The sequence below is a fragment of the Pseudomonas sp. zfem003 genome, assembly GCF_032621675.1.
Classification (GTDB): domain Bacteria; phylum Pseudomonadota; class Gammaproteobacteria; order Pseudomonadales; family Pseudomonadaceae; genus Metapseudomonas; species Metapseudomonas otitidis.
This window is the reverse complement of record NZ_JAVYJG010000006.1, coordinates 1-56,620: the sequence shown is the minus strand read 5'-3', so window position 1 is coordinate 56,620 and position 56,620 is coordinate 1. Positions and strand designations below refer to the sequence as shown.

General features: G+C 59.8%; 54 protein-coding genes (1 of these 54 cut by a window edge). 37 read left to right on the top strand and 17 right to left on the bottom strand.

Translation table 11 applies throughout. The features are described 5' to 3' along the window. Together RTK35_RS14305 and RTK35_RS14300 are read left to right on the top strand one after the other, a co-directional pair. On the top strand, positions 1-33 hold the 3' end of the coding sequence (locus RTK35_RS14305) for a UDP-2,3-diacylglucosamine diphosphatase (RefSeq protein WP_044408811.1). The gene continues 798 nt to the left of window position 1, outside the view; the window shows 33 of its 831 coding nt (coding positions 799-831); the start codon falls outside the window, past its left edge; its stop codon occupies positions 31-33. Then, entirely contained in the window at positions 30-1,076 is a 1,047-nt protein-coding gene (locus tag RTK35_RS14300) for a glycosyltransferase family 1 protein (protein ID WP_316908286.1), read from the top strand. The genes RTK35_RS14305 and RTK35_RS14300 overlap by 4 nt, the downstream gene beginning before the upstream one ends. Before the next feature lie 280 nt (positions 1,077-1,356). Here RTK35_RS14300 and RTK35_RS14295 read toward each other — a convergent pair whose 3' ends face one another. From RTK35_RS14295 to RTK35_RS14280, 4 genes are all read right to left on the bottom strand, one after another. Continuing rightward, complete coding sequence (locus RTK35_RS14295) at positions 1,357-2,745, bottom strand: adenylate/guanylate cyclase domain-containing protein (protein ID WP_044408805.1); 1,389 nt, start codon at positions 2,743-2,745, stop codon at positions 1,357-1,359. A gap of 156 nt (positions 2,746-2,901) precedes the next feature. After that, on the bottom strand, positions 2,902-3,219 hold the full coding sequence (locus tag RTK35_RS14290) for an Mpo1-like protein (RefSeq protein WP_316908285.1): 318 nt from the start codon (positions 3,217-3,219) through the stop codon (positions 2,902-2,904). Between the two features lie 115 nt (positions 3,220-3,334). Then, complete coding sequence (locus RTK35_RS14285; protein WP_044408799.1) at positions 3,335-3,997, bottom strand: class I SAM-dependent methyltransferase; 663 nt, start codon at positions 3,995-3,997, stop codon at positions 3,335-3,337. 74 nt (positions 3,998-4,071) lie between these two features. Further along, positions 4,072-4,281 carry a cold-shock protein gene (locus tag RTK35_RS14280; RefSeq protein WP_044408796.1) on the bottom strand — a complete coding sequence of 70 codons (210 nt, stop codon included), beginning with the start codon at positions 4,279-4,281 and terminating at the stop codon, positions 4,072-4,074. 381 nt (positions 4,282-4,662) lie between these two features. Between RTK35_RS14280 and RTK35_RS14275 the strand changes: the two genes are divergently transcribed. After that, complete coding sequence (locus RTK35_RS14275; RefSeq protein WP_316908284.1) at positions 4,663-5,667, top strand: AraC family transcriptional regulator; 1,005 nt, start codon at positions 4,663-4,665, stop codon at positions 5,665-5,667. Positions 5,668-5,730: 63 nt separating this feature from the next. On the opposite strand, the gene RTK35_RS14270 is transcribed toward RTK35_RS14275, so the two are convergent. Together RTK35_RS14270 and RTK35_RS14265 are read right to left on the bottom strand one after the other, a co-directional pair. Beyond that, positions 5,731-7,185, bottom strand: coding sequence for a TrkH family potassium uptake protein (locus RTK35_RS14270; protein WP_107331696.1), 1,455 nt, complete (start codon positions 7,183-7,185; stop codon positions 5,731-5,733). A gap of 94 nt (positions 7,186-7,279) precedes the next feature. Further along, positions 7,280-8,734 (bottom strand): TrkH family potassium uptake protein, encoded by a 1,455-nt coding sequence (locus RTK35_RS14265; protein ID WP_074970291.1) that lies wholly within the window; start codon positions 8,732-8,734, stop codon positions 7,280-7,282. A 168-nt stretch (positions 8,735-8,902) separates the two neighbouring features. On the opposite strand from RTK35_RS14265, the gene RTK35_RS14260 reads away from it, so the two are divergent. Next, positions 8,903-9,460 (top strand): nitroreductase family protein, encoded by a 558-nt coding sequence (locus RTK35_RS14260; RefSeq protein WP_142016004.1) that lies wholly within the window; start codon positions 8,903-8,905, stop codon positions 9,458-9,460. Positions 9,461-9,490: 30 nt separating this feature from the next. Here the strand turns inward: RTK35_RS14260 and RTK35_RS14255 are convergent, their stop codons facing one another. From RTK35_RS14255 to RTK35_RS14230, 6 genes are all read right to left on the bottom strand, one after another. Further along, positions 9,491-10,804, bottom strand: coding sequence for a HAMP domain-containing sensor histidine kinase (locus RTK35_RS14255; protein WP_316908283.1), 1,314 nt, complete (start codon positions 10,802-10,804; stop codon positions 9,491-9,493). A gap of 70 nt (positions 10,805-10,874) precedes the next feature. Beyond that, positions 10,875-11,306, bottom strand: coding sequence for a Spy/CpxP family protein refolding chaperone (locus tag RTK35_RS14250; RefSeq protein ID WP_316908282.1), 432 nt, complete (start codon positions 11,304-11,306; stop codon positions 10,875-10,877). A 122-nt stretch (positions 11,307-11,428) separates the two neighbouring features. Then, the gene (locus RTK35_RS14245) at positions 11,429-12,106 is read right to left on the bottom strand and encodes a response regulator transcription factor (protein WP_107331700.1); all 678 of its coding nucleotides are present in this window, start codon (positions 12,104-12,106) and stop codon (positions 11,429-11,431) included. Positions 12,107-12,122: 16 nt separating this feature from the next. Next, a complete protein-coding gene (locus tag RTK35_RS14240; RefSeq protein WP_279814659.1) occupies positions 12,123-12,560 on the bottom strand; it encodes a hypothetical protein in 438 nt (145 codons plus the stop codon). Positions 12,561-12,595: 35 nt separating this feature from the next. Beyond that, positions 12,596-12,895 (bottom strand): YciI family protein, encoded by a 300-nt coding sequence (locus RTK35_RS14235; protein WP_044408772.1) that lies wholly within the window; start codon positions 12,893-12,895, stop codon positions 12,596-12,598. A gap of 8 nt (positions 12,896-12,903) precedes the next feature. Beyond that, positions 12,904-13,494, bottom strand: a complete 591-nt coding sequence (locus RTK35_RS14230; protein WP_044408769.1) for a septation protein A — start codon at positions 13,492-13,494, stop codon at positions 12,904-12,906. Between the two features lie 66 nt (positions 13,495-13,560). On the opposite strand from RTK35_RS14230, the gene RTK35_RS14225 reads away from it, so the two are divergent. The 6 genes from RTK35_RS14225 to rluB all read left to right on the top strand — a co-directional run bounded on the left by RTK35_RS14225 (position 13,561) and on the right by rluB (position 18,282). Further along, the gene (locus RTK35_RS14225) at positions 13,561-14,436 is read left to right on the top strand and encodes a PHP domain-containing protein (protein ID WP_142016024.1); all 876 of its coding nucleotides are present in this window, start codon (positions 13,561-13,563) and stop codon (positions 14,434-14,436) included. Positions 14,437-14,449: 13 nt separating this feature from the next. After that, positions 14,450-15,085: an L-threonylcarbamoyladenylate synthase gene (locus RTK35_RS14220; RefSeq protein ID WP_044408763.1), complete on the top strand. Its 636-nt coding sequence runs from the start codon at positions 14,450-14,452 to the stop codon at positions 15,083-15,085. Between the two features lie 119 nt (positions 15,086-15,204). Further along, entirely contained in the window at positions 15,205-15,903 is a 699-nt protein-coding gene (locus tag RTK35_RS14215; protein WP_316908525.1) for a ScpA family protein, read from the top strand. A gap of 3 nt (positions 15,904-15,906) precedes the next feature. Continuing rightward, positions 15,907-16,710, top strand: coding sequence for an SMC-Scp complex subunit ScpB (scpB, locus tag RTK35_RS14210; RefSeq protein ID WP_142016031.1), 804 nt, complete (start codon positions 15,907-15,909; stop codon positions 16,708-16,710). A 9-nt stretch (positions 16,711-16,719) separates the two neighbouring features. Next, positions 16,720-16,899, top strand: a complete 180-nt coding sequence (locus tag RTK35_RS14205) for a DUF1289 domain-containing protein (protein ID WP_074970309.1) — start codon at positions 16,720-16,722, stop codon at positions 16,897-16,899. An 87-nt stretch (positions 16,900-16,986) separates the two neighbouring features. Beyond that, a complete protein-coding gene (rluB, locus tag RTK35_RS14200; protein ID WP_044408751.1) occupies positions 16,987-18,282 on the top strand; it encodes a 23S rRNA pseudouridine(2605) synthase RluB in 1,296 nt (431 codons plus the stop codon). Between the two features lie 63 nt (positions 18,283-18,345). On the opposite strand, the gene RTK35_RS14195 is transcribed toward rluB, so the two are convergent. The 5 genes from RTK35_RS14195 to RTK35_RS14175 form a co-directional block, all read right to left on the bottom strand. Next, positions 18,346-19,275, bottom strand: a complete 930-nt coding sequence (locus tag RTK35_RS14195; protein WP_222899909.1) for a GGDEF domain-containing protein — start codon at positions 19,273-19,275, stop codon at positions 18,346-18,348. 242 nt (positions 19,276-19,517) lie between these two features. Further along, a complete protein-coding gene (locus tag RTK35_RS14190; RefSeq protein WP_044408745.1) occupies positions 19,518-20,258 on the bottom strand; it encodes a YciK family oxidoreductase in 741 nt (246 codons plus the stop codon). An 87-nt stretch (positions 20,259-20,345) separates the two neighbouring features. Beyond that, positions 20,346-21,026, bottom strand: coding sequence for an N-acetylmuramic acid 6-phosphate phosphatase MupP (gene mupP / locus RTK35_RS14185; protein ID WP_164707460.1), 681 nt, complete (start codon positions 21,024-21,026; stop codon positions 20,346-20,348). Beyond that, positions 21,023-21,721: a bifunctional 2-polyprenyl-6-hydroxyphenol methylase/3-demethylubiquinol 3-O-methyltransferase UbiG gene (gene ubiG / locus RTK35_RS14180; protein ID WP_316908280.1), complete on the bottom strand. Its 699-nt coding sequence runs from the start codon at positions 21,719-21,721 to the stop codon at positions 21,023-21,025. The genes mupP and ubiG overlap by 4 nt, the downstream gene beginning before the upstream one ends. A 25-nt stretch (positions 21,722-21,746) precedes the next feature. Further along, a complete protein-coding gene (locus RTK35_RS14175; RefSeq protein ID WP_316908279.1) occupies positions 21,747-23,072 on the bottom strand; it encodes a TRZ/ATZ family hydrolase in 1,326 nt (441 codons plus the stop codon). 119 nt (positions 23,073-23,191) lie between these two features. Between RTK35_RS14175 and mtnA the strand changes: the two genes are divergently transcribed. The 27 genes from mtnA to RTK35_RS14040 all read left to right on the top strand — a co-directional run bounded on the left by mtnA (position 23,192) and on the right by RTK35_RS14040 (position 56,369). Continuing rightward, on the top strand, positions 23,192-24,268 hold the full coding sequence (mtnA, locus tag RTK35_RS14170) for an S-methyl-5-thioribose-1-phosphate isomerase (RefSeq protein ID WP_316908278.1): 1,077 nt from the start codon (positions 23,192-23,194) through the stop codon (positions 24,266-24,268). Positions 24,269-24,486: 218 nt separating this feature from the next. After that, a complete protein-coding gene (gyrA, locus tag RTK35_RS14165; protein ID WP_142016053.1) occupies positions 24,487-27,249 on the top strand; it encodes a DNA gyrase subunit A in 2,763 nt (920 codons plus the stop codon). A gap of 95 nt (positions 27,250-27,344) precedes the next feature. Next, positions 27,345-28,430 (top strand): 3-phosphoserine/phosphohydroxythreonine transaminase, encoded by a 1,086-nt coding sequence (gene serC / locus RTK35_RS14160; protein ID WP_142016057.1) that lies wholly within the window; start codon positions 27,345-27,347, stop codon positions 28,428-28,430. Next, positions 28,430-29,524: a prephenate dehydratase gene (gene pheA, locus RTK35_RS14155; protein WP_069560944.1), complete on the top strand. Its 1,095-nt coding sequence runs from the start codon at positions 28,430-28,432 to the stop codon at positions 29,522-29,524. Before serC ends, pheA begins: the two co-directional genes overlap by 1 nt. 87 nt (positions 29,525-29,611) lie before the next feature. Beyond that, entirely contained in the window at positions 29,612-30,724 is a 1,113-nt protein-coding gene (gene hisC / locus RTK35_RS14150) for a histidinol-phosphate transaminase (protein WP_044408725.1), read from the top strand. A 4-nt stretch (positions 30,725-30,728) separates the two neighbouring features. Next, a complete protein-coding gene (locus RTK35_RS14145; RefSeq protein WP_316908524.1) occupies positions 30,729-32,957 on the top strand; it encodes a bifunctional prephenate dehydrogenase/3-phosphoshikimate 1-carboxyvinyltransferase in 2,229 nt (742 codons plus the stop codon). Further along, entirely contained in the window at positions 32,957-33,640 is a 684-nt protein-coding gene (gene cmk / locus RTK35_RS14140) for a (d)CMP kinase (protein WP_082078265.1), read from the top strand. Before RTK35_RS14145 ends, cmk begins: the two co-directional genes overlap by 1 nt. A 122-nt stretch (positions 33,641-33,762) precedes the next feature. Further along, entirely contained in the window at positions 33,763-35,442 is a 1,680-nt protein-coding gene (gene rpsA, locus RTK35_RS14135; RefSeq protein WP_142016066.1) for a 30S ribosomal protein S1, read from the top strand. Between the two features lie 148 nt (positions 35,443-35,590). Beyond that, the gene (gene ihfB, locus RTK35_RS14130; protein ID WP_021221182.1) at positions 35,591-35,875 is read left to right on the top strand and encodes an integration host factor subunit beta; all 285 of its coding nucleotides are present in this window, start codon (positions 35,591-35,593) and stop codon (positions 35,873-35,875) included. Positions 35,876-36,551: 676 nt separating this feature from the next. Then, positions 36,552-37,382 (top strand): aldolase/citrate lyase family protein, encoded by an 831-nt coding sequence (locus RTK35_RS14125; RefSeq protein ID WP_316908277.1) that lies wholly within the window; start codon positions 36,552-36,554, stop codon positions 37,380-37,382. Continuing rightward, a complete protein-coding gene (murJ, locus tag RTK35_RS14120; RefSeq protein WP_316908276.1) occupies positions 37,382-38,917 on the top strand; it encodes a murein biosynthesis integral membrane protein MurJ in 1,536 nt (511 codons plus the stop codon). Before RTK35_RS14125 ends, murJ begins: the two co-directional genes overlap by 1 nt. Further along, entirely contained in the window at positions 38,901-39,455 is a 555-nt protein-coding gene (locus RTK35_RS14115) for a sugar transferase (protein WP_316908275.1), read from the top strand. Before murJ ends, RTK35_RS14115 begins: the two co-directional genes overlap by 17 nt. Before the next feature lies 1 nt (position 39,456). After that, positions 39,457-41,211 carry an asparagine synthase (glutamine-hydrolyzing) gene (gene asnB / locus RTK35_RS14110; protein ID WP_316908273.1) on the top strand — a complete coding sequence of 585 codons (1,755 nt, stop codon included), beginning with the start codon at positions 39,457-39,459 and terminating at the stop codon, positions 41,209-41,211. Positions 41,212-41,256: 45 nt separating this feature from the next. Next, a complete protein-coding gene (locus RTK35_RS14105; protein WP_316908272.1) occupies positions 41,257-42,261 on the top strand; it encodes a hypothetical protein in 1,005 nt (334 codons plus the stop codon). Then, a complete protein-coding gene (locus RTK35_RS14100; protein ID WP_316908271.1) occupies positions 42,242-43,483 on the top strand; it encodes a CDP-glycerol glycerophosphotransferase family protein in 1,242 nt (413 codons plus the stop codon). Before RTK35_RS14105 ends, RTK35_RS14100 begins: the two co-directional genes overlap by 20 nt. A gap of 230 nt (positions 43,484-43,713) precedes the next feature. Beyond that, positions 43,714-45,042: an N-acetyl sugar amidotransferase gene (locus RTK35_RS14095; RefSeq protein WP_265167938.1), complete on the top strand. Its 1,329-nt coding sequence runs from the start codon at positions 43,714-43,716 to the stop codon at positions 45,040-45,042. A 16-nt stretch (positions 45,043-45,058) separates the two neighbouring features. Continuing rightward, positions 45,059-45,832, top strand: a complete 774-nt coding sequence (locus RTK35_RS14090) for an imidazole glycerol phosphate synthase cyclase subunit (RefSeq protein WP_316908270.1) — start codon at positions 45,059-45,061, stop codon at positions 45,830-45,832. Next, the gene (gene hisH / locus RTK35_RS14085) at positions 45,822-46,469 is read left to right on the top strand and encodes an imidazole glycerol phosphate synthase subunit HisH (protein WP_316908269.1); all 648 of its coding nucleotides are present in this window, start codon (positions 45,822-45,824) and stop codon (positions 46,467-46,469) included. Before RTK35_RS14090 ends, hisH begins: the two co-directional genes overlap by 11 nt. A 70-nt stretch (positions 46,470-46,539) precedes the next feature. After that, entirely contained in the window at positions 46,540-47,529 is a 990-nt protein-coding gene (locus tag RTK35_RS14080; RefSeq protein ID WP_316908268.1) for a Gfo/Idh/MocA family oxidoreductase, read from the top strand. Further along, complete coding sequence (locus RTK35_RS14075) at positions 47,526-48,227, top strand: acylneuraminate cytidylyltransferase family protein (RefSeq protein ID WP_316908267.1); 702 nt, start codon at positions 47,526-47,528, stop codon at positions 48,225-48,227. Before RTK35_RS14080 ends, RTK35_RS14075 begins: the two co-directional genes overlap by 4 nt. Further along, a complete protein-coding gene (locus tag RTK35_RS14070) occupies positions 48,220-49,008 on the top strand; it encodes an SDR family oxidoreductase (protein WP_316908266.1) in 789 nt (262 codons plus the stop codon). The genes RTK35_RS14075 and RTK35_RS14070 overlap by 8 nt, the downstream gene beginning before the upstream one ends. Positions 49,009-49,010: 2 nt before the next feature. Then, on the top strand, positions 49,011-50,045 hold the full coding sequence (neuB, locus tag RTK35_RS14065; RefSeq protein ID WP_316908265.1) for an N-acetylneuraminate synthase: 1,035 nt from the start codon (positions 49,011-49,013) through the stop codon (positions 50,043-50,045). Continuing rightward, the gene (neuC, locus tag RTK35_RS14060; RefSeq protein WP_316908264.1) at positions 50,045-51,172 is read left to right on the top strand and encodes a UDP-N-acetylglucosamine 2-epimerase; all 1,128 of its coding nucleotides are present in this window, start codon (positions 50,045-50,047) and stop codon (positions 51,170-51,172) included. Before neuB ends, neuC begins: the two co-directional genes overlap by 1 nt. Next, a complete protein-coding gene (locus RTK35_RS14055) occupies positions 51,162-51,773 on the top strand; it encodes an acetyltransferase (RefSeq protein ID WP_316908263.1) in 612 nt (203 codons plus the stop codon). Before neuC ends, RTK35_RS14055 begins: the two co-directional genes overlap by 11 nt. Further along, positions 51,773-53,248, top strand: a complete 1,476-nt coding sequence (locus RTK35_RS14050; protein WP_316908262.1) for an aminotransferase class I/II-fold pyridoxal phosphate-dependent enzyme — start codon at positions 51,773-51,775, stop codon at positions 53,246-53,248. Before RTK35_RS14055 ends, RTK35_RS14050 begins: the two co-directional genes overlap by 1 nt. Positions 53,249-53,650: 402 nt before the next feature. After that, positions 53,651-55,621, top strand: coding sequence for a nucleoside-diphosphate sugar epimerase/dehydratase (locus RTK35_RS14045; protein WP_316908261.1), 1,971 nt, complete (start codon positions 53,651-53,653; stop codon positions 55,619-55,621). A gap of 271 nt (positions 55,622-55,892) precedes the next feature. Continuing rightward, on the top strand, positions 55,893-56,369 hold the full coding sequence (locus tag RTK35_RS14040) for a hypothetical protein (RefSeq protein WP_316908260.1): 477 nt from the start codon (positions 55,893-55,895) through the stop codon (positions 56,367-56,369). Positions 56,370-56,620 lie beyond the last annotated feature (251 nt).

Sequence of the window (56,620 nt, the reverse complement as noted above, 5' to 3'; positions counted from 1 at the left end):
GCCCGGGCGCCGGCCCTCGAGTCCGCTGCATGAGGATCCTCATCGTCAGCGATGCCTGGGCACCCCAGGTCAATGGAGTGGTCACCAGCCTGCAGGCATTGGTGGCCGAACTGCGCGGGCTCGGCCACCTGGTCAAGCTGCTGTCGCCGCGGGACTTCCGCGCCGTGCCCTGTCCCACCTACCCGGAGATTCCGCTGGTGTGGGACCTGTGGCGGGTGGGGACGGCGATCCGTGACTTCCGCCCGGACTGCGTGCACCTCGCCACCGAGGGGCCGTTGGGGTGGGCGGCACGGCGCTGGCTGGTGAAGCGCGGCCTGGCTTTTTCCAGCGCGGTGCATACGCGCTTTCCCGAGTACGTCCACACCCGCTGGCGGCAGGTGCCGCTGGCCTGGGGCTACGCGGTGCTGCGGGCCTTCCACCGACCGAGCCAGACGGTGCTGGTGACCACCGAGCGTTTGCGCGAGGAGCTGGGCGGCCACGGGCTGACGCGGCTTTCGCTGTGGCGCAAGGGCGTGGACACGGCACGTTTCCATCCCCGGCCGGAGATGCCCAGGCCGCTGCGCCCGGTGTTCCTCTACGTCGGGCGCATTGCCCCGGAGAAGAACCTGCGGGCCTTCCTCGACCTGGACCTGCCCGGCGAGAAGTGGCTGGTGGGGGATGGCCCCCAGCGTGCCGAGCTGGAGGCGGCCTATCCCCAGGCGCGCTTCCTCGGCTACCGCCATGGCGAGGCGCTGGCCGAGGCCTATGCGTCGGCCAGCGTGCTGGTGTTCCCCTCGCGTACCGACACCTATGGGCTGGTGATGCTGGAGGCGCTGGCCTGCGGCACTCCGGTGGCGGCCTTCCCCGTGCCGGGACCGCTGGACGTGCTGGAGGCGGGCGTCACCGGGGTGATGGACGAGGACCTGGAAGGCGCGTGCCTGCGCGCCCTGGAGCTGGACCGTGGCGTCTGCGCCGAGCGAGCGGCGCGGCTGTCCTGGCGGGCGTCGGCGCTGGAGTTCCTGGCCCGGCAGCCGTTGCTGGACGGGGAACTGTGCGGCGAGGCCGGGGCGCAGCCCGGGGTTCAGGGCGCGTCGTAGCGGGGCGTGTGCTGTGCTGGCGAGGGTTGATCGCGAATGAATCCGCTCCCACCGGGTGTTGCCAGGTGGGTTGGGACAATCCCGGCCGCTACGTACGGGGCATTGATGCGGTTCGCTGAGCTCACCGCATCCTACGGACCGGGCCTGTGTGCTTTGGCCGCTGGATGCGTGGGAGTGGTTGCTACCGTGAATCCCCGCGCGATGGTTGATCGCGAGCGAATTGGCCGGGCGGCGTCATGAAAAAAGCCGCCCTGGGGCGGCCTTCGGGTGACTGTTTCGGTCAGAGGATGACCTTGTCGCGCAACTTCTCGGCGGCGGCCTGGAGGGCCTGGATGACCTTTTCCTTGTCGTAGTTCTGGATGCCGTTGGTGTCCAGGTACATGGAGAAACCCGGCAGCTCGTGCTCGACGTAGCTGGAGGTGGCGCCCAGGTCGCGGCGGAAGTCGACCACCTGGTAGATCTGCACCGGGCGGGCGAAGCCCTTGACGCTGATCTGGCCCTTGTCGCGGCACATGATCACGTCCTTCACCAGCGAGTAGGTCTCGTGGGAGATGAGGATCTCGCCGGCTTCGGAGGCGCTTTCCAGGCGGCTGGCGAGGTTCACGTCGCGGCCGATGATGGTGTAGTCCATGCGCGTGTCGGCGCCGAAGTTGCCCACGGTGCAGTAGCCGGTGTTCAGGCCCATGCGGATTTCCAGGGGTTTGGTGATGCCCTGGGCCCGCCACTGCTGGCGCAGCACCTTCATGTGCTTGCGCATGGCGATGGCCATGGACACGGCGGCCACGGCGTCCTTCTTGGCGCCCTGGGTGGTGGGGTCGCCGAAGAACACCATGACGCAGTCGCCGACGAACTTGTCGATGGTGCCGCCGTACTTGAGGGCGATCTTCGACATTTCGTTGAGGTAGTTGTTGAGCAGGTCGGTCAGGGCCTCGGCTTCCAGCTCCTCGGACAGCTCGGTGAAGCCCTTGATGTCGGAGAAGAACACGGTGAGCTTCTTGCGCTGGGTCTCCAGGCGCACGTGGCGCTTGCCGCTGAAGATCATTTCCCAGACCTGCGGTGACAGGTATTTGGCGAGGTTGCGGGCCAGGCGCGCGGCCTTTTCCTGCTCCTGCTTGATCTCGCTGCGCGCCAGCGCCAGGCGCAGGCCCTGCTGGTGCACGAAGAAGGCGGTGATGCAGACGTAGAGCGTGGTGAAGCAGATGCTGACGAAGGCCACCAGCGTGGGGGTGCCGGTCTTCAGGTCGGGGTGGGCGACCACGGTGGTCAGCACCGTGCCGCTGGCGGCTACCAGCAGCGCCAGGCCGAGGTGGCGCAGGCCGCCGACGATCAGCGCGCTGAAGGCGAGCGTCAGCATGAACATCAGGCTGGGCACGGTGGAGAACCCCAGCAAGGCAGCGCCGGAGCCTGCGTGCAGGGCGTCGAGGAACAGCAGCACCAGGTGCGTCTTCTCCGGGTGCTCGCGCTTGAAGCGCAGGCTCAGGTGGTGGGCCAGGTGCGGGTAGAGCAGGGCGTAGGGGACCATCCACAGCACGTCGAAGCCGAAGTGCTGGGTGTAGCTGCCGGCGGCGATGGTGGCAGCGGTGGCGATGTACGCCAGGACCCGGGAGTAGTACTCGCGCAGGGGCAACGTCGGAAGACTGCTAGGCCGATCGGTGGAGGCTGACTTCATTGTTGCGACGATCCCTGATGGTTTTCTGGCACTCGCTGGAGTGCCCGCCAGCCTGCAAGACCTGAGCCAGCATGGCGGGTGCGGATCATAACCAAGTGCCAGCATGGCGGCCAAGCGGGGCCGCCGAACGGCGGGGGGATCGGGGTGGTCGGCAGCCTAGAAGCGGATGCGGCCGGTGAAGGCGTCCTTGAGCATCACCCAGTCGCCCATCAGGCTGTACAGCGGGTACTTGAAGGTGGCCGGGCGGTTCTTTTCGAAGACGAAGTGGCCGACCCAGGCGAAGCCGTAGCCGGCCAGTGGCATGGCCAGCAGCCAAAGCCACTGCTGGGTGGCCAGGGCGTAACCGAGGATGGCCAGTACCAGCAGGCTGCCGACGTAGTGCAGGCGGCGGCAGACGTCGTTGCTGTGCTCTCGCAGGTAGTAGGGGTAGAACTCGGCGAAGCTGTTGAAACGCTCGGCGGGCAGGCTGCTCATGGCGGGCTCCTTCTTGTTGTGTGCCGGGGAGTGTAGGTGGGGCGGCTCCCCCGGCCAGTGACAATGAGTGCCAGTTTAGTATCCCGTTGCGCCCACCTGGCCGCGCCTCGCCGGATCAGGCGCGGGCGGCGTCCCGGCTGTAGTGCAGGTAGGAGCCCCTGAACCGTTCGCCATTGGCCAGCAGGCAGTCCGCCTGGGAGATGACCATGTCGTAGCCGAGCTCGGCCATCTCGTCATGGAAGGGCTGGGTGTCCTGCCGGTTGGGGTCCACCAGCAGCACTTCGACCGAGCGTGCCGAATGGCGGTCGATGAAGTCGGCCAGGTCTTCCTGGTTGTCGTCGTCGTACAGCAGGTCGCTGCCGATGATCAGGTCGAACTGGCCGAAGCTGTCGGCGCCGGCCCAGTCGCAGGTTTCGTAGCGCATGGGGGGCAGGTCGTTGAGGCGCAGGTTCTCGGCGAGGAAGGTGGGGATCAGCGGGTGGATGTCGCTGGCGGTCATGTCGCCGCCCCGCTGGTGGCCCACCAGGCTGGCCAGACCCAGGCCGGCGCCCACTTCCAGTACCCGCAGCCCGGTGAGGTCGCGTCGCGCAACCATCTGCGCAAGGACTTCGCCCGCCGGCCACACCTGCCCGAACAGTGCCCAGGTGCTCTCGGTGATGCCGAGGCTGGCGGCTTCGCCTGCGGGGTCATGAAACTGTTCGGCGTCCAGCAGCGACTGCATGTGGAAGTCGCGGCCGCCCACCCGGAAGGTGGTGGTCTTGATCAGATAGCCCGGCATGTCGGTGTGCTCGCTGGAAAATGGGGAGGCAAAAAAAAGCCCCGGAAAACCGGGGCTTTCTTCGAGAGGGGGTCTTAGACCACCTGGACCTGCTCGGCCTGCAGGCCTTTCGGGCCTTTGGCGACCAGGAAGCTCACCTTCTGACCTTCAGCGAGGGACTTGAAGCCGGTGCTTTCGATCGAACGGTAGTGAACGAAGACGTCCGGACCTTCCTGGGGGGTGATGAAGCCGAAGCCTTTTTCATCGTTGAACCATTTGACGGTGCCGAGTTGACGATTGGACATGATGTATCTCCAGGGAAATAAAAGGGGCATCGACGCCGGATTGTCCGGGCCGAGACTGAGAACGAAAGCGAAGTAAGCCGAGGAGATGGAAAGATGGGAATCGTTACATCAGGTCAGAAATCGCAATGACACGTTGCATCCAGTGGCGACACCATACACCCATTGTGGAAATAACCCAGGTTTATTTTGTGGAATCACTCGCCAGGGTGTCGCTGGAATGCCTGGAGGCCCCGTCTGGCAAGGCTTTCAGGGCATCCTGCTTTTTGTCGATTGGTAGCCCGGAAAGCCGGGCGTGCCGAACCTGACAAACCCGGGCCGGGGTGAGTATCCTTCCCCGCCGGGCCCTGTCGGGCCTTTCTCCCACCCGAACAAGAAGGCGCCATGAGCGAACGTACCACTTCCTCCAGCTGGGCCCTGGGGATCGTGCAAGCCCTGGAAATGGGCGGGGTCGATTGCCGCCGCCTGTTCCCCGAGCTGGGGCTCGACTACGACGCGCTCTCCGACCCGGACGCGCGCTTCCCCCAGGACGGCATGACGCGCCTGTGGCTGAGGGCGGTGGAGCTGTCGGGCAACCCGGCCATCGGGTTGAACATGGCCAAGGTGGTACGGCCGGCCTCTTTCCATGTGGTGGGTTACGCGCTGATGTCCAGCCGCACGCTGAACGAAGGCTTCGCCCGCCTGGTGCGTTACCAGCGGATAATCGCCGAGGGGGCGGACCTGAGTTTCCGGCCGACCCCGGAGGGCTACGAATTGCGCCTGGCGATCCACGGTGATCGGCTGCCCCCGGCGCGGCAGAGTGCGGAAGCGTCGATGGCCTACTGCCTGGCCTTCTGCCGCTGGATGACCGGGCGCGCCATCAACCCGCTCGAGATCCGCTTCCAGGGGCCGGCCCCGGCGGACGTGGAGCCCTATCGGCAGGTGTTCCAGGCGCCCCTGCGCTTCGGCGCCGAGCACTATGCGCTGCGCTTCAGCCGGGCCGACATGGACACGCCGCTGCCCACCGCCAACGAATCACTCGCGCAGCTGCATGACCGCTTTGCCGGGGAGTACCTGGCGCGCTTCACCGGCAGCCGGGTCACCCACCTGGCCCGCCAGGTGCTCTGCCGCCTGCTGCCCCAGGGCGAACCCAAGCGCGAGGTGGTGGCCAGCGCTTTGCACCTGTCCCAGCGCACCCTGCAGCGGCGCTTGCAGGAGGAGGGCACCAGCTTCCAGCAACTGCTCGACGACACCCGCCGCGAGCTGGCCGAGCAATATCTGGCGCAGCCGAACCTGACCCTGCTGGAGATCGCCTACCTGCTGGGTTTTGCCGATCCGAGCAATTTCTTCCGCGCCTTCCGCCGCTGGTTCGACGCCACGCCAGGCGAGTACCGCGCCCGCCTGCCATGACGCTCAAGGGCTGCGGGAGCGCGTAGGGGAGCCTTCAGTCGCCCACAGCTCCCTCGCACCGCCTCAATGCCTCCAGAAGTACGGCGTGCAGATCACCAGCACGGTGATGATCTCCAGCCGCCCCAGCAGCATGCCCAGCGACAGCAGCCACTTGGAGCCGTCGGGCAGGGTGGAGAAGTTGCCCGCCGGGCCGATCACCTCGCCCAGGCCCGGGCCGACACCGGAGACGGTGCTGGCCGCGCCGGTGAGGGCGGTGATCCAGTCCAGCCCCTGCAGCGACAGGCCCAGGGCGATCACGCAGATGGTGATGGTGAAGAAGAACGAGAAGGTGAGGATCGAGCGCACGATCTCCTCGTCCAGGCGGTGGCCGTTGTACTTCTGCTTGATCACCGCGCGGGGGTGGATGAGCTGGTACAGGTTGGCCTTGAGCAGGATGTAGGCCACCTGGAAGCGGAAGATCTTCACCCCGCCGGCGGTGGAGCCGGAGCAGCCGCCGATGAAGCCCAGGTAGAAGAACAGCATCAGCGAGAAGTTGCCCCACAGGCTGTAGTCGCCGAGGGCGAAGCCGGTGGTGGTGAGGATCGAGGTGGTGTTCACCGCCACGTGGCGCAGGGCGTCCAGCCAGTGCAGGTCGGTGGTGGCCCAGTACCAGGTGCCCAGCACCAGCCAGATCACCAGCAGCAAGCCGATGAAACCGCGCACCTGGGCATCGCGGAACAGCGCCTTGCGGTTGCCCCGCAGGGTGGCGACGTAGAGGGCGAAGGGCAGGCTGCCGAGGATCATCACCACCACCGCCACCCAGTGCACCGCCGGCTGCTGCCACTTGGCCAGGGACTGGTCGGAGGTGGAGAAACCGCCGGTGGAAATGGCCGACATGGCGTGGTTGACCGCATCGAAGGCGCTCATCCCGGCCAGCCAGAACGCCAGGGTGCCCAGCAGGGTGAAGCCGACGTACACCGCGACGATGTACTTGGCCACCATGTGCGAGCGCGGCATGACTTTCTCCGAGCGGTCGGAGGATTCGGTCTGGAACAGGCGCATGCCGCCGATGCGCAGCAGCGGCAGGATCGCCACCGCCATGCCGATGAAGCCGATGCCGCCGAGCCAGTGCAGCAGCGAACGCCAGATGAGGATGCCCTGGGACATGCTGTCCAGCCCGCTGAGCACCGTGGCGCCGGTGGCGGTGATGCCGGACATGCTCTCGAAGAAGGCATCGGTGTAGCTGATGTGCTGGGTGAGCAGGAAGGGCAGGGCGGCGAAGATGCCCACCACCACCCAGCTGGAAACCGTCAGCAGGTACATGTCCCGGGGACGCAGGTGCGCCTGCTCCGGGCGCCCGGGAATCACCAGGCCGAGGCCGGTGATGAAGGTGGCCAGGCTCGACCAGACGAAGGCGTGGATGTCCTGCGGGCGGTCATAGGCGATCACGGTCATGACCGGGATGACCATGCTGATCGCCAGGGTGATCAGGAAGATGCCGATGATGAAGCCGATCAGGCGCAGGGTCGGCAAAGCCATGGGGCGTGCTCGGTCCGGGTGAATGAGGGCGCCATTCTAGCGACGTGCCGCTGCCTGTCCACGGGCGCCTGATTCAGGTGTAGTCGATCCGTGCTCAGTGTTTCCAGAAACCCCGGGTGAACAGCACCAGCACGGTGAGGATCTCCAGGCGGCCCAGCAGCATGCCGATGGTCAGCAGCCACTTGGCCGCGTCCGGCAGGGTGGAGAAGTTGCCCACCGGGCCGATGATCGGCCCCAGGCCCGGCCCCACGTTGCACACGGCAGTGGCGGCGCCGGTGAGGGCGGTGGTCCAGTCGACGCCGATCAGGCACAGGCCGAGGGCGATCACGCCGATGGTGACGGTGAAGAAGAAGGAGAAGGTGATCAGCGAGCGGACGATTTCCTCGTCGATGTTGTGCCCGTTGTACTTCTGCCGGATCACCGCGCGGGGGTGCACCAGTTGCTTGAGGTTGGTGCGCAGCATCACCAGCGCCACCTGGAAGCGGAAGATCTTCAGCCCGCCGGCGGTGGAGCCGGAGCAGCCGCCGACGAAGGTCAGGTAGAAGAACAGCATCACCGAGAAGCTGCCCCACAGCGTGTAGTCGCCCAGGGCGACGCCGGTGGTGGTGACCACCGAGGTGACGTTGACCGCGACGATGCGGAAGGCGTCCGGCCAGCTGTAGTCCGAGTTCAGCCACAGCCAGGTGCCGAAGAACAGCCAGGTCGCTACCAGGAAGCCGACGAAGCCGCGCACCTGGTGGTCCTTCACCAGCGCCTTGCGGTGGCCCCGCAGAGTGGCGACGTAGAGGGTGAAGGGCAGGCTGCCGGCCATCATCACCACCACCGCGACCCAGTGCACGGCCGGCTGCTTCCAGTTGGCGATGGAGTTGTCCGAGGTGGAGAAGCCGCCGGTGGAGATCAGCGACATGGCGTGGTTGACCGCCTCGAAGGGGGTCATGCCGGCGAGCCAGAAGGCCAGGGTGCCGAGCAGGGTGAGGGCGACGTACACCACCAGGATGTACTTGGCCACCATGTGCGAACGCGGCATGACCTTCTCGCCCCAGTCCGAGGACTCCGTCTGGAACAGGCGCATGCCGCCGATGCGCAGCAGCGGCAGGATCGCCACCGCCATGCCGATGAAGCCGATACCGCCCAGCCAGTGCAGCATCGAACGCCACAGCAGCAGGCCCGGCGAGGCATGGTCGAGCCCGGTGATGACGGTGGAGCCGGTGGTGGTGATGCCCGACATGGTCTCGAAGAAGGCGTCGGTGTAGCTGATGTGCTGGATCAGCACCATCGGCAGCGCGGCGAAGATGCACACCACCACCCAGCTGGCGGTGGTGAGCATGTACATGTCCCGTGGGCGCATGTGCAGGTGTTCCGGGCGCCCCGGTGCCACCAGGGCCAGGCCGACGATGAAGGTGATCAGGCTAGACCAGCTGAATGCGCCGATGTCATCGGTCCGGTCGAACGCCAGCACGGCCAGCATCGGCACCACCATGCTCACGGCCAGCGTGATGAGGAAAAGGCCGATGATGAAGCCGATGGTGCGCAGCGTGGACAGGGCCATGGGGGATCCGGGCGAGAACGGGAGCGCGGCATTCTACTGGGCTGTTTCACCGCTGTGAAACGCTCCGCACCAGCGGCTTTCACAGGGCACCGCGGCGTTCACGCGCTGCCCTTGGGTGGCCGGGGTTATCGGCTAGAATGCCGGCTTCCCGAAATCAGGAGGTGGCCGATGGAGGCTCTCGACGCTCTGCTCAACCGTGTATCCCTGGCCCGGCTGCAGGAGCCCGCACCGGATGCGGCCCAGCGTGACTACCTGTTCCGCGCCGCCCTGCGTTCGCCGGACCATGGCTACCTGCGCCCCTGGCGCTTCCTCACCATCGAGGGCGGCGCCCGCGAGAAGCTCGGCGAGCTGTTCGCCTCTGCCTTGCTGGCCAAGGACCCGGCGGCCCCCGAGGCGGCGCTGACCAAGGCCCGGGGCATGCCGCTGCGTGCGCCCTTGCTGGTGGTGGTGGTGGCGCGCCTGCAGGCCGGCCACAAGGTGCCCGAGTCGGAGCAGTTGCTGTCGGCCGGCTGTGCGGCCCACGGCATCCTGCTGGCGGCCCATGCGCAGGGCCTGGGCGCCATCTGGCGTACCGGCGACATGGCCTACGACCGCACCGTGGCCCAGGGGCTGGGCCTGGCGGACAACGAACAGGTGGTCGGCTTCCTCTACCTCGGCAGTGTCGAGGGCGAGCGCCGCGCAGCGCCGGACCTGGCGCCGGCGGACTTCGTCAGCACCTGGGGCTGATCAGCCGCCCGTTGAAAACGTGGCAGCCGATCAGGCGGTCGGCAGCGACAGGGTGGCGATGAAGCCGCCCTGTGGGTGATTGGCCAGGGTCAGGCTGCCGCCGTGGCGCTCCACGGCGCGACGGGCGATGGCCAGGCCCAGGCCATGCCCGGCGCCACTCTGGTTCGGCGCACGGAAGAAGGGCTCGCCCAGTTGGGCCAGGTGATCGGCGGCGACCCCGGGGCCTTGGTCGCGCACGCTGATCGTCACGTGCTGTGGTAATGCCTTCACCTCGATGTCCACCGGTTGCCCGGCCGGGCTGAAGCGCAGCGCGTTGCGCAGCAGGTTGTCCAGCGCACGTTCCAGCATGTCCGGCCAGCCCTGCAGGTGCGGTTCGCCTTCGCAGCGGATGCGCACCTCCTGCTCGGGCGCCAGCAGCCGGGCGTCTTCCCTGAGCTTTTCCAGTATCGGCCGCAGGACGATGGGGTGGCGTGCGCCCGGCTCGGCGTCGAGGCGGGCAAGGGCGAGGATCTCGCTGATCAGCGCCTCCAGCCGGTCGCATTCCTGGGCCAGCCGTGGCCAGAGCCCTTCACGCTCCGCCGACGGCGCCCGCTCGGCCAGGGCCAGGGCCACCCGCAGGCGGGCCAGGGGCGAGCGCAGTTCGTGGGAAACATCGCGCAGCAGCTGCCGCTGGCTGCCGATGAGCCCCTGGAGGCGCTGGCCCATGCGGTTGAAGTCACCGGCCAGCACGCCCAGTTCGTCCCGCCGCCGTGCCAGCCGGGCCAGGCTGTCCTGCTGGTAGGCGGTCTGCCCCAGGTCGTGCACGGCGCTGCGCAGGCGGCCAAGGGGGCGGGTAATGGAGAGGGTCAGCATCAGGCTGAACAGCGTCAGCACCACCAGGGCGATGCCCAGGGCGCTGAGGGGCCAGAGCAGGCTGCCACGGTGCCAGGCCTCCAGTTCCGGGAAGGGGATGCGGTAGATCAGCAGGAAGTTCTCGCCACTGCGGGGGCTGGTGTATTCCTCGGTGATGCGTCGCCACGGCAGGTGGCCGTCGTGCTGGCGTGCTTCGAACGCGGCGGCGCGGGGCGGGAAGGTGCCGCGCACCACGGGCTGGCCGTTGTCGTTGAGGATCTGCACGTCGATGCGGGCGCGGCGCTTGAACTGTTCGAGGAAGCGCTGGGCCTCGCCACGGCCGTTGACCTCGTAGCGCTGCACCAGGCTTTCCGCCAGGCCCTGCAGGGCCGGGTGGCGGCTGAGGATCCAGGCGTCCTGGTTCAGCGCACGGCCGAGCAGCAGGGAAAGGCCGGCGACCAGGGCCAGGGCCAGCCAGAAGGCGCCGAGGATGCGCCAGAACAGTGAACGCACGGGGTACTCCTTTCAACGACGAAACCCACCCGGTGGAAGCCGGGTGGGTTCGATGACTTTTTCAGATCGGTTACTGGGCCTTCTGGGCGCGCTGGGCTTTCCAGGCCTCGAATTCGGCGCGCTCGGCGCGGCGTTCGTCCATCTTCTTCACTTCGGCGTCGAAATCCTTCTGCTGCTCCGGGGTCAGCAGGGCGCGGATGTCGGTGCGGTTCTTGTCTTCGCTGGCCTTGATCTCGGCCTCCATGGCCTTGCGTTCGGCCTCGGGCAGCTTGTCCAGGTACTTGCGGGTGATGTCCTGGCGGGCCTTCATGCTTTCGCCCATCAGCTTGCCGACCTTCTGGCGCTGCTCGCGGGTCAGGTCCAGTTCCTTGAACAGGTGCGGGCCACCGTGGCCACCAGGGCCGCCGAAGCCCGGCTCGCCACGCGGGCCGCCTTCGGGCATGGCCATGGCGACGGTGGGCAGGGCGGCTGCGAACAGCAGGGCGGCGATAGTCTTGCGCATGGTCTGTCTCCTTGTCTCTTGAACCGGCCGGTTGCCGGATGAGCCCAGTCTAGGGAGCGCAAGGTCAAGGGCGGTCAGCCCTGGGTAAAGCTTCGGTAAAGGATCGTGCAGGCGGGCGCAGGTCAGACGGCGTAGTAGTAGCCCCGGCTGCGCAGGGCGACGATGCGCGGGCGGCCGTCGGCGTGGGGGCCGAGCTTCTTGCGCAGGTTGCTGACGTGCATGTCCAGGCTGCGGTCGTACAGGGTCAGCTTGCGGCCCAGGGCCAATTGCGCCAGCTCCTGCTTGTCCAGCGGTTCGCCAGGCTGACGCAGCAGAGCTTCCAGCAGACGGCCTTCGGAGAGGGTGAGGCTGACCTCGTGCCCGCCCACGCTGACCACACCGCGAATCGGGCTGTAGCACAGGTCACCCAGCTCCAGCTGGCTGGACTGCGAGGGCCCCTGGCTGCGCCGCAGCACGGCGCGCAGGCGGGCGGTCAGCTCGCGGGGGTCGCAGGGCTTGGCCAGGTAGTCGTCGGCGCCCAGCTCCAGGCCGAGGATGCGGTCCAGGGGTTCGCCCCGGGCCGACAGCATCACCACGGGCAGCTCGGGGTGGTCGCTGCGCAGTTGCTTGAGCAGCTCCAGCCCGCTGCCGTCGGGCAGCATCACGTCCAGCACTACGGCGGCGGGGGTGTGGCCTGCCAGCGCGGCGCGGGCGGAGATGCCGTCGTGGCACGCCCGGGCGCTGAAGCCTTCCTGGGAGAGCCAGCTGATCAGCAGCTCGCAGAGCTCCTGGTCATCATCGATAAGCAGCAGTTCGCTCATGTCGCGGGGGTCGTCTTCAGTTGATCCATTGGCGCGGCTGGCGGCGGCCGCCACGCAGCAGGGCGCCGGCGAGCAAGGAGAACAGGCAGGCACCGCCGCCCACCGCGAACCACATCTGTTCCTCGCTGACGAGGGGCGGATTGCGGTTGGCCTGGGCTTCACGCAGCTGCAGCTTGAGGCGCTGGTTTTCCTGGCGCAGGCGAGTCAGTTGCGCGCCATCCTGCTCGCTGGCGTTGCCACGGTCGGCCAACTGGGCGGCCAGGGCCTCCCGTTGCCGCTCGCTCTCGGCCAGACGCTGGGTCAGTTGGGCAAGCTCCGCCGCCAGCGGGTTCACCGAGGGCGCCGGCTCCACTGCCGGAGCAAGCGGTGGAGTGGAGGGCACAGGCTCTTCGGCATGGGCCAGGGCGGCGGACAGGGCGAAGGCGAACAGCAGGGGCAGCGGAACCTGGCGCATGAGCGGATTCCTTGGGGCTAGCGGCAGCGCCGCGATCAGGGGAATACCTGCTTGAACGGCTTGACCACCACCTGGCCGTAGACGCCGGCGAGGCGGAAGGGATCGGCCTCGGCCCAGGTCTGGGCGGCGCTCAGGGATTCGAACTCGGCGACCACCAGGCTGCCGGTGAAGCCGGCGCTGCCCGGGTCGTTGCTGTCCACCGCCGGGTGGGGGCCGGCCAGCACCAGGCGGCCTTCCGCCTTGAGCTGCTCCAGGCGGGCGAGGTGGGCGGGGCGGGAAGCCATGCGCTTCTCCAGGGAGTCGGCAACGTCGGTGGAAATGATCGCGTAGAGCATGGGAGTCCTTATTCTTGCGGTTTGTCCGGTTCGGAATCATGCATGTGGCGAGCCAGGAAGATGCCCTGGCCCACCAGGAACAATAGCGTCATGCCCAGGCTGCCGAAGACCTTGAAGTCCACCCAGATGGACTGGAAGGTGAAGGCCACGAACAGGTTGGCGAAGCCACAGACCAGGAAGAACACGATCCAGGCCAGGTTCAGGCGCACCCAGATCGGCTGCGGCAGGCTCACGGCATGGCCCATGATCCGCTGGATCAGCGGGCGGTCGCCGATGAAGTGGCTGGCAGCGAAGCCCAGGGCGAACAGCCAGTTGACCACCGGTGCCTTCCACTTGAGGAAGGTTTCGCTGTGGAAGGCCAGGGTCAGGCCGCCGAACACCAGGCAGGCCACCAGGGTCAGCCACTGGCCTTTCTCCAGGCGGCGCTGGCTGATGAACAGTGCGCCGTAGACCACCACGGAAGTGGCGATGAGCACGGCGGTGGCGCTGAAGATGCCGCCCAGCATGACGCTGTGGCCGGCGAGTTCGATGGCGCGGGGTTCGAGCTTGTAGACGATGAAGAAGAGAACGAGGGGGATGAAGTCGATGAATTGTTTCACGGCGGCAGCCAGAAGCGGGATGTGGCGGCATAATAACAAACCATTTCTCCAGCGAAAGCGCGCCTCATGCACATCGATCTGCACTGCCACAGCACAGCCTCCGACGGCGCCCTGGCGCCCGCCGCGCTGGTGGCGCGCGCCCACGAACGGGGCGTCCGGGTGCTGGCGCTGACCGATCACGACACCCTCGAAGGGCTGCCGGAGGCTCGCGCGGCCGCCGCTCGTCTGGGCATGCAGCTGATCAACGGCGTGGAGCTGTCCTGCACCTGGGGTGGGGCGACCATCCATGTGCTTGGCTACGGCTTCCGCGACGATGCGCCAGCGCTTGCCGCCGCCATCGCGGACCTGCACCACGGGCGCTGGGCCCGCGCCGAGGAGATCGACCGGCGGCTGGCAGCCAAGGGCATGCCGGGCGCCCTGGAGGGGGCTCGGGCCATCCAGCGCGAGCTGGGCGACAGCGGCAATGCGCCGGCCCGCCCGCACTTCGCCGAGTTCCTGGTGCGCGCCGGACATGTCCGCGACCGTGCCGAAGCGTTTCGCAAGTGGCTGGGGGCCGGCAAACTCGGCGATGTGAAGCAGCACTGGCCGAGCCTGGCGGACGCGGTCTCGACCCTGCGGGCTGCCGGGGCGTGGATCAGCCTGGCGCATCCCTACCACTACGACTTCACTAGAACCAAGCGACGCAAGCTGGTTGCGGATTTCATCGGTGCTGGCGGCCACGCCATCGAAGTGGTCAACGGCATGCAACCGGCGGATCAGGTGGGGACGCTGACCATCCTGGCCCGCGAGTTCGGGCTGCTGGTTTCCGCCGGCAGCGACTTCCACGCTCCAGGCGACTGGTCGGAGCTGGGCATGTACCGACCGATTCCAGAGGACCTGCCGCCCCTCGCGGCACGTTTTGACCATGCACCCAGCCTCGGCAGCCTCAGCACGGCACATTGAACAGGGAGCCAACGTGAGCCAGTTCTTCCAGGTCCACCCGGAAAATCCGCAGGTCCGCCTGATCAAGCAGGCGGTGGAGATCGTCCGGGGCGGCGGCGTGATCGTCTACCCGACCGACTCCTCCTACGCCATCGGCTGTGCCATCGGCGAGAAGTCGGCGGTGGAGCGCATCCGTCGCCTGCGCCGACTGGACGACAAGCACAACTTCACCCTGGTCTGTCGCGACCTCTCCGAGCTCGGGCTGTTCGCCAAGGTCGACACGGCGGCGTTCCGCCTGCTCAAGGCCCACACACCCGGCCCCTACACCTTCATCCTCAACGCCACCCGCGAGGTGCCGAGGATGCTGATGCACCCGAAACGCCGCACCATCGGCCTGAGGGTGCCGGACCACCCCATCGCCCTGGCATTGCTGGCCGAACTGGGTGCGCCGCTGATGAGCGCGTCGCTCATCCTCCCCGGTGAGGCCCAGCCCATGAGCGACCCCTACGAGATGCGCCAGATGCTGGAGCACCACGTGGACCTGATCATCGACGGCGGCTACGGCGGCGTCGAAGCGTCCACCGTGGTGGACCTGTCCGAAGGCGAGCCGAGCATCTTCCGCGTCGGCTGTGGCGACCCCACTCCGTTCCTGGCGGACGCCGGCGCGTGAGCGGCGAGCCGACGGGCGTCGACCCTCAGGCCGGCGCCCAGCAGGAGCTGCCGTTCGCGCTGGTGTATGGCCAGGCGGTCACTGAGCTTCCCGTCGACCTCTATATCCCGCCGGATGCCCTGGAAGTGTTCCTCGAAGCCTTCGAGGGCCCGCTGGACCTGCTGCTCTACCTCATCCGCAAGCAGAACATCGACATCCTCGACATTCCCGTGGCGGAGATCACCCGCCAGTACATGGGCTACGTCGAGCTGATGAAGTCGGTGCGCCTGGAGCTGGCGGCCGAGTACCTGGTGATGGCCGCGATGCTGGCCGAGATCAAGTCGCGCATGCTGTTGCCGCGTTCCGGCGAGAGCGAGGAGGAAGAGGAAGACCCCCGCGCCGAGCTGATCCGCCGCCTGCAGGAGTATGAGCGCTTCAAGCAGGCTGCCGAAGGCCTGGACACCCTGCCTCGGGTGGGGCGCGACCTCATCGTGCCGCGGGTGGATGCGCCCGAGGCGCGGGCCCGCAAGCTGCTGCCCGATGTGAGCCTGGAGGAAGTGCTGCTCTCCATGGCCGAGGTGCTGCGCCGGGCCGACATGTTCGAAAGCCACCAGGTCACTCGCGAGGCGCTGTCCACCCGCGAGCGCATGAGCGAGGTGCTGGAGCGGCTCAAGGGCGGCGGCTTCGTGCCCTTCGTCCAGCTGTTCGCGCTGGAAGAGGGGCGCCTGGGGGTGGTGGTCACCTTCATGGCCGTGCTCGAACTGATCAAGGAACAACTGGTTGAACTGGTGCAGAATGAGCCCTTCGCGCCCATCCATGTCCGTGCCCGAGCCGAGTGACCGATGAACCTCAACGACACCAAGGAGCTGGCTTCCCTGCTCGAAGCCTTTCTGCTGGCCGCCGGCAAGCCCCTGTCGCTGGAGCGGATCGCTGAGCTTTTCGAGGAAGCCGAACGCCCGGAGCTGTCGAAGATCCGCGACGCCCTCGCCGTGCTGGCCAAGTCCTGCAACGGCCGCGCCTTCGAGCTGAAGGAGGTGGCCTCGGGCTACCGCCTCCAGGTGCGCGAGCGCTTCGCCCCCTGGGTCGGACGCCTCTGGGAGGAGCGGCCGCAGCGCTATTCCCGGGCGCTGCTGGAGACCCTGGCGCTGATCGCCTACCGGCAACCCATCACCCGGGGCGAGATCGAGGACATCCGTGGCGTCACGGTGAACAGCCAGATCGTCAAGACGTTGATGGAGCGGGAGTGGATCCGTGTTGTGGGCTACCGCGACGTGCCGGGCAAGCCGGCGATGTTCGCCACCACCAAGGCCTTCCTCGACCACTTCAACCTGCGCAACCTCGACGAACTGCCGCCCCTGGCTGCCTTGCGCGAACTGGAGCCGGAACCCGAGCTGGCCCTGGATGACGACGCGCCGGTGCCGGCCGACCTGCAGGCCCGCGCGGACGCGGCACTGGGCGAGGAGCCTGCCGGCGAGCCCCGCGAGGAGGTCAGCTTCCGCAGCCTGCTGGCCGAGCTGGACACCATGGAGGAGGGGCTCAAGACCGACTTCGACGACCTGCTGCCGCCTGACGACGAGCCCGCCCTGGCCGATGAGGCGGAGGATGAGGACACCCCGCTCGCCGACGAAGGCGAGACCCTGCACTGAGGTGACCTGATGAAGGACCCCTGCATCGGCGTGTGCCAGTTTTCCGACGATGTCTGCCGGGGCTGCGGCCGCACCCGCCGCGAGATCAAGGCCTGGAAGAAGCTGGGCAAGGGCGAGCGCCTGGTGGTGCTGGCTGAAGCCGACCTGCGTCTGCTGGCGCTGCAGGCGACCGGCCGGCGCAAAGGCTGACGGCCCGGCCAGGTCTGGCTAGCCTCAGTGACTACCGCCGCGTATGATGCGCGACCTTTTTCGAGCGATACACCGGGAGGTGCCCAGATGAACGAAGACGATTACAGCCCCGCAGGGGAAAAGCTGCAGAAGGTCCTGGCCCGCATGGGGCTGGCCTCGCGCCGCGACATCGAGGCCTGGATCACCGAAGGCCGCGTCAAGGTCAACGGCGCTGCTGCCACCCTCGGCCAGCGGGTCGACAGCCATGACGCCATCAGCGTCGACGGCCGCCTGCTCAAGCGCGAGGAAGAGGCCGAGAGCGTTCGCCGCGTGCTGATCTACAACAAGCCCGAAGGCGAAGTCTGCACCCGCGACGACCCGGAAGGCCGTCCCACCGTTTTCGAGCGCCTGCCCCGCCTGCGTTCCGGCCGCTGGATCAACGTCGGCCGCCTGGACATCAACACCACCGGCCTGCTGCTGTTCACCACCGACGGTGAACTGGCGAACCGGCTGATGCACCCCTCCTACGAGATGGACCGCGAGTACGCCGTGCGTGTGCGCGGTGAGGTCACCGAGGAGATGCTGGAGAACCTGAAGAACGGCGTGATGCTGGAAGACGGCCCGGCCAAGTTCACCGACATCCAGGAAGCTCCGGGCGGTGAAGGCTTCAACCACTGGTACCACTGCGTGGTGATGGAAGGCCGCAACCGCGAAGTGCGTCGCCTGTGGGAGTCCCAGGGCCTGGTGGTGAGCCGTCTGAAGCGTGTGCGCTTCGGCCCGGTGTTCATCACCTCCGACCTGACCATGGGACGCTGGCGCGAGATGGGCCAGCAGGAAGTGGACATCCTCAGCGAGGAAGTCGGCCTGCGCCCGGTGGCTCTGCCGGCCATGAAGGCCAAGTCCCGCGAGAAGCTGGAGCGCATGCAGCGCAAGTCCGCCAAGCCTGTGGCACCGCGCTCGCGTCCTGCCCGCAGCGAGGGGGACGAGCGTCCTGCTCGTGCGCCCCGTGGCGAGAAAGCCGAGCGTCCGAGCCGTCCCCGTGGCGAAGGTGCGGAGCGCCCGGTGCGTTCGCCGCGTCCGGCCCGTGGTGAGGGTGATGAGCGTCCGGTACGCGCCCCGCGTGGCGAGAAGGCCGAGCGCCCGAGCCGTCCGCGTGGTGAAGGGGCTGAGCGTCCGGCTCGCGCGCCCCGTCCGGCTGGGCGTGGTGAGCCGCGTGGTACACCGATCGCCGAGCGTCCGAAGGACTCCGGTCGCAAGCCGCAGCGCCCGGCCCGCCCCCAGGGTGATGCCGTGGAAGTGGCCGAGCGCCCGCAGCGCAAGCCCAAGCCGCAGCGTCCGGTGAGCCGCCGCAGCAATCCGCCGGCCGGCGAAGGCCAGCGCCCGGGCTTCGGTCGCAAGCGCTGAGGCCGGGTTACAGGCAATGAAAAAGGGGCTCGATGAGCCCCTTTTTCATGTCCGTCGCCTGGATCAGCCCGCCATGGACAGGCGGTTGCGTCCGTCGCGCTTGGCGACATAGAGGGCGTTGTCGGCGCGGCGCAGCAGGCTCTGCACCGACTCGGCCGGCAGCAGCGTGGCGCAGCCCAGGCTGACGGACAGCTCGATCGGCCGGCTGGCCACCAGGTGCTGGATCTCCATCACGCTCAGGCGCAGGCGCTCGCCCACCATGGCAGCGGCCTCGCGGCAGGTGTTGGAGAGGAGGATGAGGAATTCTTCGCCGCCGTAGCGGAACACCATGTCGACATTGCGCAGGCGGCCTTTCAGGGTGGTGGCCACGGCCTTGAGCACTTCGTCGCCGGTGCCGTGGCCGTACTGATCGTTGATGCGCTTGAAGTGGTCGATGTCCAGCATCAGCACCGACAGCGGCTGCTGGTTGCGGCGCGACAGGTCGACCTCGCGCTGCAGGGCCTGGTCCATGGCGATGCGGTTGCCGGTCTCGGTCAGCGGGTCGCGCAGGGCGGACTGCACGGCGGTGCGGTACAGCAGCGCGTTGCGCAGCGGGAACAGCAGGCAGGCCAGCAGGGATTCGAGCTGCGCCAGTTCGGTCTCTTCGAAGCGCTGGCGGCGGCGGAACACCAGCTCGCCCAGGTACTCGCCCTCGTGGGTCAGGCGATAGCCGGCGGAGTGGGCGGCGCGCTCGCCGAACTCCAGGCGCAGGTCGCTGCCCTGGTGCGCGTAGGCCAGCGCGTCCAGCGGTACCAGGCGCTGTACCTCGCGGAAGAAGCTGCCGAGGATGCGGTCCACTTCCAGGCTGGTCTGCAGTTGCAGGGTCAGCTGGCGGCGCAGCTCCAGCAGGGTGACCTGGCGCGGCGGCTGCAGCGGGGTGGGCGTGTTGTAGCCCAGGCGCTGGAGCTTGGCGGCATCGAAATCAATGGTGTTGGTGGGCGTGTGGGGAGCCATTTGGCGAAACCTCTGACGCTTCGAGCGACGACATCCGACCTAAGGCTATTTCCGTGCCAGGTTTCACATTCCCCGGTAAACCCCTTTTCTATCAGTCGCTTATGCGTATCTGGGGCGGCGGGGTGGCAAGGCGTTGCCGGTTGTCTGACGGGCGAGATGGCAATTTGATGCCTGTTGCGGAGGGGCGCGCCGGTTTAATGGCAGGGCGATGGCGGCGGCCGGGCGGCCGCCGCCGGAAGGTCTTACTGTGCGTCGAATGCCTGGCCGTTGATGCCGGTGCTGTCCGCCCCCATGAGGTAGAGGTAGACCGGCATGATGGCCTCGGGTTCCGGGTTCTTGGCGGGGTTCTCGCCGGGGTAGGCGAGGGCGCGCATGCTGGTGCGGGTGGCACCCGGGTTGACGCTGTTGGCGCGGACGTTGGCGATGCCGTCCAACTCGTCGGCCAGGACCTGCATCAGGCCCTCGGTGGCGAACTTGGAGACGGCGTAGGCGCCCCAGTAGGCGCGACCCTTGCGTCCCACGCTGCTGGAGGTGAACACCACCGAGGCGTCGCTGGAGAGCTTGAGCACGGGCAGGAGGGTGCTGGTGAGCATGAACATGGCGTTGACGTTCACCTGCATGACGCGCATGAAGTTCTCGCCGGACAGCTGCTCGATGGGCGTGCGCGGGCCGAGGATGGAGGCGTTGTGCAGCAGCCCGTCGAGGCGGCCGAATTCACGCTCCACCAGGGCGGCCAGTTCGTCGAACTGGTGCGGCTGGGCGGTCTCCAGGTTGAAGGGGATGACGCCCGGCTGCGGGTGGCCGGCGGCTTCGATGGCGTCGTACACCTCGTTGAGGTGGGATTCGGTCTTGCCCAGCAGCAGGACGGTGGCGCCATGGGCGGCAAAGGTCTTGGCGGCGGCGGCTCCGATGCCGCGTCCGGCGCCGGTCACGAGGATGACGCGGTCCTTCAGCAGGTCGGGGCGGGCGGAATACTGGAACATCGGGAACTCCTTCGAAGCGCTGTGGAGGCTCGCTTCAGGCAATGGGTAGGCGGTACATGGGGGCGCTGCGTGGCAGGCCCCCGCCGGTCAGCAGCTGCAGAGCGCGCGGTCGAGAACGGCGCGCAGCTCGAGCGGATGGTCGACCACCACGTCGGCTCCCCAGTGATGGGGGTTGTCGTCGGGGTGGATGTAGCCGTAGGTCACGGCGGCGGTGCGCGTCCCGGCGGCGCGACCGGATTCGATGTCGCGCAGGTCGTCGCCGATGAACAGCACGCTGGCCGGCTCCAGTCCCAGCTGGCTGCAGGCGAGGTGGAGCATCTCCGGGTCGGGCTTGCTGTTGGTGACGTGGTCCGGGCAGATGAGCACGGCCGAGCGCTGGGCCAGGCCAAGCTGCTGCATGATCGGTTCGGCGAAGCGCACTGGCTTGTTGGTCACCACGCCCCAGATGAGCTTGGCGGCCTCGATGTCGGCCAGCAGCGGCTCGATGCCGTCGAATGGACGGGTGAGCACGGCGCAGTGTTGCTGGTAGCGCTCGAGGAACTCCAGGCGCAGGGCTTCGAAGCCCGGGGCTTCGGGGTTCATTTCGAAGGTGGCGGCAACCATGGCGCGGGCGCCGCCGGAGACCACGTCACGGATCGATTTCTCGTCCTGTGGCGGCAGGCCGCGCTCGGTGCGCATGGCCTGGCAGATGGCGATGAAGTCCGGCGCCGAGTCGAGGAGGGTGCCGTCCATGTCGAAGAGAACCGCTCGCAGTCGCATGGTCGTCACTCCTCGCGCAGGGTCTGGACCATGTAGTTGACGTCGACGTCGTTGGCCAGCTTGTAGTGCTTGGTGAGCGGGTTGTAGGTCAGGCCGATGATGTCCTTCACGGCCAGGCCGGCGGCACGGCTCCAGGCGCCCAGCTCGGACGGGCGGATGAACTTCTTGAAGTCATGGGTGCCGCGCGGCAGCAGCTTCATGATGTATTCCGCGCCGACGATGGCGAACAGGTACGCCTTGGGGTTGCGGTTGATGGTGGAGAAGAACACCTGGCCGCCGGGCTTGACCAGGGTGTGGCAGGCGCGGATCACCGAGGCGGGGTCCGGCACGTGCTCGAGCATCTCCAGGCAGGTGACGACGTCGAACTGGCCGGGTATCTCGGCTGCCAGCTCTTCGGCGGTGATGCGGCGGTATTCCACCGGGACGCCGGATTCCAGTTGGTGCAGTTGGGCCACCGCCAGAGGCGCTTCGCCCATGTCGATGCCGGTGACGGTGGCGCCACGCTGGGCCATGGCTTCGCTGAGGATGCCGCCGCCGCAGCCGACGTCCAGTACGCGCTTGCCGGCGAGGTGGACGCGCTCGTCGATCCAGTTGACCCGCAGGGGGTTGATGTCGTGCAGGGGCTTGAACTCGCTTTCGCGGTCCCACCAGCGGTGGGCGAGGGCCTCGAACTTGGCGATTTCGGCGTGATCGACGTTGCTCATGGTGAACACCTTTATCAAACGTAATTCAGTGACCGGCGATGCGCTGGCCCCATTGGCGGGCGGTGGCGATCAGGCGGTCTTCGTCCTGACGGGTGAGGCGGCCGTCTTCCAGCAGCGGCTTGCCGTCCACCCACAGGTACCGGACGCGATCGCGCCCGGTGGCATAGATAAGTTGCGATACCGGGTCGTAGACCGGCTGCTGGGCCAGCCCGCTGAGGTCGACGGCGATCATGTCGGCGGCCTTGCCCAGTTCCAGGGAGCCTGTGTCCGCTTCCATGCCCAGCGCGCGGGCGCCGTTGAGGGTGGCCATGCGCAGGGCGCGGTGGGCGTCCAGGGCGGTGGCGGAGCCGGCGACGGCCTTGGCGAGCAGGGCGGCGGTACGGGTTTCCCCCAGGAGGTCGAGGTCATTGTTGCTGGCGGCGCCGTCGGTGCCGATGGCGACGTTGACGCCCGCGAGCCAGAGCCGCTCCACCGGGCAGAAACCGCTGGCCAGCTTGAGGTTGGATTCGGGGCAGTGGATGACGCTGGTGTTGCTTTCTACCAGCAGGGCCAGGTCGTCATCGCTGATCTGGGTCATGTGCACGGCCTGGAAGCGCGGGCCGAGCAGACCGAGGCGGGCCAGGCGGGCCATGGGGCGCTCGCCGCGCTGCTCGAGGCTCTGCTGCACCTCGAAGGCGGTTTCCTGCACGTGCATGTGGATGCCGGCATCCAGCTCCTCGGCCAGCACCCGGATGTTCTCCAGCTTGTCGTCGCTGACGGTGTAGGGGGCGTGGGGGCCGAAGGCGACCTTCAGGCGGGGGTGGTGCTTGAGGTCGCTGAACAGCTCCAGGCCACGGCGCACGGCTTCGCTGGCGTCGTGGGCGCCGGGGATGGGGAAGTCCAGCACCGGGATGGTGATCTGCGCCTTGATGCCGGCGCCGTGCATGGCTTCGCTGGCCACCGAGGGGAAGAAGTACATGTCGGAGAAGCAGGTGATGCCGCCCTTGATCTGCTCGGCGATGGCCAGCTCGGTGCCGTCGCGGACGAAGTCCTCGTCGACCCAGCGGGCCTCGGCCGGCCAGATGTGCTTCTCCAGCCAGGTCATCAGCGGCAGGTCGTCGGCGATGCCGCGGAACAGCGACATGGCGGCGTGGCCGTGGGCATTCACCAGGCCGGGAGCCAGCAGCATGCCGGGCAGCTCGATGACCTCGCGGGCCGGATGAGCCAGGGCTTCCTCGCGCTTGGCGATCAGGGCGATGCGGCCGTCGCGCACCCCGAGGGCGTGGTGGGAAAGCACGACGCCGGCGGGCTCCACCGGGACGATCCAGGTGGGCAGCAGGAGCAGGTCGAGGGGGAGGTGGGCGTGGGGCATGGTGGCGCGTCCTGGGCGCGGAAAATATCGCGGGAGTATACCCGAATAGCCAAGCCAGACCGCCCCTGCATCGCTATAATCCGCGGTTTTTCGCGAAGTTGACTGGGGTGAGGTGTGGCATGCGTGAGCGACTGTTGGCGGCCGAGAAGGTCACGGCCATCGAGTGGCGGGACGGCGTCCTGCAGCTGATCGATCAACGGCTCCTGCCGCGCGAGGAAACCTGGCTGTCCTACGACTCCGCTGCGGGTGTGGCCCAGGCCATTCGTGACATGGTGGTGCGCGGTGCGCCGGCCATTGGCATCAGTGCAGCCTACGGTGTGGTGCTGGGTGCGCGTCAGCGGTTGGCGGCCGGTGGTGACTGGCGCCAGGCGCTGGAGGAAGACTTTGCGCTTCTGGCGGGCTCCCGCCCTACGGCGGTCAATCTGTTCTGGGCGCTGAACCGCATGCGCGATCGCCTCGAGCGCCTGAAGGATGCGGAGGATCCGCTGGTGGTGCTGGAGGCCGAGGCCGTGGCGATCCATGAGAGTGATCGCGAGGCCAACCTGACCATGGCCCAGTTGGGCATGGAGGTGATCCGGCGTCACCAGGGTGCGCCCCAGGCCCTTCTCACCCACTGCAATGCCGGCGCCTTGGCGACCGGTGGTTTCGGTACGGCTCTCGGGGTTATTCGAGCGGCTCACCTGGAAGGGCTGGTGGAGCGGGTCTACGCCGATGAGACCCGTCCCTGGTTGCAGGGCGCCCGCCTGACGGCCTGGGAGCTGGTGAACGAGGGCGTGCCGGTGCGCCTGAACGCCGATTCGGCGGCCGCGCACCTGATGAAGGTGGGTGGCATCACCTGGGTGATCGTCGGGGCGGATCGCATCACGGCCAATGGTGATGTGGCCAACAAGATCGGCACCTACCAGCTGGCTGTGTGTGCGATGCACCACGGCGTGCGTTTCATGGTGGTGGCGCCCAGTTCCACCATCGACATGGGGCTGGAAAGCGGCGAGGACATCCCGATCGAGGAGCGTGCCGGCAGCGAGCTGCTGGAAGTGGGCGGTGCGCGAATCGCGGCGGATGTCGAGGCCGTCAATCCGGTATTTGACGTGACGCCGGCCGACCTGATCGATGTCATCGTGACCGAGCGCGGCATCGTCGAGCGTCCCGATGCCGAGAAAATGGCCCAGCTGATGTGCCGCAAGCGCCTGCACTGAGGCGTTTTGCCCACGCCCGGCGGGGCTGCCTGCCGGGTGGGGATTGTGGTAATCTCCGCCAGTTCTAGCGCTTCCCTTCGCCGGGGCGGCCGCATCCACGCGACCCCGGCGTAACTCTTTGATTTTTCGTGTCGTCCTGGTGCTGGCCGGGCGGCGGATCCCGCCTCGTCCAGGATGGATGGCGCGGGGTTTCATCAGAAAAAGGAATCAGGCTTCTCATGGGTGAACTGGCCAAAGAAATCCTCCCGGTCAATATCGAAGACGAGCTGAAACAGTCCTACCTCGATTACGCGATGAGCGTGATCGTCGGTCGCGCCCTGCCGGACGCGCGTGACGGGTTGAAGCCGGTCCACCGTCGCGTCCTCTTTGCCATGAGCGAGCTGGGCAACGACTGGAACAAGCCCTACAAGAAGTCGGCCCGTGTGGTCGGCGACGTGATCGGTAAGTACCACCCCCACGGTGATACCGCCGTGTACGACACCATCGTGCGCATGGCCCAGCCTTTCTCACTGCGCTACATGCTGGTGGACGGCCAGGGCAACTTCGGTTCGGTGGACGGCGATAACGCGGCCGCCATGCGTTACACCGAAGTGCGCATGGCCAAGCTGGCCCACGAGCTGCTGGCCGACCTGGACAAGGAAACCGTGGACTGGGTGCCCAACTACGACGGCACCGAGCAGATCCCGGCGGTCATGCCCACCAAGATCCCGAACCTGCTGGTCAACGGTTCCAGCGGTATCGCCGTGGGCATGGCGACCAACATCCCGCCCCACAACCTGGGCGAGGTCATCGACGGCTGCCTGGCGCTGATGGAGAACCCGGAGCTCTCCGTCGACGATCTGATGAAGTACATCCCGGGTCCCGACTTCCCCACCGCCGGCATCATCAACGGCCGTGCCGGGATCATCGAGGCCTACCGCACCGGTCGTGGCCGTATCTACATCCGTGCCCGCGCCGAGATCGAGGACATGGAGAAGGGTGGCGGTCGCCAGCAGATCGTCGTCACCGAGCTGCCTTACCAGCTGAACAAGGCGCGTCTGATCGAGAAGATCGCCGAGCTGGTCAAGGAGAAGAAGATCGAGGGCATCACCGAGCTGCGTGACGAGTCCGACAAGGACGGCATGCGCGTGGTGATCGAGCTGCGTCGTGGCGAAGTGGGCGAGGTGGTGCTGAACAACCTCTACGCCCAGACCCAGATGCAGAGCGTCTTCGGCATCAACGCCGTGGCGCTGGTGGATGGCCAGCCGCGCACGATGAACCTCAAGGACATGCTCGAGGTCTTCATCCGTCACCGCCGTGAAGTGGTGACCCGCCGTACCGTCTACGAGCTGCGCAAGGCGCGTGAGCGTGGGCACATCCTCGAAGGCCAGGCTGTTGCGCTGTCCAACATCGATCCGGTGATCGAGTTGATCAAGGCCTCGCCGACCCCGGCCGAAGCCAAGGAACGCCTGATCGCCACCGCCTGGGAATCCAGCGCCGTGGAAGCCATGGTCGAGCGTGCCGGTGCCGATGCCTGCCGCCCCGAGGACCTGGAGCCGCAATACGGCCTGCGCGATGGCAAGTACTACCTGTCCCCCGAGCAGGCCCAGGCCATTCTCGAGCTGCGCCTGCACCGCCTGACCGGCCTGGAGCACGAGAAGCTCCTGTCCGAGTACCAGGAAATCCTCAACCTGATCGGCGAGCTGATCCGCATCCTCACCAACCCCGAGCGCCTGATGGAAGTCATCCGCGAAGAGCTGGAGAAGGTGAAGGCCGAGTTCGGCGATGCCCGTCGCACCCAGATCGTTGCCTCCCAGGTCGACCTGACCATCGCTGACCTGATCACCGAGGAAGAGCGCGTCGTCACCATTTCCCATGGCGGCTACGCGAAGTCCCAGCCGCTGGCCGTCTACCAGGCCCAGCGCCGTGGCGGCAAGGGCAAGTCCGCCACGGGCGTGAAGGACGAGGACTACATCGAGCACCTGCTGGTCGCCAACAGCCATGCGACCCTGCTGCTGTTCTCCAGCAAGGGCAAGGTTTACTGGCTGCGCACCTTCGAGATTCCCGAGGCGTCCCGTACTGCGCGTGGTCGCCCGCTGGTGAACCTGCTGCCGCTGGATGAAGGCGAGCGAATCACCGCGATGCTCCAGATCGACCTGGAAGCGCTGCAGCAGAGCGGCAGCGACGAGGACCTGGACGAAGCCGATGGCGTGGTGATCGAGGGCGAAGTGGTCGAGCCGGAAGCCGCCAGTGAAGGCGCTGACGATGGCGAGACCGAGCTGGCCAACGACGAGCCCACCGGCGCCTACATCTTCATGGCCACCGCATTCGGCACCGTGAAGAAGACCCCGCTGGTGCAATTCAGTCGTCCGCGCAGTGCGGGTCTGATCGCGCTGAAGCTGGAAGAGGGTGACACCCTGATCGCTGCGGCCATTACCGACGGCGCCAAGGAAGTCATGCTGTTCTCCGATGGTGGCAAGGTCATCCGCTTCAAGGAAAAACTCGTGCGCATCATGGGTCGCAATGCCCGTGGCGTGCGCGGCATGCGCCTGCCGGAAGGCCAGCGCCTGATCTCCATGCTGATCCCGGAAGCCAATGCGCAGATCCTGACCGCCTCCGAGCGCGGGTACGGCAAGCGCACTCGTCTGGGTGAGTTCCCCCGCCGTGGGCGTGGTGGCCAGGGCGTCATCGCCATGGTTTCCAACGAGCGCAACGGCAAGCTGGTCGGCGCCATCCAGGTGCAGGACGGCGAGGAAATCATGCTGATCTCCGACCAGGGCACCCTGGTACGTACCCGCGTCGACGAAGTCTCCAGCTCCGGGCGTAACACCCAGGGCGTGACCCTGATCAAGCTCGCCAAGGATGAGACGCTGGTTGGGCTCGAGCGTGTCCAGGAGCCTTCCGACGATGGCGAGGATGACGTGATCGAAGGCCACGATGAAGAGGCTGTGGCCGCGGTTGAGGGCGTCGAGGGCGACGCCGAGCAGGTCGCTGACGAGTAAGTGTGGCAAGGGCGGGCCTTCGCCGGCCCGTCCGTTCGGTAGAAGAAAAACCTGCGAGGGCGCTTATGCCCTCGCGCTACCCAGTGAGAATGGATGTGAGCAAGCGAGCCTATAACTTCTGCGCCGGCCCCGCCGCGCTTCCGGACGCTGTACTGCAACGTGCCCAGGCCGAACTCCTCGATTGGCAGGGCAAGGGCCTGTCCGTGATGGAGATGAGCCATCGCAGCGATGACTACGTGGCCATTGCCGAGAAGGCCGAGCAGGATCTTCGCGACCTCCTGTCCATTCCCTCCAATTACAAGGTGCTGTTCCTCCAGGGCGGCGCCAGCCAGCAGTTCGCCGAGATTCCGCTGAACCTGCTGCCCGAGAACGGCGTGGCCGACTACGTCGAGACCGGCATCTGGTCGAAGAAGAGCATTGAAGAGGCCAGCCGCTTCGGTCGCGTCAACGTCGCGGCCAGCGCCAAGGGCTACGACTATTTCGCCATTCCTGGCCAGAACGAGTGGCAGCTGTCCAAGGATGCGGCCTACCTGCACTACGCCTCCAACGAAACCATCGGCGGTCTGCAGTTCGACTGGATCCCGGAGGTTGGCGACGTACCGCTGGTGGTGGACATGTCGTCCGACATTCTTTCCCGCCCGATGGACGTTTCCCGTTTCGGTCTGATCTACGCCGGCGCGCAGAAGAACATCGGTCCCAGCGGCCTGGTGGTGGTGATCGTGCGCGAGGACCTGCTGGGCCGTGCCCGTTCGTCCTGCCCGACCATGCTCAACTACAAGATCGCGGCCGATAACGGCTCCATGTACAACACGCCGGCGACTTTCTCCTGGTACCTCTCGGGCCTGGTGTTCGAGTGGTTGAAAGAGCAGGGTGGCGTCCAGGCCATGGAGGCACGCAACAAGGCCAAGAAGGACCTGCTCTACGGTTACATCGACAAGAGCGACTTCTACACCAACCCCATCGCGCACAATGCTCGCTCCTGGATGAACGTGCCGTTCCGCCTGGCTGACGAGCGCCTGGACAAGGACTTCCTCGCCGGCGCCGATGCCCGTGGCCTGCTCAACCTCAAGGGCCATCGCTCCGTAGGCGGCATGCGTGCCTCCATCTACAACGCCGTGGGCCTGGATGCGGTCGAGGCTCTGGTGGCCTACATGGCGGAGTTCGAGAAGGAGCGCGCGTGATGTCCGACCAGGAACTGAAGGCCCTGCGTCTGCGCATCGACAGCCTTGACGAGAAGATCCTCGAGCTGATCAGCGAGCGCGCCCGCTGCGCCCAGGATGTGGCGCGGGTGAAGATGGCGTCCCTGCCGGAGGGCGAGAAGCCGGTCTTCTACCGCCCCGAGCGCGAAGCCTGGGTGCTCAAGCACATCATGGAGCGCAACCAGGGGCCGCTGGACAACGAGGAAATGGCGCGGCTGTTCCGCGAGATCATGTCCTCCTGCCTGGCCCTGGAGCAGCCCCTCAAGGTGGCGTACCTGGGGCCGGAAGGCACCTTCACCCAGGCGGCTGCCCTCAAGCATTTCGGCCATGCGGTGATCAGCTCGCCGATGGCCGCCATCGACGAGGTGTTCCGCGAGGTGGCTGCAGGTGCAGTCAACTTCGGTGTCGTGCCGGTGGAGAACTCCACCGAGGGTGCGGTCAACCACACCCTGGACAGCTTCCTCGAGCACGACATGGTGATCTGCGGTGAAGTTGAGCTGCGCATCCACCATCACCTGCTGGTGGGGGAGAACACCAAGACCGACAACATCACCCGCATCTACTCCCACGCCCAGTCCCTGGCGCAGTGCCGCAAGTGGCTGGATGCTCATTACCCCAACGTCGAGCGCGTGGCGGTTTCGAGCAATGCCGATGCGGCCAAGCGGGTGAAGAGCGAGTGGAACTCCGCCGCCATCGCCGGCGACATGGCGGCCAGTCTCTACGGCCTGACCAAGCTGTGCGAGAAGATCGAGGACCGCCCGGACAATTCCACGCGTTTCCTCATCATCGGTAACCAGGAAGTGCCGCCCACCGGCGACGACAAGACCTCGGTCATCGTCTCCATGCGCAACAAGCCGGGGGCGCTCCACGAGCTGCTGGTGCCGTTCCACAACAACGGCATCGACCTGACCCGCATCGAGACCCGCCCGTCCCGCAGTGGCAAGTGGACCTACGTTTTCTTCATCGACTTCGTGGGCCACCATCGTGATCCGCTGATCAAGGACGTGCTGGAGAAGATCAACCAGGAGGCCGTGGCACTGAAGGTGCTCGGTTCCTATCCCAAAGCGGTTCTCTGAATCGACGGTCACAGGCCGCAAGCCTCTTGCTGAACAGATCCGGCGCGTGGCTTCCGGCTTGTGGTCCAAAGCTTGAGGCGTGCAGCTATGTCCTGTGACTTCCTTGCCCTTGCCCAGCCGGGCGTGCAGAAACTTTCACCCTATGTGCCCGGCAAGCCGGTGGATGAGTTGGCCCGTGAGCTCGACCTCGATCCGTCCGGCATCGTCAAGCTGGCCAGTAACGAGAATCCGCTCGGCCCGAGCCCCAAGGCTCTCGAGGCCATTCGTGCCGAGCTGGCCGAGCTGACCCGCTACCCCGATGGCAACGGCTTCGAGCTGAAGCGCCGCCTGGCCGAACGCTGCGGCGTCACGCCGGCCCAGGTGACCCTCGGCAATGGCTCCAACGACATTCTCGATCTCGTGGCCCGGGCATACCTGGCGCCTGGCTTGAATGCGGTGTTCAGCGAGTACGCTTTTGCCGTCTATCCCATCGCCACCCAGGCCGTGGGTGCTGTCGGCAAGGTGGTTCCGGCCCGGGATTTTGGTCATGACCTGCCGGCCATGCTGGCGGCCATCGACGCCAATACCCGCGTCGTCTTCATCGCTAACCCCAACAATCCCACCGGTACCTGGTTCGGCCCTGCCGCCCTGGAGAGCTTCCTTGCCCAGGTGCCGGAAAACGTTCTGGTGGTGTTGGACGAGGCCTATATCGAGTACGCCGAGGGCGACGAGTTGCCCGATGGTCTCGATTACCTGGCGCGCTACCCGAACCTGCTGGTCTCGCGGACGTTCTCCAAGGCCTATGGCCTGGCGTCCCTGCGGGTCGGCTACGGTCTTTCCAGCGCCCAGGTGGCCGATGTGCTGAACCGCGTGCGCCAGCCCTTCAACGTCAACAGCCTGGCCCTGGCTGCGGCCTGCGCAGCGCTGGACGATGCTGATTACCTTGCTGAAAGCCGCCGGATCAACGATGCCGGCATGCTTCAGTTGGAAGAGGGGTTCCGCGCCCTGGGTCTGACGTGGATTCCTTCCAAAGGCAACTTCATCGCTGTCGACTTCGGTCGTGACGCTGCCCCCATCAATGCCGCCTTGCTGCGCGAGGGTGTGATCCTTCGTCCGGTGGGTGGCTATGGCATGCCCACCTTCTTGCGTGTCTCCATCGGCCTGCCGGCGGAAAACGCCCGTTGCCTGGAGGCGCTGGCCAAGGTGCTCGCCCGTGCCTGATGTCATGACCCTGCAACGGGGTGGCCCTATCTTCGGGCGCCTGGTGGTGATTGGGCTCGGTCTCATTGGCGGGTCTTTCGCCAAGGGTTTGCGCGAGAAGGGTGTGTTCGCCGAGGTGGTGGGTGTGGACAAGGATCCGGAGTCCTGCCGCATCGCCGTCGAGACGGGGGTGGTGGATCGCTGCGAGAGCGATCTGGATGCCGCCTGTCGCGGGGCTGAGGTGATCCAGTTGGCGGTGCCGATACTGGCCATGGAGAAGCTGCTGGGGCAGTTGGCCGCGCTTGACCTTGGAAAGGCCGTGCTGACCGATGTGGGAAGTGCCAAGGGCAATGTGGTGCGCGCTGCACGCGTGGCGTTCGGCCAGATGCCGGCGCGTTTCGTCCCCTGTCACCCCATCGCGGGTTCGGAGAAGAGCGGGGTGGAAGCGGCCAACGCGGGTCTGTTCCGTCGTCACAAGGTGATCCTCACGCCGGCAGAGAATACCGACCCGGCAGCCCTGGAGCAGGTCGACCAGCTTTGGCGGGCCTTGGGTGCCGATGTCGAGCACATGGATGTCGAGCACCACGACGAGGTGCTCGCTGCGACCAGCCATCTGCCGCACCTGCTGGCGTTTGGCCTGGTCGATTCGCTCGGCAAGCGCAGCGAGAACCTGGAGATTTTCCGTTACGCCGCTGGTGGCTTCCGTGATTTCACGCGGATCGCCGGCAGTGATCCGGTGATGTGGCACGACATCTTCCTCGCCAATCGCGAGGCTGTGCTGCGGATCCTGGACGTATTTCGCGCCGACCTCGACGCGCTGCGCGCTGCGGTCGACGCTGGGGATGGGCATGAGTTGCTGGGCGTGTTCACCCGCGCCCGCTTCGCCCGCGAGCATTTCAGCAAAATCCTGGCCCGCAGGGCCTATGTGGACGCCATGCACAATAACGATCTGATCTACCTTGCCCAGCCCGGTGGCCAAATTTCCGGCCGTATTCGCGTTCCTGGCGACAAATCCATCTCCCATCGGTCGATCATGCTCGGCTCCCTGGCCGAAGGAACCACCGAGGTGGAAGGCTTCCTCGAAGGTGAGGACGCCCTGGCGACGCTGCAGACCTTCCGTGACATGGGCGTCGTCATCGAAGGCCCTCACCATGGTCGTGTGACCATCCATGGTGTTGGCCTCCATGGCCTCAAGCCGCCGCCTGGTCCCCTCTACCTGGGCAACTCTGGCACTTCCATGCGACTGCTCAGCGGTCTGCTGGCTGCCCAGCCGTTCGACACCACCTTGACCGGTGATGCCTCTCTCTCCAAGCGCCCGATGAATCGCGTGGCCAAGCCGCTCCGCGAAATGGGGGCGGTGATCGAAACCGGCCCTGAGGGGCGTCCGCCGCTGACCATCCGCGGTGGCCAGCGCCTGACCGGGATGAGCTACGACATGCCCATGGCCAGCGCCCAGGTGAAGTCCTGCCTGCTGCTTGCCGGCCTGTATGCCGCCGGGGAGACCGCCGTTACCGAGCCGGCTCCTACCCGTGATCACACCGAACGCATGCTCCAGGGCTTTGGCTACCCGGTGAAGGTGGAGGGCAATACCGCGAGCGTCGAGAGTGGTCACAAGCTCACGGCTTGCAAGATCGAGGTGCCTGCCGATATTTCCTCCGCTGCCTTCTTCCTGGTGGCGGCGAGCATCGCCGAAGGTTCCGAGCTGCTGCTCGAGCATGTCGGCATCAACCCGACCCGTACCGGGGTGATCGATATTCTCAAGCTGATGGGCGGCGACATCACCCTAGAGAACCAGCGTGTAGTAGGCGGCGAACCGGTTGCCGACATCCGCGTTCGGGCAGCCAAGCTCAAGGGCATTGATATCCCCGAAGACCTGGTGCCCCTGGCCATCGATGAGTTTCCGGTGCTCTTCGTCGCGGCTGCCTGCGCCGAGGGGCGTACCGTGCTACGTGGTGCGGAAGAGTTGCGGGTCAAGGAGTCCGACCGTATCCAGGTCATGGCCGATGGCCTGCAGACCCTGGGCGTGAAAGCGGAGCCGACCCCGGACGGCATCGTTATCGAAGGTGGCCCGATGGGCGGTGGTGAAGTCTGGGCGCATGGCGACCACCGTATCGCCATGTCCTTCACGGTGGCGTCGCTCCGCGCCGGGGCTCCGATCCGAATCCATGACTGCGCGAACGTGGCGACCTCCTTCCCGAACTTCCTGGGGTTGGCTTCGCAGGTCGGAATCCGCGTAGCGGAAGAGGGCAAGTGATGAGTGGCGTACCTGTGATAACCGTCGACGGACCGGGGGGATCCGGCAAAGGCACTCTGTGTGGCTTGCTGGCCAGGCGCCTGGGCTGGAACCTGCTCGATTCGGGCGCGCTCTACCGCCTCTTGGCATTTGCCGCGCGCAACCACGGTGTCGACCTCACCAATGAGGAAGCGCTGACGGTTCTGGCAGCTCATCTGGACGTGCAGTTCCTTTCCGCAGCGGATGGCAGTGAGCGCATCGTGCTCGAAGGCGAGGATGTGTCCAATGTGATCCGAACCGAGGTGGTAGGGGCGGGCGCTTCCCAGGTGGCTGCCTTGCCGGCGGTTCGCGATGCGCTACTGGAACGCCAGCGTGCGTTCCGTGAGTCTCCCGGCCTTGTTGCGGACGGGCGTGATATGGGAACCGTCGTATTTCCCGATGCGCCACTCAAGATATTCCTGACCGCAAGCGCCGAGGAGCGGGCGCGACGCCGTTATCTCCAGTTGAAGGGCAAAGGCGAGGATGTTAATCTGCCGAGTCTACTTGACGAGATAATCGCACGTGACGAGCGTGATACGCAGCGTGCGGTGGCTCCGCTTAAGCCGGCGCCCGATGCGATCCTGCTGGATTCCACCGATCTCTCGATCGAGCAGGTGCTGGAACGTATTCTCAGTGAGGTCGCAATTCGCGATCTCGCCGGGTAACCCAGAGAGGCATGCGGGAAGGCCAGTCTAAAGCCCCGCAAGACTCTTTTTATATGAACAAACCCACATTGTCTGGAGTGTGGCTTTGGGCGAATCCTCGCCCTTGATCAACAGGAATCAACATGAGCGAAAGCTTTGCAGAACTTTTTGAAGAAAGCCTGAAATCCCTCGACATGCAGCCCGGTGCGATCATCACCGGCATCGTGGTCGACATCGATGGTGACTGGGTCACTGTCCATGCCGGCCTGAAGTCCGAGGGTGTCATCCCGGTCGAGCAGTTCTACAACGAGCAGGGCGAGCTGACCATCAAGGTCGGTGACGAAGTGCACGTTGCGCTCGATGCTGTGGAAGACGGCTTCGGCGAAACCAAGCTGTCCCGCGAGAAAGCCAAGCGCGCCGAGTCTTGGATTGTTCTGGAAGCGGCTTTCGCTGCCGAAGAAGTGGTCAAGGGCGTTATCAACGGCAAGGTCAAAGGTGGTTTCACTGTCGACGTCAATGGCATCCGCGCATTCCTGCCCGGCTCCCTGGTCGACGTGCGTCCGGTGCGTGATACCACTCACCTGGAAGGCAAAGAGCTCGAGTTCAAGGTCATCAAGCTGGACCAGAAGCGCAACAACGTTGTCGTTTCCCGTCGCAGCGTCCTCGAAGCCGAGAACAGCGCCGAGCGCGAAGCGCTGCTGGAATCCTTGCAGGAAGGCCAGCAAGTCAAGGGCATCGTCAAGAACCTCACCGATTACGGTGCGTTCGTTGACCTGGGCGGCGTAGATGGCCTGCTGCACATCACCGACATGGCGTGGAAGCGCATCAAGCATCCGTCCGAGATCGTCAACGTTGGTGACGAGATCGACGTCAAGGTCCTGAAGTTCGACCGCGAGCGCAACCGCGTTTCCCTGGGTCTGAAGCAACTGGGCGAAGATCCGTGGGTTGCCATCAAGGCTCGTTACCCGGAAGGCACCCGCGTCATGGCTCGCGTCACCAACCTGACCGACTACGGCTGCTTTGCCGAGCTGGAAGAGGGCGTGGAAGGCCTGGTGCACGTGTCCGAGATGGATTGGACCAACAAGAACATCCACCCGTCCAAGGTCGTTCAGGTCGGCGACGAAGTGGAAGTTCAGGTCCTGGATATCGACGAAGAGCGTCGTCGTATTTCCCTGGGTATCAAGCAGTGCAAGTCCAACCCGTGGGAAGACTTCTCCAGTCGCTTCAACAAGGGCGACAAGATTTCCGGCACCATCAAGTCGATCACCGATTTCGGTATCTTCATCGGCCTGGAGGGTGGTATCGACGGTCTGGTTCATCTCTCCGACATCTCCTGGAACGAAGTGGGCGAAGAAGCCGTACGCCGCTTCAAGAAGGGCGACGAACTGGAAACCGTTATCCTCTCCGTTGATCCGGAGCGCGAGCGCATCTCTCTGGGCATCAAGCAGCTGGAAGACGATCCGTTCTCCAACTACGCATCCCTGAACGAGAAGGGCAGCATCGTGCGTGGCACCGTCAAGGAAGTTGACGCCAAAGGCGCTGTGATCTCCCTTGGCAACGATATCGAAGGCATCCTGAAAGCCTCCGAAATCAGCCGCGATCGCGTTGAAGATGCTCGCAACGTGCTGAAGGAAGGCGAAGAAGTCGAAGCCAAGATCATCAGCATCGACCGTAAGAGCCGCGTCATCAGCCTGTCCATCAAGTCGAAGGACGTGGACGACGAGAAAGACGCAATGAAGGAACTGCGTAAGCAGGAATCCGAAAGCACTGGTCCGACCACTATTGGTGATCTGATTCGTGCTCAGATGGAGAATCAGGGCTAAGTCCTGATTCCTTCATCGGAAAGGGCGGCCTGGGTCGCCCTTTTTGTTGTCTGAGTTTTACCCTCGGATGTTAGGGCTGTTCAAAGCTCCGTGGCCATGCTAAAACCGCGTAGAGCTGATCTAGCCGCTTGATATAGAAGGGAAAACCATGACCAAGTCGGAGTTGATCGAACGAATCGTTACCCACCAGGGCCAGCTTTCCTCGAAAGATGTGGAGCTTGCCATCAAGACTATGCTCGAGCAGATGTCCCAGGCACTGGCCACGGGGGATCGTATCGAGATACGTGGCTTCGGTAGTTTCTCTCTGCACTTCCGTGCACCTCGCACAGGACGCAACCCTAAGACTGGTGAGTCGGTTCGTTTGGATGGGAAGTTTGTGCCCCACTTCAAGCCAGGTAAGGAGTTGCGGGATCGGGTTAACGAGGAAGAGTAGATTTTAGCTTGAAGTAATTGAGCAGTGGGGCTGGCTGTGAGCGACCGTCTTGAACGCTTCCTGCTTGCGAGATAGTAGGAAGCAGACAGAATGTGGCTCTAGTTGCTTAGTTAGGGCAAGGCTACCTCTCTATTCTCTAGCGTAATAGTAGCTAAGCTAGTAACCGCACCTAGGGCTGAGTCCCTCTGATTTCGTTATCGTTCGGGGATTTACTTGTGCGGTACTCCTCGATTCTTCCTATGGGTATGCTCTCGGTGCTGACCGATACTGGCTTAAGTCGCAGATTTTCTTTCGATGGAGCAAATTTTCTAAATCTTAACCTATATACAGCTGAGCTCTTCGGTCGGACCGCAGCTTGGCTCCAACCTTCTCAGGAGAGGGTGTTGTAGATGCAGGTGTGAGGAGTTTTAAATATGCGATGTGAGTGGTAAGTCGACAGTTGGTGGGGCTTTGGTGTCAATTTATTTATCTAAACTGTAATAAAGGTATAAAAGAACTCAGCACGAACACTCCAGATTTAATTGTTAAATCTCGCTAATCGCTTATCTGTTTTTCTTTTTTAGGTGTATAAGACTAAAAGTGTTTCTGGTTTAATGTTTTAATTTTTATGGGTGGCTGAGGTTTAATGTATGGTCTTTTTTTTCGATCGTAGTGTGTTGCATGCAGGAGTTTCTTGGTGAAGCTCTTCATGATAACCAATTGCCCGGATTTGGCAGAGTTTGCTATTGCCAGTGGCGTGGATCGTATTTTTGTAGATACTGAGATTCTTGGTAAGGATGCGCGTCAAGGGCACCTTAACACTGTGATTAGCAGGCACACATTGGAAGATGTCCGTCGGATTAGGCCTGTAGTACCAAAGGGACGCTTGTTAGTTCGCGTCAACCCAGTTCATGAGGGAAGCAAGGTTGAGATTGATCTCGCGATTGAGGCGGGTGCCGATGTGCTCATGCTTCCAATGTTTCATTGCGCAGAAGAAGTTGAGCTATTTATAGCGGCAGTAGATGGGCGTGCACGCTGCAGTCTTCTCGTCGAGACGGTCTCTGCTGCTGCTAATTTGAAAGCGTGTGTCGAGGTGCCAGGTGTTGATGAGGTGCATATCGGTCTAAATGATCTTCATCTAGAGCTTGGACTCGATTTTATGTTTGAGCCTTTAGCCTGTGGAATGGTCGACAGTATGGCTACAATACTGCGCGATAGTGGTAAAAATTTTGGTATAGGTGGTATCGCTCGCGTAGGCGAGGGGTTGTTACCAGCAGAGCTATTACTCGCCGAGCATGTTCGTCTAGGGTCAAGCGCCGCTATTTTGTCTAGAACGTTTCACCGCCAAGCCTCGTCTGTTGCCGAAATTAAAAAGCAAATGGATTTTTCCGCCGAAATTAGCAAGCTTAAGAGCGCATATCAGAAAAGCAAAGGGTATGATTCGGACGTTTTGAAAGCTAAACATCAGGATGTTCAAGAGAAGGTAAAAATTATAGTTGAGTCGATAAAGGCCCATAGGTTGAAGTGATGGCGCAGGCGCAGCGAAACTTGCTTGGTGCTGGACTCTTCTTGGGACTGGCATTAATGAGTGGGCGACTTGCAGGTTTCGGTCGGGAAGTTTTAATCGCGTCTTCATTTGGCTTGTCCGCTGAGGCAGACATTGCAATTATTCTGCTTTCGATCCCTGATCTTCTTGTCAATCTCCTCTTGTCTGGAGGTATCAGTGTCGCGCTAGTTCCTGCATTGAGATCGGCAGACTCAGATAAAGCTGCGGCGCTCTTTCTCCAGGCTACCATTGTTGTGGGTGGTGGGTTCGCTGCACTAGCGGTGATATTCGCGGTGGCGCCGACTGTTTGGTTTTACTTACTTGCTCCAGGCGCGCTCAGTCCGTTGCGCTGGCTGGACAATTGGATGATCTATGCCATTGCGGCCGCTATTCCTCTAACTGCGATATCTGGTGTTAGCTCGGCGGCTTTGAATTCAAGAGACCGCTTTTTTGTGGCAGGCTGTGGCACGTTGATATTCAATCTCTGCATTATTGGTGGGCTTTTCTATGCGTTGGCTGTTGGCGAGCGGTATCTATCTTGGTTATGTGTCGGAATTTTACTTGGTGCTTTAGTTCGCTGGGTTGTTCAGCTTCTAGCACTTCGAGTCAGACTTCTGCCTAATAGGTGCGGAGCATCTTGTGGATGGGTTCTGGATCAAAAGTTATTGCTTGGCTTTTTCGCGGGACTTACTTCGGCCTCTCTACTGGTGATAGTGCCTCTACTCCTGCGAGCAGGGGCATCATGGCTTGGAGAGGGTGAGTTAGCAGCGTTTAATTATGCCATTAAACTGATCGAATTACCGCTTGGTATACTTATTACCACTCTTGCTACTGTGGCTTTTCCTAGATTAAGTGAGGCTCATGAACGACAGCATATCACTGCTTTCAACGAGATTTTGCGTGTCTCGTTACAGCGGTCAGTGCTACTGTCCATCGTTATCGTAATGTGTGGGCTTGCATTCATCGACGCTGCGATATCTATACTGTTCGGTGCTGGGCAGATAGGTATTGCCGATTTGCATCATATTACAACTCTCACGCAGGTCGCATTGCTAAGCGTACCGTTCGTTGGAATTTCAAGTCTCGCTGCGGCCGCTGTAAACGCGCAAAGGCGGCCCGGGCAGGTTCTACGCCGTACGGCTGCAGTCATGTTGCTCCTACCTTTGCTTTGTATTCCCGGTCTTTGGTTGAAGGAGCCTATTGTTCTGATGTTAGCTCTACCGATTTTTCATATGATGCTCGCTATTAATCTTGCGCGGGCTGCTGGAGAGTCTGTGCTTAAGGTAGGACTAGGGGAAACATACACTTTTCCGCTCGGAGTGTTAGTCGCTGTTGTTGTCTCAGTTGCAATATTGATAGATTTCATGTTTTTGAAACCTGCCGAGTCATGGTTGGTTGGACCGTTAGCAATCTGGCGCTTAGGGCTGGCGGGAATAGCATTCGGTATCAGTACTGTCGCGATACTCTACGTGATGCGATTACAAGAAAGAGTGATATGTAATGAAACGGACATTTGATTTTTTTTGCTCTCTTGTGGCGATCGTCATTCTCTTGCCCCTCATGATCGGAGTTGCAGCCGCTATTTACTTTTCTGACTTCGGCCCTGTGCTGTACAAACAGAAGCGTATTGGTCAGAGGGGGCATGAATTCTTTATCTATAAATTTCGCAGTATGGTAATAGATGCTGATAAGCTGGGGGGCTACTCCACAGCAGATAGTGACCCGCGTATCACCAAAGTGGGAAGGTTTATCAGGCGAACTAGCCTTGATGAACTTCCGCAATTGCTGAATGTGCTCTCAGGGTCAATGAGTATTGTGGGGCCACGACCAGATGTGCCTGCGCAGCGGTCGCTGTACACTGACGTGGAATGGGCTCTACGCCTCAGTGTCCGTCCGGGCATCACTGGTCTTGCTCAGGCAACGTTGCGTTCGGCGGCTACAGAGGCTCAGCGTAAAGAGTTGGATTTGCAATATGCTCGACAGGTCTCCCTGCTCAAGGATATTCAAATTATCTTGCTGACATTCAAACAAGTTTTTGGAAAGGGCGGCAACTGAAATGTGCGGCATTTTTGGCTATTTCCACCGGGGGGTACGCTCCCTTTCCCCTGAGAAGTTGAGTGCCATGGGAATGGCAATTCAGCATCGCGGTCCTGACGATCAGGGGATTTTCAGCGCTCCCGGCCTCGCGTTGGGCAACCAGCGACTTTCGATAATTGATCTTGCAGGTGGCCATCAACCATTTTTTTCAGATGACGGGAAAATCGTTGTCGTGCAAAACGGGGAAATATTTAACCACGTAGAACTCGCCGCCGATTTAGCCAGAACAGGATATCCATGCCGCACTCACTCGGATACGGAGGTGCTACTGCGCTTGTATGAGCGTGAGGGAATTTCTTTTGTCAGTAAGCTAAATGGAATGTTTGCCATTGCCATTTATGATGCCCGTGAGGAATCCGTCTATTTAGTCAGGGATCGGATTGGCGTTAAGCCTCTCTATGTGCACGACGATGGGCTTCAGTTGACTTTTGGTTCCGAAATAAAGTCACTGCTCCGTGCTGGGATGCCTCGTCCTGCAATGAATGAGGAGGCCTTGCATCATTACTTGACTTTTAACTATGTACCCGCTCCGCTCACCTTATATCAGGGGGTTCATCATTTATTGCCGGGACATGTGATGAAGATTAATCGGGCGGGCAGTTCGACATCACGATGGTGGGACTTGGCTTCCGTTGAACCGGTATATGGCCGATCCGAGGCTAATTGGATGGAAGAGTTCAACTACATCCTTGATGATGCAGTACGGCTCCGCTTGAGAAGTGATGTGCCCTTTGGCGCTTTTTTGTCGGGTGGGGTGGATTCCAGTACTGTGGTAGGTTTAATGGCCAGGCATATGAGTGAGCCGGTGAAAACGTTCTGTATTGGCTTTGATGATCCCCTTTATGATGAGTCGATATTCGCTCAAGAGGCCGCCAGTCGATTTGGCACTCAGCACATTATGGAGCGCGTCGCGCCTGATATGCTCGAGCTTTGGCCCATGGCGACTTATCATTGCGATCAACCCCATGGAGATGTGTCGTTTCTTCCTACCTATCGTGTTTCTGCACTAGCAGCTAAACATGTCAAGGTGGTGCTAACCGGTGATGGTGGTGATGAGTTGTTTGCCGGTTATGACAAGCACAAAAACTTCTTCTCCAACCCTGATATTGAAAAGCTTACAGATAGCGAATTTCAGCGTCGCTATTTTAATAGTATTTCCCTATTCACCGACCATGATAAGTCTGCTCTTTATAAGCCAGACATGGCTGCCCGTCTGCACGGTATTGAGTCCTTCAATATTGCTGCTCCGTATTTTAAAGCGGTTTCTCATCAGGATAGGATTAATCAGGCTCTATTTCTAGATATGCAGTTGCTGCTCAGTGGCAACAATCTAGTGAAGCCTGATCGAATGGGAATGGCTGTTTCTCTTGAGGCGCGTACTCCGTTTCTCGATTACCGTATGATGGAGTTTGCCTTCCGTATGCCGGGTAAATTAAAACTTAAGGATGGTGTGACCAAGTATATTTATAAAAAAGCTGTGGTACCGCTTATTGGGGAGCGCCTCGCCTACCGGAAAAAGCAGATGTTTACAGTTCCCGTAGGGGAGTGGTTCAAAACTACCAAGAGAGAGTATTGTCTATCCAATATCCCCAAGGATTTTTTCTTAAATAGTGAATTAAATAAAATTTGTGAAGACCATTTTTCAAGCAGGCAAAATCGGACCAGAGAGTTGCGCGCTCTTATTGCGTTAAAACACTGGACTGAAATGCTCTGAATCGTGCACGGCTTGCCATTGCTCGCTAGATTAAAAGAGAGAAAGATGCAAGAGTCAGTCAATAATTTTTTTTTCAAAATTCTATTTTGTTTTTCTCTCTTCTTATGTTGGGTTAAAGTCTCCCTAAGTGGTAAAGGCTTTTTGCCAGTGGTAAGTGCGGGGGGAGGGATTGATGGATACACTTCGCAAGTTCTCTATGTGCGCGAGATTCTTGAGTTTGGCGGCGATCTTTTCGATCAGCCCCCGCTTATCTGGATACACTTGATAAGATCCAGTTTGTTTTATTATTTTGATTTCTTGAATTATATAGGTGGAGCGGCGCTGGTGTCTTTCGGTGTTGCGCTTTTTTTTATTCCCATTATGCGGCTCTTTGTCTGCGCGAGATTTTCATACTTTTCTATCTTGCTGCCTATTTTGATGGTATTGATTAGTTATCGTGCGGTATTTGTTGCATTGTCTGTTGGCTATGTTTTTTTGTATTTTCTCTGTGCTCGACGGACGATTTATCTAATATTTTCTTTTGTGTTTTTAAATTTGAGCTCTGCATCTGTATTGATAGGTGTCTTGGTTGTGTGTGTTTACGCTTTTAGGTTTTCGGTGTGGAACTGGCGCTTGGGTGTATTTCTTGTAAGTCTGCTCGTCTCCTTTATGGTTTCATTGCAGGATAAAATTGTTGGGTTCGTATCAGCCAGTGCTGGCTATCAACCAACCGTTCCGATAGAAGGGAGTGGGCTGTTAGGGGTACTGACTAGGAGTACTATTTTTACCTCGTTCTATGAAGGTGACTACATTAGAGGTGGAATATATCTTGTGCTTTTATTTGCTGTCCTTTTGATTGTGCTGTCGTCTCTATGTGTTCCAAAATTAAGAGGGTATGGTTTTTTGTTCTTTGCGAGTCTTCCCGTTTTCTTTCTTGAAGGGCTAGGTGTTGTTGCATTGATTGTTCCTATATTTATGTTTGTCTGCCAGGTCCCACTTTCTATTAACGAGGGACATTACCTGTTAACTCGGAAATGGTACAAGGAGAGGTATGAGCAGCATTCAGGATAAGATTCTATTTGTATGCTATGGAGGCGGGCATTCCGCTGCGTTGCTACCTGTAATAAAGCGACTCGAAATTCGGAATATGGATCTAGCAGTTCTTGGGTTGACAACAGCAAAGCATGCTATGGAGCGCGCGGAAGTCAGTACGCTAGACTTTAGTGCTCTCATTGGACGGGTTAGAACCTACAGGCGTGCTCCCCTTGTCGGCTCAATACTGGCCATGGCTCATGCTTCCCATCCTGTTGTTAGCCTCCGGGATACAGCCGCCTATCTCGGTGTGGGATTTCATGCGCTGGCGAGAGATTACGGCTTGGTAAAGGCCAAAGAAATGTACGCCCTCTCTGGCAGGCAGATATTTCTACCCACTGATTTCTTTATTGAACTTTTTAAAAAGGAACGGCCACGTCTGGTCGTTTCTACCAACTCTCCAAGGTCAGAGCGTGCGGCACTCGAGGCTGCACGCGAACTGGGTATTCCCTCCGTTTGCTTGGTCGATCTGTATGCATACTATGAAATTGAATGGTGCGCGTCAGATCGCTACGCAAGTAAGGTCTGCGTCCTGAACCAGCAGGTTTGCGAGCGCTTCGAGAGAGCGGGTTTGCATTTGTCTCGAATCAGTGTCACGGGTAATCCTGCATTTGATCGATTGGCTCACATTGACCGCTCTCAGTGTAGGCGTATGTTCCGTCATCGATTAGGCATTGAGGAATCTCAATCGCTAGTTGTATGGATCTCGCAGCCAGAGCCAAGTCGGCATCCTTTTTCTGGCGTCCTTGGTGACGAAAACTATCCTGTTAATGTCGAAAAATACCTCTTTGAGGCATTTGGCGATGATCCTGATGTGCACCTGATCATGCGCTTGCATCCCAGTGAGTCTCGCCCCCCGGCAATTGTGGCAGATCGTGTTCATTACAGTGATTCATCTGAGGCGCTGGACCATTTGCTCTGCGCTGCGGACTGTATTGTCACCGCAAGCTCGACTGTCGGGCTGGAGGCAGCTTACCTAGGCCTGCCAGTCATCCAGTGCATGGATTCTATTTTTTCTCACGATTTACCGCTTGCAGAGCTTGGCGTAGCCAGAGCGGTAGAGACTCATAGAGATCTGGGGGGGGAAATTCGCGACGTTCTCGACCGTCCTCTTGAGCTTCAGCGGCCTCACCTTTTTGACGGAGGTGCTGCTGCGAGAGTGGAGGCGGTGATTCTGGAGCTGCTGGAAGGTGGAGTGTGAGCTTCAGGGTCTGCATGGGTGCCGCGCGATGCGTTTCCTGAATAAATCTTGTAATATGCTGAAGGCCAAGTGTCGCGCTGATACTGGAAGGCTTCAGTTTAAAGGGCACCTTATTTTATTGCCTCATGGCAATTAAAGGTAAAGTGCTGATGATACGGGTATTGGTTAGTTGTAGTGTGTTGACTAGCTGATAGAGCGTTAAAATATTTATTGATGGATAGTGGTTTCTTATGAACAAAATTCCGTACCCTTCGAAAATTGATAAGGCTGCATTTTCAGTTTCGGCAGATACTTCCGAAGCTAAATATGGCTTGCCTAGCGAAGTGCAATATTGCGTGCGCTGTGTCATTTCCAATCAGCGACCAAACTCGGCAGTTGAATACTCCCACACTAAGGCAACCAAAAAGAAGACCATTCACTTTGATGAGCACGGCGTGTGTGATGCCTGCCGGTTCGCGGAGAGGAAGCATGCCAGTATCAACTGGGATGATCGCGAGCGTCAGTTGCGTGAGTTGTGCGACCAGCACCGTAGTAAGGACGGTAGCTACGACTGTATTGTTCCCGGCTCTGGTGGTAAAGATAGCTTTTACGCATCCCATATATTGAGAACCAAGTATGGTATGCACCCGCTAACTGTGACGTGGGCACCACACGTATACACAGAGTGGGGGTGGCGTAATTTCCAAAGTTGGATTCATGCAGGTCATGACAACCTCCTGATGACACCCAATGGTCGAGTTCATCGCCTATTAACTCGCCTCGCGGTAGATAATCTATTTCATCCTTTCCAAGCTTTTATGTTTGGGCAAAAGGCACTTGCGCCCAAAATGGCGCTTCTGCATAAAATACCATTGGTTTTTTTTGGTGAAAACGAAGCTGAATATGGTAACCCAATTGGGGATACTGAATCTGCCAAACGAGATTGGTCATATTTTACTTCCGACGATCAGTCGAAGGTCAGTCTAGGTGGCGTGTCTGTACCTGATTTAAAGAAATTCTTCGATGTAGAGCAGCAAGACTTGCTGCCTTATCTGCCCGCTGATCCGCACCAGATTGAAGAGCAGAAGGTCGAAGTCCATTATCTGGGCTATTACTTGAAATGGCATCCGCAGAGTTGCTATTACTATGCCGTTGAGCATGGCGGTTTTGAGGCTTCACCAGAAAGAACGCCAGGCACTTACAGTAAGTACAATAGCATTGATGACAGGATTGATGACTTCCACTACTACACGACAGGCGTGAAATTTGGCCTGGGTCGAGCCAGTTACGATGCTGCGCAGGAAATTCGATCGGGCGACATCACTCGCGAGGAAGGGGCAGCGCTTGTAAAACGGTTTGATCACGAGTTTCCGGAGCGGTTTGCTGAGGAGATTTTCCGCTACCTGAGTATCACGCCTGAAGAGTTTCCTCGTGCTAGCCAGATGTTTGAAGAGCCTATTATGTCGCGCGAATACTTCACTACCTTGGCTGACACTTTCCGCAGTCCACATCTTTGGGCGTGGGACAATGGTGAGTGGAAGCTGCGCCATGCGGTATGGCACGAACAGCACAAGAAGTAATGGGCTGGACTTTTAAATGAGCAATTTGCGATTAATACCGCGCTTAGATATCAAGGGGCCCAATCTCATCAAGGGCATTCACCTTGAGGGGTTGCGTGTTGTTGGTGACCCTCAGGAATATGCAGTCCGCTATGCCGAGGCGGGCGCTGATGAGTTGCTTTATGTTGACATCGTTGCGAGCCTCTATGGTCGAAATAATCTAAGCGATATCATTCGCCGTGCTGCTGATAGGGTATTTGTCCCTATTACCGTGGCGGGTGGGATACGCAGTATTGATGATGCGAGGCACATCTTGCGTTCTGGGGCGGATAAAGTTGCCATAAATACGGCCGCAGTATTGAGACCGGAGCTGATTCGTGAGGTTTCAAGGCGTTTTGGCTCTCAGGCGATGGTTTTGTCTATCGAGGCAAAAGAGCAAGCGCTAGGTAAGTGGGAAGCCTATACAGATAATGGTAGGGAGCGCACAGGGCTGGATGTTGTCGAGTGGGCTGTAAGAGGTGTCGAGTTAGGTGCTGGTGAGGTGCTCGTCACCTCAGTGGACCGAGAGGGTACTCGGAAAGGATTTGACATTGACTTGATTCGCCAGATAAGTGAAGCGGTTTCGGTACCTGTTATCGCTAGCGGTGGTATGGGTAAAGTCGAGCATATGGTGGATGCGGCCAAGTTAGGTAAGGCAGATGCCATCGCAATGGCTGATGTATTGCATTATAACCGACTGACTATTGATGACATTCGTAGTGCGGCACTAGCGGCTGATTTGCCTGTTAGGAAGGTGACCTTTGGTAAATAGAAATATCACGTTACTTGACTACGGTATGGCGAATTTACTGAATGTCGCCAGGGCATTCGAATATTGCGGCGCGACTGTTCGCATTATTGAGGATCCTAAAGACGTTTTTTCTGCGGATCGTCTCGTAGTGCCAGGTGTTGGGGCTTTTGCAGATGTAATTAGAGAGCTCGCGGAGCGCGGGCTCGATGAAGCCATTCGCCGATTCTCGGAAACCGAGAGACCACTATTCGGCATCTGCGTTGGAATGCAGATGCTTTTCGATGGGAGTGAGGAATTTGGTGACCACAATGGCCTGGGGATACTTCCAGGCCAAGTAAAAGCGGTGCCGGCCAAGACAGTTGAGGGTGATGCGCAGCGTGTACCTCATATTGGCTGGAGTCATCTTGTGGTTCCGCATTCCCAGCCTTCATGGGCAGGAACGCCTCTGGATGGGTGGGAGAATGAACAGCCTGCATTTTATTTCGTGCATTCATACTCCGCCCACCCCGACCGCGATGAAGATAAGCTGGCCGAGTGCATGTACGGTGGGCATCGGATATGCGCGGCGGTTCGTCGCAATAACATTTTTGCAACTCAATTTCATCCGGAGCGCAGTGGTACTGCCGGACTTGAATTGATTAAGAAATTCTTAGGCTAGGGGAAATCTGGTCCCTTTGTTGTCTGCATAAACGACGCCGCGAAGATGGTGGCTTTTCAGGATCCAGCGAATGCGAGTTTTAGTAATCGGTACCGGATCAATTGGCAGAAGGCATATGCGAACCATCCAAGCGCTTCGTCCAGACGTGCGCTTCGATGTTTTGCGAGAGCGACCCCCGAGATCGAACCTGGTTGAAGAGGGCGTTTTTTTTACAGTGTCTTCTAGCCTGACTGAAGCCATTAGTAAGCGACCTCAGTTGATGGTAATCGCCAATCCCAGTGCTTTGCACCTGCCGTTATTGGAGGTCGCTATCGGAGAAGGCATTCCTTTTTACGCTGAAAAGCCTGTTGTGTCTTCGGCTGAAGACTTGGACGCACTCAAGAGTTGCATTGATGAGCATGAAATACTGCCGCCGAACATCGTCGGTTGTAATCTTCGATTTCTGCCTTCTCTACAAGCGCTAAGGAAACTGGTTGAGAGTGGTGACTTAGGGAGCATTGTTCACGCTAGCTTCGAGGCTGGACAATGGCTGCCAGACTGGCGGCCCGACATTGACTACAGGACCTCTTACAGTGCGAGAAGAAATTTAGGTGGCGGAGTTGCTCTAGACCTTATTCATGAGCTTGATTCTGCGCGCTGGATACTGGGTGAGTTGTACGACATACAAGCCATTTTCGCGAAAGCTTCAGCGCTTGAGATCGATGTTGAAGACTCAGCTTCTTTTTTGATGAAGTCTCGCTTGGGTGCGCTCGTCTCTGTACATGTCAATTATGTAAGTCGCTCACCATTTAGGCGTTATCGAATCGTTGGCGACCAAGGCACCGCTGAGTGGGACTTGCCCAGTCGAACGCTTCGCGTGACAACGGATAAGGGATCCACTGCAGAAGCGCTGGGGCCAGATGCATTCGATATTTCTCAGACCTATGTAGCAGCGATGTCCGAGCTTCTGCGGGCAATCGATGAGCAAGCTGTGACATCGCAAGGTATTGAAGATGGTATTTCAGCCTTGGAGCTGATTTTTAGCTCTAATTCAACTCGTTTATCACGGTATGGCGTATGAGAACTATCGCTACCATTTGTGCTCGAGGCGGCTCTGTGGGCGTGCCGAGAAAGAATATTGCACTTCTCAAAGGCAAGCCGCTTATCGCTTACACCATTGAGCAGGCGCTATCGGTACACCAAATCGAATCTGTTTATGTGTCAACAGACTGCCCTGAAATCGCCGAAGTAGCCCGTGCTTATGGGGCAATTGTCCCGTTTCTCCGTCCAGCCGAGTTGGCGACAAGTACCGCCGCTAAAATTCCTGTAATTCAGCATTTATGCGATTGGGTTCTCGAAAATGTAGGGCCTTTTGATCGCATTGTTGACCTTGATCCTACTTCTCCTTTAAGGCTTATTTCTGATATCGAGGCTTGCATAAGCCTGTTGGATAATAAAACCGACGCGGTCATAACAGCATTCGAGTCAGAGAAGAATCCATATTTCAATATGGTAGAGTACAAAGAATCAGGGCTTTTAGGGCTGGTTTGCGATACCACGGGTGGAGTCGTTGCTCGTCAGCTAGCACCTTCAGTTTATTCGATGAATGCCTCTATTTATGTTTGGCATCGTGAGACGCTCGCCAAGGGGCTTTGGAATGGAGCGCTTAAGCTTCATGTGATGCCGAGGGAGCGATCAATCGATATTGATAGTCCGCTGGATTTCAAGATAGTCGAGATGCTTCTGTCTGCACGTGATGCGGAGGTGAATAATGGATAGATTCTCCCTTGAAGGGAAAGTTATTGTCGTAACCGGTGCGGCAGGCATACTTGGTAGCAGATTTTGCGATGCGTTAATTGAGTATGGCGCCCAGGTGATTGGGCTTGACTCCAATAGTCAAGCATTGACAGAGCTTACGAAGCGGCAACTGTCGATGCGCCTGACTACTTACTGCGTTGATATTAGAGACAGAGAAGCGCTGCGCTTGGTCCATGATGCGGTATTTGAGCAGTTTGGTCGTATAGATGGGCTGCTCAATAATGCTGCGACTAAAAGTGAGAATTTCTTCGAGCCGTTTGAGACTTTCCCGCTGGAGGATTGGGATCATGTCATGTCCGTTAATCTACAGGGGGCGTTCGTTTGCTGTCAGGAGTTTGGAGGCCGCATGGCGCTCCAGGGCTATGGCAGTATCGTCAATGTTCTTTCTATATACGGTATTGTTGCGCCTGATCAGCGAATATACGAAGGCTCTGAGTATCTCGGGCGAGCGATCAATACCCCTGCGGTCTATAGTGCGAGCAAGGCGGGGTTATGGGGGCTGACCAGTTATTTATCCTCCTACTGGGGGAGTCGCCACGTTCGCGTCAATGCGCTTACACCTGGCGGCATTCAAAGCGGCCAGAATCAAGTGTTCGTTGATCGTTATTCCCAGCGGGTTCCATTCGGCTGTATGGGACAAGCAGATGATTTGGTTGGTGCTCTTATTTATCTGCTGTCAGATGCGGCTGGATATGTAACAGGGCAAAATATAGTGGTTGACGGCGGCTTAACGGTCTGGTGAGCATGAGCAGTACTTTCGTTATCGCTGAGGCTGGTGTCAATCATAATGGTTCGCCAGAGCTGGCTATTAAGCTTGTTGAGACCGCTGCCCGCTGCGGTGCTGATGCGGTAAAATTTCAAACTTTTACTGCTGAAAAGCTTGTTCGACGTGGCGCAGAGAAAGCGGCTTATCAAAAGAGCGCTACGGGTGAAGGTGACCAGTTTGACATGCTCAAGCAGTTGGAGATGTCTCCAGAGTTACACGATGCTTTAATCTTGCGTTGCTCGGAGCTCGGGATCGAATTCATGTCGACCCCTTTTGATGAAGAGGCTGCTGATTTCTTACTCGCTTCCGGCATGCGGCGAATCAAGATACCTTCTGGCGAAATAACCAATTTGCCCTTTCTACGCTTTTTGGCAAAAAAGAACGTTCCCCTGATTCTTTCAACTGGAATGGCATCTCTTGATGAAGTTTTGGAAGCTGTAGCGGTGATTGCAGAAGCTCGGACGAGTGCTGGCCTGACGGAGGCGCTGTCCAGTGTCTTGTGCGTTCTGCATTGCACCTCCAATTATCCAGCGCTTGCGCGGGATGTGAACCTTCGGGCAATGAATACGATCGCCGAGGCAACTGGTCTGCCGGTCGGTTACTCGGACCATACGCTAGGGTTGGCGGTTTCAACCGCAGCGGTAGCGCTTGGCGCTACGGTAATCGAGAAGCATTTTACATTGGATAAATCGCTGCCTGGCCCAGACCATCAAGCTTCGCTTGATCCTAATGAGTTTGCACAGTTGGTGGTGCAGATTCGTGTGGCCGAGCAGGCTTTAGGTTCCAGCATCAAAGCCCCAGCAGCATCTGAACTACCTGTTCGAGCATTGGTGCGACGCAGCGTTTCATTGGCGCGCGATGTTAAGGCTGGGGAGACTTTGAGTGCTCAGGATTTATGCCTGTTACGCCCAGGTAACGGAATCCCGCCTGCTGCCCTGGATCAGGTAATAGGTCAAACCCTTGGTGAGTCCATGGTTAGCGGAACGACTCTCCAATGGGAAATGCTAAGCTAATGCGCCGTATCTTATATGTCACTGGAACTCGTGCTGACTTTGGTCTCATGCGTTCTTCCTTGCTCATGATTCATGGCCGTCCAGGCTTGGAGCTTGGAATCCTGGTGACGGGTATGCATCTGGACTCGCAGTACGGAGATACTATCCGCGAAGTCGAGTCCTGCGGTATTTCGATAGTTGCCCGTGTGCCTGTAGAGCTTCGTTCCGATAGCGGTTCCACCATGGCAAAGGCCATTGGCGTGGAGATCCTTGGGATGGTCGAGGCGTTCGAGCAGTGGAGACCCGATGTGGTTATGCTGCTGGGCGACCGAGGTGAGATGCTGGCGGGAGCAATTGCCGCACTTCATCTGAATATCCCAATTGTTCATATTCATGGAGGAGAGCGCTCGGGTACTGTCGATGAGCCTATACGCCACGCTATATCTAAGCTCGCACACTACCACTTCACTGCGACAGTTGATGCGCGTGAGCGACTGGTTCGGATGGGGGAGCGAGAGGAGAATATTTTCGTTACAGGGGCGCCCGGGCTCGACGGTCTTGTTGATATTCAGCCACCTGTGCGTGATGAGATGGCGCTGGGGTATGGGTTTGATCCCTTGCGCCCTATTGCGTTGGTTATCTTTCACCCGGTAGTGCAGCACGCAGAGCTTGCTGATCGGCAGATGCGAACGTTGCTCGAAGGCATTCGGCGGGTGGACGGCCTTCAGGCATTGGTGCTGATGCCCAACGCGGATGCTGGTGGGGAAGCTATTCGCGCGGTCTTAGCAGATCCAGCTATCGGTGTGCGAGTGGTTAATCATTTGCAGCGAGACGACTTCTGTCGTTGGATGTCGGTTGTTGACGTAATGGTGGGGAACTCCAGCAGCGGTATCATCGAGGCAGCCAGCTTTCATACACCAGTGGTAAATGTAGGTAATCGTCAACTAGGGCGGGAGCGAAGTGATAACGTGGTGGATGTCGAGGTCGATGTAATCGCAATACAATGCGCGCTGGTCCAAGTCTTGGCCAAAGGGAGGATTGCCGTAAGAAATGTTTATGGGGATGGCGCTGCCGGTTTGCGTATTACTGAACTGCTCGAAAGACTTCCCCTGAATCGCGACTTGTTGCTCAAGTGCAATGCATACTGAGTACTTTATTCTTGGAGCCGGCGGGCATGGCAAAGTCGTGCTGGATGCTTGTGTTCGGAACGGGCGTACTGTCCGTTTGTTCGATAATAATTCTTCTCGAGTGGGTGAGATACTGCTCGGTCATGCAATTGAGTTGCAGCCTGTTCTGACTGGCTCTTCGTTCTACGGTCATTTAGCCATTGGGGAGAATTTAACTCGGCGACGACTGCTGGCGACGTTTGATAACCAAGTCCTAGGTTGGTTTACTGTTATACATCCCCACTCAAGCGTTGCAGTAAGCGCCCAAGTCGCCGATGGCTGTTTCGTTGCTGCGTATGCTGTTATTGGGCCAGATGCAATTGTTGGTCGATCTACAATTATCAATCATGGCGCAATAGTTGATCATGATTGCAGGGTTGGTGAATGTTGCCATATCGCTCCAAATTCAACATTGGGTGGGGGCGTTACGCTTGGCAATGAAGTTCTCATAGGCAGTGGGGCGGTAATCTTGCCTGGTATCTGCATTGGAGATGGCGTGCGTGTTGGTGCCGGGGCGGTGGTTACACGCAACGCACCTGCAGGCGCTGTTTTGGTTGGTGTTCCTGCTAGGATTTCTTTGTGATGATTGAGTTACAGCGCGTCATTATTCACCAAGGGCTTTCTTTGAGGGAGCTGCTTGCTCGCATGGATCAGGGCGGTGCAGAAATCCTGCTATTGGTAGATGGAAGTGGCCGCTTGGTTCGGACCATTACCGATGGTGATCTTCGTCGCTTGTTGCTGGCTGGTACCGCATTGGAGGAGGTGCATTTCGAGCTTCCAGAGAAGACGCCGATTACGGTGCAAGATGGGACGGACCGAGAGTTGGCTCTCGATCTGATGAAGCAAAATGACGTTAACCATATCCCCGTGCTTGATGACTCTGGGCGCCCAATAGACCTGCTGCGTGCTCGTGACCTTGAGTCGCCTATTCTTTTGTCGACGCCGCATATGGGGGATCAGGAACTCTCCTTTATCAACCAGGCTTTCGATACTAACTGGATTGCTCCTCTTGGTCCCAACGTAGACGCTTTCGAGCGAGAGCTGGCTGAGAAGGTTGGCGTTGGTCATGCGGCGGCGTTGAGTTCGGGGACTGCCGCTATCCATCTTGCACTCATCCTTCTGGGGGTAAAGGAAGGGGATAGAGTGTTCTGTTCCAGTCTGACTTTTGTTGCCAGTGCCAATCCTATTCTCTATCAAAAAGCTGTCCCGGTATTCATCGACTCCGAGCTCGAGACATGGAATATGTCGCCTGCGGCGTTGCAGCGTGGCCTTGAGCAGGCTGCTCGTGATGGATGTCTTCCGAAGGCTGTGATTGTTGTTAATTTATATGGGCAGAGCTCGGATCTCGATCCTATCGTTACGATTTGTGAAAAATTCGATGTCCCATTGATTGAGGATGCTGCTGAGTCACTAGGTGCCAGTTACAAGGGCCGAGCCAGTGGTACTTTCGGCAAGCTTGGTGTCTACTCGTTCAATGGCAACAAGATCATCACTACCTCCGGGGGGGGGATGTTGGTGTCGGATGATCGAGCCTTGATTGAGAGAGCTCGCTTTTTTGCGACGCAAGCGAGGGATTCGGCGCCGTGGTATCAGCACACGAGCGTCGGTTTCAATTACCGTATGAGTAATGTCTTGGCCGGTATAGGTCGTGGACAGCTGCGCGTTCTTGAGGAGCGAGTTGGCCAGCGACGCGCGGTGTTCGAACGATATCGCGACAGTGGCATTGGTGGGGAGAGCTTTCAGTGGATGCCTGAGGCCTCTTTTGGTCGCTCGACACGTTGGCTTAGTTGCGGCATGTTTGATTCTGATAGCCGTGTTGATGTTCAACGCTTTATTGAGCGACTGGCGGACCACCGCATTGAGGCACGAAGGATATGGAAACCGTTGCACCTACAGCCACTTTTCGAAGGGTGTGCCTATTTTCCTCATGATGAGAAGTATTCCGTCAGCGATCATATATTCGCTCATGGCGTCTGCCTGCCCTCTGGATCCAATATGACAGAGCGGGAGCAGGATCGTGTAATAGACACCGCTAAGAAGATTGTTGCGGAGTTTTGATGAGGTGACGAGAGAGGGCTGTGTTTCTCTTTTGAGTGATACTGGTTCTGCCTGTAGGAAGTGGAGGGTGGCTGGTTGGTGGCGCGTCATCTTGGTTGTCTGCTTCCGCCCTTCCCCAACAACAAATCATGTGGTTAGGTTGAAGTCTGCGTAGCTTCAAGCCACAGGGTTGCGTTATGCACGAAAGTGCACGTGTCTGGCGAGAGCAGTCACTTTCCAAGAGCGGACAGATGATTCGTTGTCGGTTGCGGGCGGTACGATGGTATGAAAACGTATGCGTTGCGGTTGATGAGATCACTTCAGCTGTAGGGCTTTGCTTGGTGCTGCTAGCGCAGAACCACGCTTTTTGAAAGGTATGGTGTCTTTTTTGTGTTGAGACTAGCTGACAAACTCAGAGAGCGCATGTTGCGCTTACCGCGTCGCTACAAACGATCAATCCAGATCTTCATGGATGTTGTGTTGCTGTGGGTCGCCTTGTGGTTGGCATTCGTGATACGCCTCGGTGACGTGGACAATATATTTCCATTCAGCGGGCACTTATGGCTGTTCTTGGCTGCGCCATTGGTATCCATACCGTTGTTCATTCGTTTTGGTATGTACCGAGTAGTCACACGCTACCTCGGGAATGACGCGCTTCTCGCGATTGTCAAGGCGGTGAGTCTATCTGCCTTGATCTTGGCGCTTGCGGTGTATTGGTATCGAGATGCTCCCGCAATGATTCCCCGCTCCATGGTGCTGAATTATTGGTGGTTAAGCATCATGTTGGTTGGTGGTTTGCGGCTATGCATGCGTCACTATTTCTTGGGCAACTGGTTCTCGCCCGAGCAGCCGTCCAGATTCGGCGGATTTGATAGCCGACTTTCTCGAGTTGCAATCTATGGCGCAGGAGCTGCTGGAAATCAATTAGCTGCAGCCCTCCGCATGGGGCGTGCCATGCGGCCTGTTGCTTTCATTGATGACGATCACAATATCTGTAATCGTGTAATAGCAGGTCTTCGCGTATACTCACCTGCTCACATTCAGCAGATGATTGACGAAACAGGTGCGGTAGAAATTCTTTTGGCGGTGCCATCTGCAAGTCGCACTCGCAGACGGCAAGTACTGGAAACATTGGAGCAGTATCCGCTGCATGTTAGAACTGTGCCGGGCTTCATGGACTTGGCGAGCGGTCGTGTAAAGGTAGAGGATGTTCAGGAAGTAGACATCGCCGATCTTCTTGGGCGCGACGCAGTGCCACCACAACAGGAGTTGTTTGAACGTTGCATTCGAGGCCAAGTGGTCATGGTGACGGGGGCGGGTGGTTCCATTGGCTCGGAGTTGTGCCGGCAGATTCTTTCTACCGACGCAAAGATATTACTGTTGTTCGAGCACAGCGAATTTAATCTCTACAGTATTCATACGGAATTGGAGCAACGTATTCGCAGGGAATCTCTCAGCGTGCGGTTGTTCCCAGTTCTCGGTTCAGTTCGTAATCAGGATCGTCTATACGAGCTGATGCGAGTATGGGCGGTTAACACCGTTTATCATGCGGCAGCTTATAAGCATGTGCCGATGGTTGAGCACAATATTGCCGAAGGAGTCATGAATAATGTGCTGGGGTCATTGTATACGGCTCAGGCAGCACTGCGCGCCGGGGTTGAGCACTTCGTGCTGATCTCCACTGACAAGGCGGTGCGCCCTACAAATGTCATGGGTAGCACAAAGCGATTAGCTGAAATGGTCTTGCAGGCGCTGAGTCAAGAATCTGCTCCGGTATTGTTCGGTTATGAAGAGCAGCTACATCAAGAGAACAAGACACGCTTCACTATGGTGCGCTTTGGCAATGTGCTGGGTTCTTCGGGCTCGGTGATTCCACGCTTTTACGATCAGATTCGTAAGGGAGGGCCTGTGACGGTCACTCATCCGAATATAACCCGGTACTTCATGACCATTCCCGAGGCCGCACAATTGGTGATTCAAGCCGGCTCAATGGGGCAGGGTGGTGATGTATTCGTTCTAGATATGGGGCAGCCTGTGAAGATTGCCGAGTTAGCCGAGAAGATGATTCATTTAACGGGGCTAAGTGTTTGCTCCGAGACTAATCCCCATGGAGACATCTCAATTGAGTTCACAGGCTTGCGCCCTGGTGAGAAGCTTTATGAGGAGCTCTTGATCGGTGATAACGTAAGTCCTACTGATCACCCGATGATTATGCGAGCTAATGAAGAGTATCTACCGTGGGAAGCTTTCAAGGAGGTCATTATAAATCTGATCGATGCGGTCGAGCAGGATGATTATGATCGCGTGCGTCAGTTGCTGCGTGAGGCAGTTTCTGGTTATGCTCCAGAGGGTGAAATAGTCGACTGGATGCACTCGAAGCGTACATCGAACTGAGTTTATTTTAGGAATTAGGCTATTCCTTTGGGGTCTAGGCTTTCGGTTTAATTTTTTAATATCATGCGAGTAGCAGCTGTCATCTCTTAATTTTTTTTGATGCGCTGGGTATGGCGCAAATCGCGCTAATGAAGAGTTCGCATTCTTTTAAGGGGGCGGATTGAAGTATTTTTGGCTTTCCTTGTTTTTTCTTCTGGGTTGTTACTCTTTGAGTGAGTCTAGAAACGGCCGATTATTTTTGTTTCCAGGAGTTCCGGCTAAGCATGACTCTATGATTATGACTGGTAGTGCTGGAGAACCTATCGCGTACGATGAGCTTGAGCCGGTTCTTTCGAATTCGCCTGCTGCGGAGAGCGCTAGCCAAGTTAGGTATGTCTATAAAGTAGACTCTTCGAAAATTCCTTCTACGGCGACTCATGTATTAGTATTGGTCAAGATGAAGGCCTATATACCTATCGATGCGGCTAGTGGTGGAATGAACTATGCGCAGATTTTTGCCAGAACTCCCGGTAATAACCACTTTATTCATTGTGAGGCTTGGGGTGGAGGTATCGACTGGCAGGAAGAGCGCCGGCGTGTAACTTTTTCCAGTGTCTATCTGCCCATTGTTGACGGACAGGTTACTGTTGATGTGGGGCGGGAAATAAGGCGTCGTGGAACTGTCGAGTTCGCTATCTATTTAGAAGGGTATTTAGATGGTGGCTATGACGCCGTTGATGCCTTGGCGGCGTTTTTTCAAAGATTTTAGAGGTGTTTTTTCGATATTTATTGAGTTTTTTGATTTGGATCAGTTTGGCGGGGAAAATTTTTAGTTGTGATGGCTTGCTTTCTTGATTTTCAATTTTTCAAGAAAAGCTAGGGAAAGTCTGAAGAAGACTTCCCGAATCTGGTGAAATACACCGATCCCGTTGCCTAAGTTCTCCGATGAAGCAGATGACCTTCGCCGACGCCGAGTACGCCGGTAAGCGCAAGCAGACCCGCAAGGAGCTGTTCCTGATC

Excerpts from the sequence above, each read along its gene's own strand:
- RTK35_RS14300 (WP_316908286.1), top strand. The coding sequence starts at position 30 with ATGAGGATCCTCATCGTCAGCGATGCCTGGGCACCCCAGGTCAATGGA.
- RTK35_RS14295 (WP_044408805.1), bottom strand. The coding sequence starts at position 2,745 with ATGAAGTCAGCCTCCACCGATCGGCCTAGCAGTCTTCCGACGTTGCCC.
- RTK35_RS14290 (WP_316908285.1), bottom strand. The coding sequence starts at position 3,219 with ATGAGCAGCCTGCCCGCCGAGCGTTTCAACAGCTTCGCCGAGTTCTAC.
- RTK35_RS14285 (WP_044408799.1), bottom strand. The coding sequence starts at position 3,997 with ATGCCGGGCTATCTGATCAAGACCACCACCTTCCGGGTGGGCGGCCGC.
- RTK35_RS14280 (WP_044408796.1), bottom strand. The coding sequence starts at position 4,281 with ATGTCCAATCGTCAACTCGGCACCGTCAAATGGTTCAACGATGAAAAA.
- RTK35_RS14275 (WP_316908284.1), top strand. The coding sequence starts at position 4,663 with ATGAGCGAACGTACCACTTCCTCCAGCTGGGCCCTGGGGATCGTGCAA.
- RTK35_RS14270 (WP_107331696.1), bottom strand. The coding sequence starts at position 7,185 with ATGGCTTTGCCGACCCTGCGCCTGATCGGCTTCATCATCGGCATCTTC.
- RTK35_RS14265 (WP_074970291.1), bottom strand. The coding sequence starts at position 8,734 with ATGGCCCTGTCCACGCTGCGCACCATCGGCTTCATCATCGGCCTTTTC.
- RTK35_RS14260 (WP_142016004.1), top strand. The coding sequence starts at position 8,903 with ATGGAGGCTCTCGACGCTCTGCTCAACCGTGTATCCCTGGCCCGGCTG.
- RTK35_RS14250 (WP_316908282.1), bottom strand. The coding sequence starts at position 11,306 with ATGCGCAAGACTATCGCCGCCCTGCTGTTCGCAGCCGCCCTGCCCACC.
- RTK35_RS14245 (WP_107331700.1), bottom strand. The coding sequence starts at position 12,106 with ATGAGCGAACTGCTGCTTATCGATGATGACCAGGAGCTCTGCGAGCTG.
- RTK35_RS14240 (WP_279814659.1), bottom strand. The coding sequence starts at position 12,560 with ATGCGCCAGGTTCCGCTGCCCCTGCTGTTCGCCTTCGCCCTGTCCGCC.
- RTK35_RS14235 (WP_044408772.1), bottom strand. The coding sequence starts at position 12,895 with ATGCTCTACGCGATCATTTCCACCGACGTTGCCGACTCCCTGGAGAAG.
- RTK35_RS14225 (WP_142016024.1), top strand. The coding sequence starts at position 13,561 with ATGCACATCGATCTGCACTGCCACAGCACAGCCTCCGACGGCGCCCTG.
- scpB (WP_142016031.1), top strand. The coding sequence starts at position 15,907 with ATGAACCTCAACGACACCAAGGAGCTGGCTTCCCTGCTCGAAGCCTTT.
- RTK35_RS14205 (WP_074970309.1), top strand. The coding sequence starts at position 16,720 with ATGAAGGACCCCTGCATCGGCGTGTGCCAGTTTTCCGACGATGTCTGC.
- rluB (WP_044408751.1), top strand. The coding sequence starts at position 16,987 with ATGAACGAAGACGATTACAGCCCCGCAGGGGAAAAGCTGCAGAAGGTC.
- RTK35_RS14195 (WP_222899909.1), bottom strand. The coding sequence starts at position 19,275 with ATGGCTCCCCACACGCCCACCAACACCATTGATTTCGATGCCGCCAAG.
- RTK35_RS14190 (WP_044408745.1), bottom strand. The coding sequence starts at position 20,258 with ATGTTCCAGTATTCCGCCCGCCCCGACCTGCTGAAGGACCGCGTCATC.
- ubiG (WP_316908280.1), bottom strand. The coding sequence starts at position 21,721 with ATGAGCAACGTCGATCACGCCGAAATCGCCAAGTTCGAGGCCCTCGCC.
- RTK35_RS14175 (WP_316908279.1), bottom strand. The coding sequence starts at position 23,072 with ATGCCCCACGCCCACCTCCCCCTCGACCTGCTCCTGCTGCCCACCTGG.
- mtnA (WP_316908278.1), top strand. The coding sequence starts at position 23,192 with ATGCGTGAGCGACTGTTGGCGGCCGAGAAGGTCACGGCCATCGAGTGG.
- gyrA (WP_142016053.1), top strand. The coding sequence starts at position 24,487 with ATGGGTGAACTGGCCAAAGAAATCCTCCCGGTCAATATCGAAGACGAG.
- pheA (WP_069560944.1), top strand. The coding sequence starts at position 28,430 with ATGTCCGACCAGGAACTGAAGGCCCTGCGTCTGCGCATCGACAGCCTT.
- hisC (WP_044408725.1), top strand. The coding sequence starts at position 29,612 with ATGTCCTGTGACTTCCTTGCCCTTGCCCAGCCGGGCGTGCAGAAACTT.
- RTK35_RS14145 (WP_316908524.1), top strand. The coding sequence starts at position 30,729 with ATGACCCTGCAACGGGGTGGCCCTATCTTCGGGCGCCTGGTGGTGATT.
- cmk (WP_082078265.1), top strand. The coding sequence starts at position 32,957 with ATGAGTGGCGTACCTGTGATAACCGTCGACGGACCGGGGGGATCCGGC.
- rpsA (WP_142016066.1), top strand. The coding sequence starts at position 33,763 with ATGAGCGAAAGCTTTGCAGAACTTTTTGAAGAAAGCCTGAAATCCCTC.
- ihfB (WP_021221182.1), top strand. The coding sequence starts at position 35,591 with ATGACCAAGTCGGAGTTGATCGAACGAATCGTTACCCACCAGGGCCAG.
- murJ (WP_316908276.1), top strand. The coding sequence starts at position 37,382 with ATGGCGCAGGCGCAGCGAAACTTGCTTGGTGCTGGACTCTTCTTGGGA.
- RTK35_RS14115 (WP_316908275.1), top strand. The coding sequence starts at position 38,901 with ATGAAACGGACATTTGATTTTTTTTGCTCTCTTGTGGCGATCGTCATT.
- asnB (WP_316908273.1), top strand. The coding sequence starts at position 39,457 with ATGTGCGGCATTTTTGGCTATTTCCACCGGGGGGTACGCTCCCTTTCC.
- RTK35_RS14105 (WP_316908272.1), top strand. The coding sequence starts at position 41,257 with ATGCAAGAGTCAGTCAATAATTTTTTTTTCAAAATTCTATTTTGTTTT.
- RTK35_RS14100 (WP_316908271.1), top strand. The coding sequence starts at position 42,242 with ATGAGCAGCATTCAGGATAAGATTCTATTTGTATGCTATGGAGGCGGG.
- RTK35_RS14095 (WP_265167938.1), top strand. The coding sequence starts at position 43,714 with ATGAACAAAATTCCGTACCCTTCGAAAATTGATAAGGCTGCATTTTCA.
- RTK35_RS14090 (WP_316908270.1), top strand. The coding sequence starts at position 45,059 with ATGAGCAATTTGCGATTAATACCGCGCTTAGATATCAAGGGGCCCAAT.
- RTK35_RS14080 (WP_316908268.1), top strand. The coding sequence starts at position 46,540 with ATGCGAGTTTTAGTAATCGGTACCGGATCAATTGGCAGAAGGCATATG.
- RTK35_RS14075 (WP_316908267.1), top strand. The coding sequence starts at position 47,526 with ATGAGAACTATCGCTACCATTTGTGCTCGAGGCGGCTCTGTGGGCGTG.
- RTK35_RS14070 (WP_316908266.1), top strand. The coding sequence starts at position 48,220 with ATGGATAGATTCTCCCTTGAAGGGAAAGTTATTGTCGTAACCGGTGCG.
- neuB (WP_316908265.1), top strand. The coding sequence starts at position 49,011 with ATGAGCAGTACTTTCGTTATCGCTGAGGCTGGTGTCAATCATAATGGT.
- neuC (WP_316908264.1), top strand. The coding sequence starts at position 50,045 with ATGCGCCGTATCTTATATGTCACTGGAACTCGTGCTGACTTTGGTCTC.
- RTK35_RS14055 (WP_316908263.1), top strand. The coding sequence starts at position 51,162 with ATGCATACTGAGTACTTTATTCTTGGAGCCGGCGGGCATGGCAAAGTC.
- RTK35_RS14050 (WP_316908262.1), top strand. The coding sequence starts at position 51,773 with ATGATTGAGTTACAGCGCGTCATTATTCACCAAGGGCTTTCTTTGAGG.
- RTK35_RS14045 (WP_316908261.1), top strand. The coding sequence starts at position 53,651 with ATGTTGCGCTTACCGCGTCGCTACAAACGATCAATCCAGATCTTCATG.
- RTK35_RS14040 (WP_316908260.1), top strand. The coding sequence starts at position 55,893 with ATGATTATGACTGGTAGTGCTGGAGAACCTATCGCGTACGATGAGCTT.